Origin of the sequence: Conexibacter sp. DBS9H8, assembly GCF_023330685.1 — a bacterium.
In the GTDB taxonomy this organism is placed as follows: domain Bacteria; phylum Actinomycetota; class Thermoleophilia; order Solirubrobacterales; family Solirubrobacteraceae; genus Palsa-465.
This window is the reverse complement of record NZ_CP097128.1, coordinates 3498492-3556162: the sequence shown is the minus strand read 5'-3', so window position 1 is coordinate 3556162 and position 57671 is coordinate 3498492. Positions and strand designations below refer to the sequence as shown.

The following is a 57671-nucleotide window of genomic DNA, read 5'->3' as shown; positions in this document are numbered from 1 at the left end:
GGGGTCGGTGGTGGCGACGGTCAGGCTGACCCCCGACCCGTCACGTGCCACGCCGGTGACCTCACGCGCCGAGTACTCGACGCCCGCCTGCAGCCCGCTGAGCAGGTTGCCGCCCCAGACGAGCCCGTTGTACTGCTGCACCGTCGCCGTCCCGACGAGGAACGAGAGTGGCGCGTAGAGCTCGCCGCTGCGCGCCGGCTCGGTACCGGGTGGCAGCGGGTCGATGCTGGCGGGCACGAGCTTGGGGACAACCGTGCCGGCCCCGGTCTCTGACAGCACAGCGCGGCCGGTGCCGGTGGAGAAGCTGAGGGCAAAGGGGTCACGCTGAACGGTGACGGTCGCGCCGGGCGTGCTGAGGACGATCTCGGTGGGCGTGAGTGTCAGCGCCGCCCGGGCTGAGCCAGGCAGCGCCAGGCAGCCCGCGAGCGGGATCAGCCCCGCCAGGACCGCGCCCGCGGTGGCCCGCCTTCCCCTCGCGCGAGACCGCCCTCCTTTCACCGCGACCATCCTAAACCCGCCGGCCGGAGGTGACATCCGGTTGGCAGGCGCCCCCCCGACCCTCGAGCACCTACCTGGCCCTCACGCAGCTCGGTACCGGGATGTGCGCAACTAGCTCGGCTCCTGGAACGAGTGGTCGCGGGACCCGTCGCGGCCGATCGAGTAGGCGTTCGATGCCCGTGTCGGTCGGCGCGGACGCGCGGCCCGTAGCTGCTCGAGCTCCCGCTCGGCTCGCCCCGCCGCCCGGACGGTCAGATGACGCAGCCGCGGCACCTTGTGGGTCGCGCCCAGCCCCACGGCGGTCAGGGCACAGCCGAGGAAGCAGGCCGCTCCCAGTGAGGTGGTCCAGTCTGAGATCGGCGCCGAGATGAGACTCCCCGGGTGGCCGGTCACATAGCCGGTCACCGCCGAGATTCCGAACAGCCCACAGCCGAGCAGGTTGACCCCCGCCTCCCACCACCCGTGGTGCCCGGTGTGGGGCCAGAGGCCCCGGCGCGGTGAGGCGAGATAGCAGATCGCGCCGGAGATGAGGAAGCAGGCCGAGCCGATCAGGTTCGGACCCCAGACGACCGTGTCGTAGTGGCGGTTGGTGACCGTCACCGAGACCGCCGCGAGCGTCATCACGTTGAACAGGAGCGTGCCGACGGACTGAATCCAGGCCGTGCGCCACCCGGCCAGCCCCTGAGGACGGGCGTCTCGAGCCGGCAGCGCGAGGAGGCACTGCGTCACACCCCCGAGCGTGAAGAGGATCGAACCGACGAAGAACGTCAGCGCGTCCGCCCGGGCGCCGACCGACCTCGTGTAGGCGTTGAGAGGCCCGGCGACGAAGCACAGCGAGCCGAGGCCAAAGAACACTCCCATCGTCCGTGCCTCCGCCCGGTCGAGTCGCACTCGGCTCTGCCGCATCGTCGCCAAACGCTAGTACACGCCGGGAACGACCCGGGGAGAGACCGGCCGTCACTCCTCGGCGGCCGCGGCGAGCCCCCGTTCCCACCGCGCCTCGACGTCGGCGAACCGCCAGTAGGCGAGGGCGGCGATCCAGATCACGATGAACAGGCAGACGATGATGATCCCCGCCGTGTTGATCGAGAACGTGCTGGCCCAGTTCGACAGCCAGCCGGTGAGGTGGAACTCGCCGCCGAGGACCTGGAGCACCTCGATCGTGCCGATCACGAACGCGACTGCGATCGACAGCCCGGTGATCATCAGGTTGTAGTAGACCCGCCGGACCGGGCGGGCGAACGCCCAGCCGTAGGCGGTGTTCATGAAGAAGCCGTCGAGGCTGTCACACAGCGTCATCCCGCCCGCGAACAGGAGCGGCAGACACAGCACCGCGTAGAAGGGCAGCCTCTCCTCAGCGGCGACGGCGGTGCCGGCGAGCAGGAGCACCTCCGTCGCGGTGTCAAAGCCGATCCCGAAGATGAAGCCGACCGGGAACATCTGGTACGTGTGGTTGATCGAGTTCATCCAGCGCCCGAAGAACCGGTACATCAGCCCACGCTTGTCAAGCTGGCGCTCCAGTTCCGCCTCATCGAACTCGCCGCGACGCATCCGCCGGAAGACGCCGACGATGCCGGACAGCACGACGACGTTGAGGCTGGCGATCAGGTAGAGGAACGCGACCGAGACGAGGGTGCCCGCCGCACCTCCGGCCGTCTCAAACCCCGAGTTCGGGTTGACGATGCCACCGAACACCGAGCGGGCGGCGATCACGATCGCGAGCCCGACGACGAGCAGCACCGTCGAATGGCCAAGCGCGAAGAAGAAGCCGGTGCCCAGTGGCCGCTCGCCGTCCCCCCGCTGGGCCAGGAGCTTTCGCGTCGAGTTGTCGATCGCGGCGATGTGGTCGGCATCGAAGGCGTGACGGGCCCCGAGGGTCCACGCGGTCACCATGATCCCGAGACCGATGCCGAGGTCGTGGCCGGCGTAGGCGTGCTGGTGGTGGCTGAACAGGCGCTTGGGCTCGACCGCCAGCACGTAGAGCAGGATCGCGCCGAGATTGAGAGCTGCGATCGTCGCGAGCATCAGCCCGGCGCTGCGCCGCTCCTTCGGGGTGAGCGACGCGAGACCTGCGCGGAGCTTCGGGAACGCTGACAAGTGGGTCATCCTCCTTCTGGGGAGGATGAAGGAGTTCTGACACCCGTCACGGGTGCCCAACCGCCCTTCATCCGAGGACTGGCATGGACACGCTCGAGTGAGGCGACCGGGCTCGTCCTCTCCGACCACGTGGGCCAGCGGGGCTTTACCGTTGCGGGACAGCGCCGGGATCAACCGGACTTCGCTGCAGTCGGCGTGACGCCGGAACACCCGGCGGGCCCGGGACTCTACCTCACCGGCAGGCGGTAGGTCCCGGGAGTGTGCTCAGCGTGCGGCCCGGTTGTGGTGATGCTCGCGCTTGAGCTCCCGGCCAGGCAGGATCGGGTCGTAGGCGTTGGGCTTCTTCAGCAGACCCTGGTCGATCATCATCTGCTCGCCCGCCTTGATCGCCTCGCGGATCCGGAAGTACGTGCCGCAGCGACAGACGTTGCGGAACGAGTCGAGGTCGGCCTCATTGACCCGGCGCCCGGCCGCGTGGGCCTCCTCGATGAGAGCGACGGCGTGCATGATCTCCCCGGGTTGGCAGTATCCGCACTGGGCGACGTCGTAGTCGAGCCAGGCCTGCTGGAGGGGGTGCAGGGCCTTGCCGACACTACCGGGCAGGCCCTCGATCGTGAGCACCTCATCCGTCGGCTTGAGGTCGCCGACGAGGACCCCGCAGAGTTGGACCGACACGCCGTTGATCAGGCTCGTGCAGGCCTTGCAGACGGTGAGCCCGCAGCCGTACTTGGGGCCGTGGACGCCGAGGAGGTCCCGCAGCACCCACAGGAGGTGGACGTCGTCGGGGCAGTCGACGGAGACGCGCTTGCCGTTGAGGATGAACGTGTGCGTGGGCATGGTCAGTGATCCTTCCGCTTGGCGGAGTGGTGGGCGTGCCGCGTCGTGTGGTGGGCGTGCTTCTCACGCTCGGCGCGGCGGCCGGCAGCCTTGTCAGCCTGTTCCTGGGCGATCACCGAGGCGTACTCGGTCGTCGGGGAGGCCGGGATCGGCGGGACGGTCGGATAGGGCGTGAACCAGAGCGGCTCGGCGTAGTTGATCGGGAAGCGGGTCGGGAAGATCCCGGTTGCCTTCCAGTACGCCCCGGCGGTCGCGGCCATCGACGCCGCCACCCCGAGCTCACCGGCCCCGCCGGGCTCGTTCGTCGTCGGGGGCATGACGATCACGTTCACATCCGGCGGGGTGTTCCACTGCCGGGTGTAGGCGGTGTCGTCCCAACTCGCCTCGAGGAAGTAGCCGTCCTCCAGGTGCAGGGAGTAGCTGAGCGCCTGGGCGATGCCGTCCATCGACCCGCCCATCATCTGGGCCTGCAGGCCCAGCGGGTTGATCGGCAGCCCGACGTCGACGACGAAGGTGACCTTCGTCACCCGCGGGCCGCCGTAGCCGTTGGGGATGACCCGGTTGACGGTCCTGGGTGTGCAGTCGATCTCCACGACGCAGGCCGCATACCCCTTGTACTCGCGGTGCACCCCGATCCCCTGGGCGGTTCCCGGAGCCATCGTCCTGCCCCAGTCGGCCGCCTCGGCGACCTTGTCGAGGACGGCGACCATCCGGGCGTCTCGGGCGTAGTCGCGCCGGAACTGGTAGCGATCGACGCCCTGCAGGGCGGCCATCTTGTCGACCATCAGCTCGCCGGCGGTGCGCACATCCGGGGAGTAGATGTTGCGGACCGAGGAGGTGTTGAACTTGTCATAGGGGTACACCTCCTCCAGTAGCTGGGTCGTGGGCCCGAAGTTGTAGGGGCTGCAGGCGGTGAGCAGGAAGATCGACTGGGAGTAGCCGAGCGAGTTGGCGTCCGGGAGCGTCGCCGCGTAGGCGCTGAGGATCTCCCCGAGGCCGTGGCTGAAGTCGGTCGCCACGGAGGTGTGGCGCTGGTCGAAGGCGATGATGTTCTTGCCGCTGTAGGTCATCCGCACCCGGGAGGTGCACATCGGATGGACCCGACCCTGGCGGAAGTTATCGGCGCGGTGCCACATCAGCTTCACCGGCTTGCCCATCTTCTGGGCGATCACCGCCGACTCAAAGGCGGCATCGGCGAATAGGTGGCGACCGAAGCTGCCGCCCCCCTGGGTGACGTGGCAGGTGACCTGGCTGACCTGCATCCCGAGCAGGGACGCGATCTTCTCCTGAGCCCAGATCGGTGCCTTCAGCGAGGACCAGATCTCCGCGGAGTCCTTGGTGACGACGGCGACCGCGCAGTTGGTCTCCAGCGGATCACCGGGGCGGAAGTTGAACACGAACCGCTCATCGATCGTGTCACCGAGCGCCGGGGTCATCGGCAGTTCCGACTTGATCAACTGAGACTCCACGTCGGAGGCGTACATCCCCTCGGCGGTGCCCGGGGCCCAGTCGACCTGCATCGCCCGGATCGCGTCGATGCATTGCCCGAAGGTCGCCGCGCGGACGGCGACTCCTCCGTTGATGTGGGCTGAGTGGGGGATGACGGCGACATCGGTGACACCCGGCATCGCGAGGATCTCCGCCTCGTTGTTGAGCGACCGTGCGCTGCCGTTGAGGGTTGGCGCGCGGCAGACCATCGTCGGCAGCGCGCCGGGGGGCGTGATGTCCATCGCGAACACCTTGGTGCCCGTGACGGCGGCGAGCGCGTCGATCCGCCGCTGCGGGGTGCCGACGAGCTGCTGGGCGCTGTGAGGCTTCAGGTTCGGCTTCACGAGCGTGTTCTTGCTCACCGCCGCCTTGGTGGAGAGGGTTGCGTAGGAGACGGTCTGGCCGAGGGAGGAGAGGACCGCCCCGCCGGCCGTGCTCAACTGCGAGACCGGTTGGTTGAGGTAGAGAGCGGCGGCCTGGAGGAGGGCCCCGCGGGCCGCCGCGGCCGCCGCCCGGAGTGGGTCGTAGATCGAGTGGATCGTGTTCGACCCGCCGGTGAGCTGGTTGAACACGAGTTGGGGCTCGGCGTCGGCGAGGGTGATGTTGATCTGGGAGAGCGGGACGTCGAGCTCGTCGGCGATGATCATCGCCGCCGCGGTCGTGATGCCCTGGCCGACCTCGGCCCGCGGCATGGCGAAGGACACCGAGCCGTCCTTCTCGATCACCACGCGGATGAGGTTCGCCGTCGGCGCCGCCGCGTCGTTGAGCAGGTCGCTGAGGTCGTACTCGTCGACGGGTTGGGACGTGGGTACCCCCGCGGCTGACGCGGCCGCGGGCCGCTCCAGGCGTGCCGCCGCGATCAGCGTCGGACCGGCGACGAGGAATGCGATGAACCGACGACGGCTGACGGGCCGCTCGATGAGCGGATCAGTAGATGTGGCCACGGTGAGCCTCCCAGCTCTCGAATACACCCTGCGGATCGGTGGCGTCACGTCCCGGGTCGCCTCGGTCGAAGCCGACGAGGGTCACAAAGCCTCCCTGTCTCAGTAGTAAACCACAGTGCGTACCTAGAGGTATGGGCGGCGCACCTCTCAGCGGGGTGCGGTCTCAGAGAGGCCGATCGCTCGGAGGCGACCGAGTTCTCTGCGTCCGCCGGGGCGCCAGGGTGCCCGCACGGGCGGCCCTGGGGGAACGCGACGCCGCCGTCGGCTGCCTCGCCCTCCGGTACGGCCGGCCCCCTGTCAGCCGGTCGCGCCCGGGTGCCGGTGGATCAGAAGACCGTGATCTGGAAGGCCTCCGACAGCGAGTCGCGCCTGTTGAGGCGCGGACCCGCGTTGACGTAGAAGCGGTAGGTCCCGGCTGCCTTGTGGGCCGGGGCGACGATCGCCCGGTGGCTGACGTACCCGCAGACGTTCCCGCGACCGAGGTACACCCGCCGCAGCACCCGCGTTCCGCGGCGGTTGGTGACGAACCCGTAGATCCTCTTGTCGGCGAGGGCGACCCCGGAGACGGCGACCTGCCGTGCCTGGTACGGGCGGGTCGGCGTGCTGGCGACCTTCAGGGCGAGGGTCGTCAGCAGCACCGATCCGAGCTCGGTCGTCACCGTCCCGTTGGGTCCGAAGTCCTGGACCGACAGGTTGACACGGCGGCCCGGGATCGGGCCGATCGGATTCCCGGGCGGGTAGACGTCGGTGAGGGTCGTGTCCGCTGCTCCGGTCGCGCCGAAGGTCCCGTCCGTACTTCCGGCCGAACCGAGTCCCTGCCCGGGGATGGTGGCGTCGAGCACGAAGTTGTCCGAGGCTCCGCCGCCGCTGAGGCGGACGTGGATCGCGGTGACGCCGTGGGGCGGGACCGCCTGATAGCAGGGGGCGAGTGGCCCGATCGTCACCGCCGCCCGGGCGGAGGCGGGCACCGCCAGACCGGCGGCGGCGGTGAGGGCGCCCGCCAGCATCGTGAGGTCTCTCTTCATCGATCTCTTCCTCCCTGGGTCCGTCCTCGTTGGGTCCGTCCTCGTCCGTCGGTCGGGTCCTCGTCCGTCGGCCGATGGGGTGTGGGGCCGGACGGCCGAATGGCCGAATGGCCGAATGGCCGCCGGGACGATCTCACGATAGGCCGCGGTGCGGGCCCACACAACTCGCCCCGGTCAGCGAGCGGACCGCGGTCAGCCCGGGCGGTCGCCGGTTGCTCGCCGCCAAGTGATGTGAGAGAGTCCTCCCATGTGGAGAGGGCGGCGTCGGTGGCGGCGTGGATGGGCAGTGGTCGGGCTCGCGCTGATGGGGGCGCTGCTCACGATGTCGTCCGCCTCGGCGGCCCCGACGCGGACGGGTCTCACGCCCCGTACTCGGCCGGCCCACGCGGCGATCGTCGCCCACTCGAGTGCCGAGCAGGTGTACCTCACCGGGCTCGCCCCCCGCGCTCGCATGGAGTTGCTCAACCGTCGTGGCCGTCGGGTGCAGGTCAAGCGAGCGGACGCGCAGGGCGGCCTCATCTTCTACGGCGTCCGGCCCGGACGGGGTTATCGGGTCCGCGGGCTCGCCCGCCGGGCCGGTACCTCCGCGCCGGTCACCGTGTACTCGGACGCCTCGGCGCCCTGGGACCCCGGGATCTATCACCAGACGATCAAGGACAGCGGCTATCAGTACCTCACCGTGCGGGACGGGGTGCAGCTCGCGATCGACGTCCACCCGCCGCCGACCCCGGCGGGCCTCGGTCTGCCGACCCTGACGCTGCCGGGTGCGCTGCCCGACTACGCGCCGCCCTACCCGACGCTGATCGAGTACTCCGGCTACGGATACGCCGACCCTGCCGGTCCCCAGAACGGGATCGCCGCGATCGCCAACCTGATGGGCTTCGCCGTCGTTGACGTGAACATGCGCGGCACGGGCTGCTCCGGCGGCGCCTACAACTTCTTTGAGCCGCTCCAGAACCTCGACGCCTATGACGTGATCGAGACGATCGCCCACCAGCCCTGGGTGCTCGGCCACAAGGTCGGGATGCTCGGAATCTCCTACGGGGCGATCAGCCAGCTGTTCGCCGCCCAGACCGACCCACCGGACCTGGAGGCGATCGCACCGCTCTCCACGATCGACGCCACCGCGACGACGCTCTACCCCGGAGGGATTCTCAACACGGGGTTCGCCGTCGCCTGGGCCAACCAGCGCCAAGCGGATGCCGAACCGGCGCTCAATTCCCACTACGACCAGGGCTGGGCCTGGAAGCAGATCGCCTCCGGTGATGCGATCTGCAAAGCCAACCAGGCCCTGCACGGGGAGGCGGAGAACCTCCCCAAGACGATTCGGGCCAATTCGCACTTCATCCCGCGCTTCGCCAACCCGCTCGACCCGATCACCTTCGTCCACAAGATCCACGTCCCGGTGTTCATGGCCTGTCAGTTCACCGACGAGCAGACCGGCGCCCACTGCCCGGCACTCGTCGCCCACTTCACCGGCACGTCCCAGAAGTGGTTCACGTTCACGAACGGGGTTCACGGCGACTCCCTCGACCCCGTCACCCTCAACCATCTCTTTGACTTCTACTCCCTCTTCGTCGCCCACCGGGCCCCCCAGCTCAACGCCCCGCTGCTGCGGTCGAGCGCCCCGCTCATCTATCAGACGGCGTTCGGCACCCCGAACAACGATCCGATCACCCTGCCACCGGACCCGATTCAGAACGACCCCACCGAGGCCTCGGCGATGGCTGCCTTCACGGCCCTTCCGGAGGTGACCGTTCTCTTTGACAACGGCGCCGGGGCCTCCCCCAACGGCAGCTTCACCCCCGGCAACCCCTACCCCGGCTTCAGCGCCGGCTTCCCGACCCTGCCGGTCCCCGGAACCGTGCCGGCGTTCTTCTATCTCGGCCCGGGCGGCAGCCTCAACACCGCGCCGCCCACGGCGCCGGGGGTGGACACCTACACCTCCAACGCCCACGCGCTCAGCCTCAACGACTTCATCAACGGACCGAACTCGGAGGCCGGTGGCCTGTGGGGGGACGCGGCCCAGTGGCACTGGGACTGGCAGCAGAACCCGGCGGGCAGCGCCGTCTCCTACCTCAGTCAGCCGCTTCTGCACAACACGACGGTGATCGGTGCCGGCGCCGTCCACCTGTGGGTGCGCTCCTCCGCCCGCGACGTCGATCTGCAGGCGACGATCTCCGAGGTCGATCCCGACGGTACGGAGACGTTCGTCCAGAACGGGTGGCTGCGCGCCTCCGAACGGGCGCTGTCGCGAGGCACCAATAACGAACTCGCCCAGCGCAGCACGCTGCTGCAGCCGATCCCTGCCTTCACCAAGGCGGCGGCGGCACCGATGCCCGCCCACCGGTTCGTGGAGGTGGTGATCCCGCTCTACTGGGAGGGTCACGTCTACCGCGCGGGCACGCGCATCCGCGTCACCATCGCCGCCCCGAACGGCACCCAGCCGGTGTGGTCCTTCTCCCAGACGGTCGGCAACGGGGCGAAGGTCGCGGTGCGGTTCGCGCCCAAGATGCCTTCGAGCCTGATCCTGCCCGTCGTCCCCGGGGTGGCGGTACCAACTCCGCTGCCCCCCTGTCCCAGCCTCCGCAACGAGCCCTGCCGGACCTACGTGCCCTTCCACAACGCCGGAGCCTGAGCCCCGGACGTCGTCGGACCGGGTCCTGCCCTCAGCGCGCCGGCCGGCGGGCCGAGGACGCCGCCCTTAGACCGGCATCCCGACGAGCGCGAGCAGGACCCCGAGCGCGCCGGTGCTGAGGAGGACGCCGACGACGCCGCGGCGCAGGACCAACAGCGCAACGATCGAGCCGCCGAGGACGAGAAACTGCCAGGCCTGGGTGAGCGGCTCGGCGAGCAGCACCGCCGCGCCGAGGATCGCCCCGATCGCCGCCGGGCCAGCCCCGTCAAGGAACGCCCGCGCCTGCGGGTTGGCTCGCAGGCTCCCGAAGCGTGGGGCGCCGGCGAGGATGAAGGCGAAGGAGGGGAGGAAGGCGATCGTCGCCGCGAGGGCGGCCCCGGGCAGGCCGGCGGCGGCGTAGCCGACCGCGGCGACGGTCGAGACGACCGGTCCCGGGGTCACCTGACCGAGGGCGACCGCGTTGAGGAAGTGGGCGTCGGTCATCCAGTGGTAGACGTGTACGGCGTCCCCCTGCATCAGCGGCACGATCACAAAACCACCACCGAAGGAGAGCGCCCCAACCTTCAGCGCGGTGAGTGCGAGCGGGCCGAGACCGCCGACCTTGAGGCCGACCCCGACCGAGGCGAGGCCCGATGCTCCCGGCCGACCCGAGCCATCCGGCCGGCGCGACGGCTCCGGCCGACCCGAACCGTCCGCTCCGCCCGACCTCTCCCGCCGCCCGGGCCGCCCCGACAGCACGAGCTCGACGGCCCCGCAGCCGAGCAGCACGAGCACGAGCCCGGCCCCGAGCCACACCGTCGCGGCCGCGCCGGCGCCAAGGTAGATGCCCCAGCGGAGTCGCCGGGCGTGCGCCCCGGCCGTCGCGGCGAGGCTCGGTGTGAGGAAGCCGCGGGCGGCCTGGAGGGCGACCGCGGACACCGCCGCTCCGGCCCCGGCACCCGCTCCCCGCACCCACAGCGGCGTGTGGGCGGCGAGGAAGAGCACGGACAGGGCGGTGACGAGGATCACCGCCGGGAGGATGAAACCGAGCCCGCCGACGATCGCCCCGAGCGGACCGGCGGCCCGGTAGGCGCAGAAGATCGCCATCTGGGTCGACGCGGGGCCCGGCAGCAACCCACAGGTCGCGTTCGCGTCCTGGAACTCGACCGCGTCCATGATCGCGAGTCTGTCGACGACGAGCGGGCGCAGCAGCGCGATGTGGGCCGGCGGGCCGCCGAACCCCGTCACCCCGATCCGCGTCCACTCCCGCGCGACGGTGGTCAGGGGCAGCCGGGACATCGCCGCGCCGATCCTAGCCCGGCGCGCCCCGCCACCGAGCGACGTGACAGACCACCGAGAACTGTAAAGTCGTGGGCGGTCCAGGTCCCCCGCCGCAAAGGAACACGATCCATGCCCGCCACCGAGCCGCTTGTCTTTGACGCCATCCGCACCCCGCGCGGCCGTGGCAAGTCCAACGGGTCCCTGCACACGACCAAGCCGGTCGACCTCGTCGTGGGTCTCATTCACGAGCAGCTCAGCCGCAACCCTGGACTCGATCCGCACCGCGTCGACGACCTCGTCCTCGGCTGTGTCAGTCCGATCGGCGACCAGGGTGGGGACATCGCCAAGACCGCCGCGCTGAAGGCGGGGCTGCCTGAGACGGTCTCCGGCGTCCAGATCAACCGCTTCTGCGCCTCCGGGTTGGAGGCGGTCAACCTCGCCGCCCAGAAGGTCGGCTCGGGCTTTGAGGACCTCGTCTTCGCCGGCGGCGTCGAGTCGATGTCCCGCGTGCCGATGGGCTCAGACGGCGGCGCCTGGGCGATGGACCCGGCCACCGCCTACGACACCTACTTCGTTCCCCAGGGCGTCTCCGCCGACCTGATCGCGACCGTCGAGGGCTTTGGGCGGGAGGATGTCGACGCCTACGCGGTCCGCTCGCAGGAGCGTGCCGCCGCCGCCCAGGCGGACGGCCGCTTTGCCAACTCGGTCGTGCCGGTCAAGGACATCAACGACCACGTCATTCTCGACCACGAGGAGTTCATCCGGCCGGGCACGACGGTCGACTCGCTCGCCACGCTCAACCCGTCCTTCGCGATGATGGGGGAGATGGGGGGCTTTGACGCGGTCGCGCTGCAGAAGTACCACTGGGTCGAGAAGATCAACCACGTCCACACCCCCGGCAACAGCTCCGGGATCGTCGACGGCGCCGCGCTCGTCGCCGTCGGCAACGAGAAGATCGCCTCTGAGCTTGGCCTGACCCCTCGCGCCCGGATTCTCGCGACCGCCCTGTCGGGCGCCGACGCGACGATCATGCTGACCGGCCCCGCGCCCGCGTCGAAGAAGGCGCTCGCCAAGGCGGGGCTCAGCGTCGAGGATCTCGACCTCGTCGAGATCAACGAGGCGTTCGCCGCCGTCGTGCTCCGCTTCGTCCGCGACATGAACCTCGACATGGAGAAGGTCAACGTCAACGGCGGGGCGATCGCGATGGGCCACCCGCTCGGGGCGACCGGGGCGATGATCCTCGGGACCCTCATCGACGAGCTGCACCGCACCGGCGGCCGCTACGGCCTGGCGACCCTGTGCGTCGGCGGCGGGATGGGGATCGCCACCGTCGTCGAGGCGATCTAGGGGGCGGCCCCGGGCCGGAACTCGGGCCCGCGCGCGCCCGGGAGCATCGTGGGCGCCGGCATCGAGGGCGCCCACGCGCATCACCGTCGGTGTCGGGAGAGACTCATCCGTCGGTGATCAGCCCGTTGAGCGGGCCGAGCACGCGACGGGAGCGGCGGGACACGCCGGGCATCGCGAGCAGGTGATGGCGGGGTGGGGCGCCCCGGCGCATTCGCGCGAGCTCATCCAACGCGATCGGGCGCCACAGTTCGTCGACGACCGCCGACGGTTCCCGCCCCGAGAGCGCCGCGACCGGCACGTCCAGATGTTCGGCCCACAGTCGCAGGCGGGTGTCACGGGCGAGCGCTGGGTCGTCGCAGACGACGTTCATCTCCGTGTCGTTGAACAGCGAGTGCGCGTTGAGGTTCGCCGAGCCGACCGTCAGCCAACGGTCATCGACGATCCCCACCTTCGCATGGACATAGAGCCGGTCCTCACGCTCGCCGCTGAGCGAGCGGAGCGTGGCGACGAGCAGCCGGTCACCGTCATCGGCGTCCTTGAGCACCGCAACCTGACCGAGCGTGTCGTCCTGGCCGTTGTTGGCCCGTGTCGGCAGGACGATGACGAGCCGGAAGTCGCTTCGCGGTGGGTGCCGGAGCTTCTCCACGAGTGCCCGGGTGATCTCCGGCGCCCAGAGAAACTGGTTCTCGAGATAAATGAAGCGTTCCGCGCCGCGAATCGCCCGCCGGTAGGACTCGAGGATCCGAAAGTCCCCGTCGGGCACCCGGTCGTACATCCCCTCGGCGACGGTCCGCACCACCTGGACGGTGTGCCCGCCGAGCGGTGGCGGCGGTGTCACCGGGGTCAGCCGCTCACCGGTCAGCTCCCACCAGCGAAGGCTGAAGTGTGCGGCCACGTCCGCCACCGCCGGGCCCCGCAGGCGGGTCCCGACGTCATGCCAGCCAAGCCGCCGGCGGGCCGGATGACGGGAGCTGTCCCAACGGTCCCCGGCGAGGTTCGTCATGTCGAGTCCGCCGACGAAGGCGATCTCCCCATCCACGATCACGAGCTTCTCGTGATGGCAGTGGAAGGGATGTTCGCGCGGATCGGTCTCGACCCGGACGCGGGTCCGCCGCGTGAGGGCCTCCCGTGCCCTTCGGGTTTCGGCGCGCGTCGGGTGGAAGAGTGGGACGGGAGATCCCGCCCACATCAGGACGCGGACGTCCACTCGTTCGGCCGCCTCGGCGAGAAGCGCCCCGGCGGAGCCGTCCTCCTCGCCGCGCAGGAGTTCGAAGTCCGGGGCGATGTGCCAGCCGGCGACCCACACCGATCTCGTCGCTGACCGGATCGCCGCCGCGATCGCCCCGAAGGCCTCATCACCGTCAATGAGGACCCGCAGTTCGCATCCCTCCCGCGGCTCCGGCTCGCCCGCCGCCCACCACCCCGGTCCGGGCTCGAGGCAGGGCAGCCGTCCGTGGGCGACGAGCCGCCGGCGGTGCTTGGCCAGCACGGCCGCTTCAATCACGTCCCCGAGCTTCCCGTCGGCACGCGCGACCAGTGCCGCGGGTGGGGGCAGGCGGGGCATGGGCGAAGCTGATCCGGTTGGGCCGCGGTCGCGCTCAGGCGTAGTCGTAGAACCCCTTGCCGGTTTTGCGGCCGTGCGCCCCGGAGACGACCATTCGCTTCAACAGCGGCGGCGGGGCGTACTCGGGCGCCTTGAACTCCTCAAACAGGGCGTCGCCGATCGCATAGAGAACGTCGAGGCCGATGAAGTCCGCGAGCGTGAGCGGCCCCATCGGGTGGCCGCAGCCGCGCACCATCGCCTCATCGATGTCCTCGCGGCTCGCGAATCCGTCCTGGAACATCCGGATCCCGGACATCAGGTAGGGGACGAGCAGGAAGTTGACGATGAACCCGGACCGGTCCTTGGTCCGCACGGTGAACTTGCCGATCTGGCGGGCGAACGCCTCCGCGTCGCTGACGACGTCCGGGTCGGTGCGGTAGCCGACGACGATCTCCACGAGCGACATCACCGGCACCGGGGAGAAGAAGTGCAGGCCGAGCACCCGTTCGGGCCGCTGGGTCCAGGAGCCGATCTGGGCGATCGGGATCGAGGAGGTGTTCGAGGCGAGGAACACCGCGTCATCGAGCAGCCGGTCGAGGGCCTGAAACAGCTTGCCTTTGACGGTGACGTCCTCGGTCACGGCCTCGATTACGCCGTCGACCCCGCTGAAGCGATCGAGGTCGGTGCTGAAGCTGATGCGCTCCAGCGTCGCCTCCCGCTCCTCCGCGCTGAGCCGGCCGCGGGAGACCGCCCGGCCGAGTGACTCCTCGAGCCGGGCGCGGGAGCGCTCAAGCGGCGCGGCCTCGGGCTCGTAGATGATCACGGGCACCTCCGCCCGTGCGCAGGACTCGGCGATTCCCGAGCCCATGAACCCTCCGCCGACGATGCCCACCGCGTTGATTGACCTCATGGGTGCCAGCCTAACCCAGCCGTGCTCGGCGCCGGCGCCACCTCCGTCCCCGCTCCGGCGGGCGGGGGCTCAGCGCCGCCGAGCGCGTAGTCGGCGAGGTAGTGCAGGCCGGCGATCGCCCGGCTTCCGTACCAGGAGCACATCTCCCCGTCGATCAATGACACGGTCGCTCCCGGGACGGCGGCCCGCACCTCCGCGAGGTGGCGGGCCTTGAAGTGGAAGGGCTCGGAGGAGAGCAGCACCCGGTCGATCCGGTGGGCGTACTCCTCCAGGCGGACCACGGGGTAGCGGTCGGTCGCGGCCAGCGGGTGGGTCCGCCAGCCGACGAGCGCGAGGGTGGCGGAGATGTAGGTGTCGGGTGAGACGGTCATCCACGGGTCGCGCCAGATGAGATAGAGCACCTGATCGGGGACCCGACCGGCGACACGCCGGGCGACAGCGGTGGAGGCCGCCTCAAACGCGACACACAGCGCCTCGGCGGCGGCCTCGACGCCGAAGATCGTGCCGAGCTGGCGGTACAGGGCGAGGTTGTCGGCCGGTCCGAGCGGATGGGTGACGATCACCTCGGGCACAAAGGCGGCGAGCGCCTCGGCGTCCTCACGTCGGTTCTCGTCGACGTTGACGATCACGTGCGTCGGCGCGAGTGCGCGGATCACCCCCATCCGCAGGTGCTTGGTGCCGCCGACCTTCGGGATCGCGGCGACCCGGTCCGCCGGATGGATGCAGAACCCGGTCCGCCCGACGACCCGGTCGCCGAGCCCGAGTGCGAACAGCAGCTCGGTGATGCTGGGGACGAGGGAGATGATGCGGGGCTCGGGCATGGACGGGTGGGGCGGGTGATGGGGGTGCTGACCACCGGGTCAGCCCCCCCCACTCAGGAGGTTGGCGATGCTCCCTACATGTTGCGCCGGTACTCGCCGCCGACGGCGTACAGCGCGGCGGAGATCTGGCCGAGGGAGGCGACCTTGACCGTTTCCATCAGCTCGGCGAACACGTTTCCGCGGGCGCGGGCGACGTCCTGGAGGCGCGCGAGCGCGGCCGGGGTGCGGTCGGCCGCGCGGGCCTGGAAGGCCGCGAGGTTGTCGATCTGGGCCTGCTTCTCCGCGTCGTCGGAGCGGATCAGCTCGAGCGTGTCGATCTGCTCGCCGTGACCGTCGCGCGGCAGGAACGTGTTGACGCCGATCAGGGGCAGCTCGCCGGAGTGCTTGAGCCGCTCGTAGTGGAGGCTCTCCTCCTGGATCTTGGAGCGCTGGTACATCGTGTCCATCGCGCCGAGCACGCCGCCGCGTTCGGAGATCCGGTCGAACTCGGCGTAGACGGCCTCCTCCACGAGGTCGGTGAGCTCGTCGATGATGAAGCTGCCCTGCCACGGGTTCTCGTTGAAGTTGAGGCCGAGCTCCCGGTTGATGATCAGCTGGATGGCGAGGGCGCGGCGGACCGACTCCTCCGTCGGGGTGGTGATCGCCTCGTCATAGGCGTTCGTGTGCAGGCTGTTGGCGTTGTCGAACAGCGCGTACAGCGCCTGCAGGGTCGTGCGGATGTCGTTGAAGGAGATCTCCTGGGCATGCAGGGACCGGCCGCTCGTCTGGATGTGGTACTTGAGCATCTGGCTGCGGGCGGCGGCGCCGTAGCGCTCGCGCATCGCCCGCGCCCAGATCCGCCGGGCGACCCGGCCGATCACCGCGTACTCGGGGTCCATGCCGTTGGAGAAGAAGAAGGACAGGTTGGGGGCGAAGTCGTCGATCGCCATCCCGCGGGCGAGGTAGTACTCGACGATCGTGAACCCGTTGGCGAGCGTGAAGGCGAGCTGGCTGATCGGGTTCGCCCCCGCCTCGGCGATGTGGTACCCGCTGATCGACACGCTGTAGAAGTTGCGCACGCCCTCGTCGATGAACGACTGCTGGACGTCGCCCATCATCTTCATCGCGAACTCGGTCGAGAAGATGCACGTGTTCTGGGCCTGGTCCTCCTTGAGGATGTCGGCCTGGACGGTGCCGCGCACGGTGGCGAGCGTCTCGGCGCGGATCCGGGCGTACACCTCGGGGGGGAGGAGCATGTCGCCGGAGACGCCGAGCAGCGCGAGGCCGCGGCCGGTGTTCGTCGCGGGCAGCTCACCGGCGTAGCGGGGGCGCCCGTGGTCGCGCTCGCTGAAGTACGCCTCCAGGCGCTGGTGGGCCTCGGGCCAGCCGCCGGTCTCATCGAGGTGGCGTTCGACCTGCTGGTCGATCGCAGCGTTCATGAAGAAGGCGAGGATGATCGGGGCGGGCCCGTTGATCGTCATCGACACCGACGTGTTCGGGGCGCACAGGTCAAAGCCGGAGTAGAGCTTCTTCGCGTCGTCGACGGTGGCGATCGAGACGCCCGAGTTGCCGACCTTGCCGTAGATGTCGGGCCGTACGGCGGGGTCCTCGCCGTACAGGGTGACCGAGTCAAAGGCGGTCGACAGCCGGGCGGCCGGCTGACCCTCGGAGAGGTAATGGAAGCGGCGGTTGGTTCGCTCCGGTGTGCCCTCCCCGGCGAACATTCGGGCCGGGTCCTCACCGGCGCGACGGTAGGGGAACACCCCGCCGGTGTACGGGTAGCCGCCGGGCAGGTTCTCCTTCATCAGGAAGCGCAGCTGGTCCCCCCAGCTGCGCGAGCGGGGGGCGGCGATCTTCGGGATCGGCGTGTTGCTGAGCGATCGGCGGTAGTTCTCGCCGGCCACCTCCCGCCCGCGGACCGTGTAGGAGTAACGCTCGGCTTGGACGCCGGCGAGGCGCTCGGGCCAGTCCTTGAGCAGCGATACCGCCTCGGTCCCGAGGTCCCCGACGGCGGCGTTGTAGCGCTCGCGCAGGACGCCGAGGGCGTCCTGCGTCTCGGCGTCCGGCGCCCGGACCGGGTCGAGCGGCTCGCCCAGCGCCGGGTCGGCGAGGGTCTGCAGGGCGTGGTGGAGGTGCTGGGCCGACTCGGCGAGGGCCGCCTTGGCCTCCACGTCGGCGTTGATCGCCCGGCCCTGGCCGGCGATCTCGGCGAGGTAGCGGGTCCGGTCACCCGGGATGAGGACGTTGGCGGTCGGCTCCCGCTCGGCCGGGACGTCGCCGATCGTCCAGGCGTCCGAGTCGACGCCGGGGACCTGGCCGATCCGGGCACACAGGTTGGCGAACATCCAGGTGACGCCCGGGTCGTTGAACTGGCTGGCGATCGTCGCGTAGACGGGGATCTCCGCGTCGGGTGAGTTGAAGTCGACGTGGTTGCGCCGCCACTGCTTGCGCACGTCCCGCAGCGCGTCAGCGGAGCCGCGGCGGTCGAACTTGTTGATCACGACGATCTCAGCGAGGTCGAGCATGTCGATCTTCTCGAGCTGGCTGGCGGCGCCGAACTCGCTCGTCATCACGTACACGGGCACGTCGACGAGGTCGACGATGTCTGAGTCACTCTGACCGATCCCGGCCGTCTCCACGAGGATGAGGTCAAAGGCGGCGTGGCGCAGCAGCACGAGCGCGTCCGCGAGCGTCGCGCTCGTCGCCCGGTTGCTCGCCCGGGTGGCGAGCGATCGCATGTAGATCGCCGGGTTGCGCAGGCTGTTGAGCCGGATCCGGTCTCCGAGCAGCGCCCCGCCGGTCCGCCGCCGGGTCGGGTCGACCGCGAGCACGGCGACCCGCCGGTCGGGGAACTGGTGGCTGAGACGGTGCAGCAGCTCGTCGGTGACGGTGCTCTTGCCCGCCCCGCCGGTGCCGGTGATCCCGACGATCGGCACGGCCGGGACGTCGGCGCGCAGCGCCGCGAGCTCGTCACGGTCATAGTCGCCGTCCTCCAGCGCCGACAGGGCGCGGGCGACCTGCTGGTCGGTCGGCGGGGAGTTCCCGTCACCGTCGAGGCGCAGTGAGGCGGGCTCGTGGTGGCGGGCGGCCCGGTGGGCGGCCGTCCGGTCCACGAGGTCGTCGATCATCCCGTCCAGGCCGAGGGACATCCCGTCATTGGGGTGGTAGATCCGCTCGACCCCGTAGGCCTGCAGTTCGACGATCTCCTGCGGGGTGATCGTGCCGCCGCCGCCGCCGAACACCCGGATGTGGGCGGCGCCCCGCTCGGCGAGCGAGTCGACGACGTACTTGAAGTACTCGACGTGGCCGCCCTGATAGGAGCTGATCGCGATCCCGTCCGCGTCCTCCTGGATCGCCGCGCGGACGACGTCGGCGACGCTGCGGTTGTGCCCCAGGTGAACGACCTCGACCCCCCGGTCCTGGATCAGCCGGCGCATCACGTTGATCGCCGCGTCATGTCCGTCGAACAGCGAGGCGACGGTGACAAACCGCAGCGGCGACTCCCCCGTCTCACGGGTCTGGGCTGGATCGGCGGCGCTGTCCTGGACGGCCATGGTGCTCCCTCGGCGTTTAGCGGGTCGTGATCGGTGCGTCTCAGAATGGTACTAGGAATTCCAACTATCGTGGGGCAAAGGTTTTTTTTGATGGGTCGGCAGGGGACGGGTGGCGAGGGACTCGCCAACGGCGGACCTGGCAGACTCCCCCGCCATGCTCTGCTCCACCCCCTCGGCGGCCCGGCGGGCCCGACGCCCCTGATGCCCGGCCCCCTCCACGGCCTGAAGGTGCTTGAGATCGCGAGCATCGGTCCCGGCCCGTTCGCGGTGATGATGCTCGCCGATCTCGGCGCCGACGTGATCCGGCTCCAGCGCGCCGGCGGTGGCGGCACGGGTCTGGACGCCGGCACCTGGAACCTGACGACGCGGGGCCGGCCGTCGGTCGGCGTCGATCTCAAGAAGCCCGAGGCGGTCGAGCTCGCCCTCACCCTCGCCGGGCAGGCGGACGTGCTCATCGAGGGGTTCCGGCCCGGCGTGATGGAGCGCCTCGGGCTCGGGCCCGACGCGGTGGCGGCGGCCAACCCGAAGCTCGTCTACGGGCGGATGACCGGGTACGGCCAGGACGGCCCGCTCGCCAACGTCGCCGGGCATGACATCAACTACATCTCCGTGTCGGGCGCGCTCGGGGGGAGCGCGCGGGCGGGGGAGCGGCCCCTGTTTCCGATGAACCTGCTCGGGGACTACGGCGGCGGTGGGATGCTGCTCGCCTTCGGGGTCCTCGCGGCGGTGTTCGAGGCCCAGCGCTCCGGGCAGGGCCAGGTCGTCGACGCGGCGATGGTCGAGGGGGTCGCCGTCCTCTCCACCCTGATCCATGCGATGCGCAACGTCGGCATGTGGAGCGACACGCCGGGCACGAACATCCTCGACTCAGGCGCGCACTGGTATGAGGTCTATGAGACCGCCGACGGGAAGTACCTCTCCGTCGGCGCCCTGGAGCCCCAGTTCTACGCCCGGCTGCTCGAGCTGCTCGAGCTCGACCCGGCCGAGTACCCGCAGTTTGACCGGGACCGCTGGCCGGAGCTGAAGGAGAGGTTCGCCGCGCTGTTCCGGACCCGAACCCGGGAGGAGTGGACGGCGCTGCTCGAGGGGGAGGAGACGTGCGTGACCGGGGTCCTCGGACTGGGTGAGGCGGCCTCCCATCCCCACAACCGGGCCCGCGGCGTGTTCGTCGAACATGACGGCGTGACCCAACCGGCGCCCGCGCCGCGGTTCAGCCGCACCCCCGGCGAGCTCGGGCTGCCCCCGCGGGAGATCGGGGCCGACACCGACGCCGCCCTCGCGGCCTGGGGCATCGGCGCCGAGGAGATCGCGCGCCTGCGGGCCGCGGGGGCGGTGTCCAGTCAGGCGTCGTCACACGGTAAGTAAGGACGTTCCGGGCCGCTCCCGTCTGACGCCCGCCGCTGGCACACCCGAGCGGGACGCGGCTCGATCCGGGGTGTGGAGCCGTCGGCTGGCGCCCGGTTCCTGTGCCGTGACGGGAAGCTTTGGAGGAAGCCACAGTGTTGCCTCGGCGGTCGCTGGGTATCGGTGGGAAACTTCACGAACATCATCGGCATGGGCATTGAGAGCACCTCGGCCGGAATCTTCGGCCTCGATGAGCAGGCAGTTGACGCATGGTTGAGCGATCACGTTCGGACGCTGACCCCGCCATGCTCGTTCCGGCTCATCTCGGGGGGCCAGTCCAACCTCACCTTTCTCGGGACCGATACGGCCGGGGCCGAGTTCGTCCTCCGCCGTCCACCAGTCGGGGAGCTGCTGGAGTCAGCCCACGATATGGCGCGGGAGCACCGGATCATCGAGGCGCTCTCTCCAACGCCCGTGCCGGTCCCCGACGCGCTGGGGCGCTGCGATGATCCTGAGATCACTGGATCGCCCTTTTACGTCATGGCGTTCGTCGACGGGCTGATCATCCGCGATCAGGCGGACTGCGAGCGTCTGCTCGCTCCGACCGCCCGCGCCGCGGTCGGAGCGTCAATGATCGACACCCTGGCGGACCTGCACACGGTGGTGCCCGGTGACGTCGGGCTGATGAACCTCAGTCGTCACGAGGATTACATCGCCCGTCAGTTGCGGCGGTGGTCCGGGCAGTGGCGTGCCTCGGCGGATCAGGAACTCCCGGCCGTGAGGGCCAGTCACGCGCTGCTGGCCGCTCGGATACCCGCCCAGCGCCGAACCTCGATCGTCCACGGGGATTTCCGGATGGACAACGTCGTTCTGGCGCCTGACGGCCACGTGTCCGCCGTTCTCGACTGGGAACTCTGTACGCTGGGCGACCCGCTCGCTGACCTCGGAATGCTTTTCGTCAACTGGGTTGATCCGGGCGAATCGACCGGACATCTGCTCAGTGGCACTCCGACGGCCGCCGGCGGGTTCGCAAGTCGCGACGACCTGCTGAGCCGTTATGCCAGCCGCTGTGACGTCGACGTGAGCGACGTGCCGTACTTTGTCGCCTTCAGCCTGTGGAAGTTGGCCTGCATCGCAGAGGGCATCCGTGCGCGACTCGAGGCTGGAGCGATGGGCGACCTCCTGGCCGAGCAGCGCGAAGACGACCTCCGGCAGAAGGTCACGGCCTTGGCCGAAGCGTGTCTGGAACTTCTCGAGAGCCGGTAGCTGAGCATGGAACCCACCCAGCTGGTTGGCCGCACCTACGTTGTCCCCGCACACACCTGGAACGACCGCGACGTACTCATCTACGCCCTCGGGGTTGGGGCCGGACAGCACGACCCTTACGACGAGCGCGAGCTCGCCTTCACGCTGGAAGACCCGGCAGGCGTCCCGCTCGTGTTGCCGACCTTCGGCGTCGCCGTCTCCCACCAGGTCGCTGAACTGGCCTACCGCGAACTCGATCTGACAAAGGTCGTCCACGCTGAGCAATCGCTGACTTGGAGCGGGGCTCTGCCGGCAGCCGCCACCGTCCGCATTGAGTCGACGGTGACCGACGTCTATGACAAGGGCGCGGGCGCGCTGATGGTGAGTGAGACCGTCGTCTCCGATACGCGGACCCGGGTCGTGCGGATGCGCGCACGGACCTCGGTGTTCGTGCGCGATGCCGGCGGCTTTGGCGGAGATCGTGGGCCAAGCGAAGCGTGGGCCGTCCCGGAACGGACGCCCGATCACGTCCTCATGGCCGATACCCGGCCGGATCAGGCGCTGCTCTACCGACTGAGCGGGGACCGCAATCCCCTGCATGCCGATCCTGCCTTCGCGCGGGCGGCCGGATTCGACCGGCCGATCCTGCACGGTCTGTGCACCTACGGAATGAGCGCGCGACTGTTGTTGCATGCGGTCTGCGGCTCTGACCCCGAGGCTCTGGCGAGCCTGTCGGCCCGATTCTCCGCTCCCGTTGTTCCCGGCGAGTCGCTCACCGTCCACGCCTGGGTGGATCACGAGGATCCGGAGATCGTGGTGTTCCAGACCTTCGGTGCCGACGGCCGGGTAGTCCTCGACCGCGGCCGGCTCACCCTGCGGGGGGCGTCGCAACCACCTTGCCGCGGATCTCTCCGCGGCTGAGGCGCTCCAACGTTTCGGGAATCTGCTCGAACTTACAGCGCGCAATGAGATCGCGAGAGACATAGCCACGGGCTAACAGGGAAGCGAGATCGACTGCGGTCGTGGCCATCATCGTCGGGTCGACGTCTAGGAACGCTCCCCAGGCGACGCCGACGGCGGCCACGTTGCGCAACAGCAAACGGTTGACCTTGATCTCGGGAATCTCGCCGGCGGCGAAGCCGACCACGAGGATCCGGCCCTCGGGTTCCAGCGCCCGCACTCCCTCGAGGAACAGCCAACTCCCAAGCGGGTCGAGCACGATATCAACGCCTCGGCCGCCGCTCAGTTCACGGACCTGCGTCGCAAACCCGTGCTCGAGCACGATCGCGTGATCGGCCCCGGCCTTCTTGGCTGTTTCCAGCTGGGATTCATCGGCGACCCCGCCGATGACATTCGCCCCGTTGCCCTTGGCGATCTGGACCGCAGCCGTGCCTATGCCCCCGGCGGCTCCCAACACGAGCACGGTCTCGCCCGGACGCAGGTGACCGCGGCGGATCAGTGCGAAATGCGCGGTGTGGTAGTTGACTACCATTCCGGCGCCCGTGGCGAAATCAGTTCCCTCTGGCAGGCGCATCAGGGCATTGAGCGGAACCACGGCTCGCTCCGCGTAGGAGCCGGCCCAGATGAACGCAGCGACGCGGTCACCGACCTGCCAGCCGGAGTCGTCGGGCGCTGAGAGCACCTTGCCGGCCACTTCACAGCCGGGAACGAACGGGACCTCTGGCTTGTGTTGATAGGTGCCCGTGGTGATCAGCAGGTCCGGAAAGTTGATCCCGATCGCGCCGATCTCGAGCAGGACCTCAGATGGTCCGGGAGACGGCTCCGGCACCTCGCAGAGCTCAAGGGCTTGGGGACCCTCATAGGTGGTGAGTCGCAGCGCTTGCATCGGCGACGAATATGGTCGCTCGCGGCCGTGAGGCCAAACCGTCCGCGGATCGGCTCTGTCGATAGCTCCAAGGGACTGCGCGCCACGGCGCCGGCCCAACGAGCGCCCAGAGCCCATCCCGGTTCTGGTTTGCAGTGTTGGCCCGACGGTGGCACTCTATGTATCCGGAGAGGAAGTGCTGTGAGAGAGGAGAGCGGTTTGTCTGGTCCGCAGGACATGCCGATCGACGCGGAGCCACACCGTCGGGCGATTGACGCGCACGCGTCGGTGGTTCGTGCGCTCAAGAACATGACCACCGTCGATGACGTGCTGCACGTCGTCGCGGGTGAGCTGTGTCGCCTGGTCGGCGCCACCCGCTGCAGCGTCTATCTCAAGGATGGGACGACGGGCGTGTTCCGGGGGCGCGTCGGCTTGGCTTCCGTCGACATCAACGGACGGGTGCGCCAGCTCATCGCCGGCGTGGAGGCAGACCGGTTCACCCGGGAGATTCTCGAGACGGGGCGGCCCGTGCTGCTGCAGGACGCCCGCTTGGACCCGCGTCCGGTCCGCGCGACGATGCGCGCCTGGGGGGTGCGATCGATGCTCGGCCTTCCGCTGGTACGCGACGCCGAGGTGATCGGGCTGGCCTTTGTCGACGACGAACAGGGCACCCACCGTTTCACGGAGGTCGACCTCGAGAGCGTCACCGCATTCGGAGAACTTGCTGGTGGCGCGATCACCCACGCGCTCTCGACCGTCGGGGCCCGTGAGGACCTGCGGGTCGTCACCCGACAGAACGAGTTGCTGCGCCGCGCCGCTGCCCTCGACGAGCGGCTCACGCGCCTGGCCGTCGAAGGCGGCGGATTGGGCGCGATCCTGTCGGTGGTGGCTGAACGGACCGGTAAGCCGGTGGCGGTGCTCGACGAGCACCAGAGACCCTTGCTGGTCGCGCCATGCGGCAAACACGCCGAGGCCCTGCGCGCGCACCTCGACCAGTGGGGGCACCGCGAACTCTGCCACGCTCTGGATGGGCTCGGGGCAGAGCCGTCGATCATCGGCCCGTTCCCCGCGGTGGGGATCCACAACCGGCTGCTGGTCACAAATATCCAGGCACGTGGCGACATGCTGGGCCATCTCGTCATGACGGAGATCGGCAGTCAGCTGACTGCTCTGGACCGCCATGCGCTACGTCGCGCGGCGGTGATCGCAGCCCTGGAGCTGACTGCTCAACGTCGCGTCGTGGAGGCGGAGCGCGACAGTCGAGAGGCGCTCCTCTCCGATCTGATTCGCGGGGACCGCGACGCATCCTGGCTGCTGCGGCGCGGAGCTCAGCTGGGCCTAGACCTGGACCAGCCCCATGCCGTCTGTGTGATGGCCGGCATCGCTCCCGCCGCACCGCCGGAGCACGGCGGGCTCGCCGGGACGCTCGCCGCAGCGCTTGGCGTCGCGGCAATCGCCAGCATTGCCGTGGATGACACCACGGTTCTGTTGCTGCCCCTGCAGGGCCCGGGGCGGGTGGGAATCGACGCTATACGTAACGTGGTCAGCCACACGCTCGGAATCCTCGGCGGGGAGGGATCCGGTTTGGTGGCGGCGATCTCCGACCCCGTCGCCGGCCCCGGGGACGTCCACCACGCCCACGGGGAGGCAACCCAGATCCTGCGCTGTCAACGCACGGTCTGGGCAGCGGGCTCAGCACGAGTCCTGACCGCCAAAGACCTCGGGGCCGGCAGCCTGTTCCTGTCCTCGGTCGACCGCCGCGAGGCGGATCAGTTCGCACGGCGCTGGCTTGGGCCGCTGTTGGTTCCCGAAGTGGGTGGAGAATTGATGGACACCGTGCAGGAGTTCTTCGCCTGTGGACGGGGTATCCGCCTGACGGCAAGCTCTCTGGCTGTGCATGAGAACACGATCCGGTACCGCTTCGCCAAGGTCAAGGAGTTGACCGGTCTGGACATCTACGCGGACGCGGATGATCAGACAACCGCGTTGCTGGCCCTTCGGGTCCTCCAGTTGCAGGGACTCCGGCCCTGGCGTCTGAAGGTGTCGCCCGGCGGGGAAGTGTGCCCCGAGCCGAACCGGATCGCGGCCAGCCATCAGGGTGCCCCAGAGGCCGGGGATGACAGTCGGGTCGACGTCCACTTCCTGCGGCGCGATCCGGCGATTGTGCAAACCTCCTGACTGTGCAAACCTCCTAAAGGCTGGGCGGGCGTCGATTGCAAGCCTGCGGCGACGCCGTAGGTTGGCCTGCATGAGCACGCTCGTAGGAGTTGACGTCGGTGGCACATTCACCGACCTGTTCCAGCCCGGCGTCAACGGTGGGCCGCCGCTGGTGGTCAAGGTGCCGTCGCGCCCAGATGACCCGTCCTTGGCCGTCATGGATGCGCTGGTTGCGGCGGGCGTCGACCCGACCCAGCTGATCCAGTTCCTGCACGGGACGACTATTGCCACGAACGCGCTGATCGAGCGCCGCGGAGCTCGCTGCGCGTTACTGACTACGCGGGGTTTTCGTGACGTCCTCGAACTAGGGCGTCGTGACCGGCCGCATATCTACGGCCTCAGCGGCAAGCATCAACCGCTCGTGCCGCGCGACCGGCGCTGGGAGATCACCGAGCGGATCGACTATCGGGGAAAGGTTCTCATCCCGCTTGACGAGGACGGGGTATGCGAGCTCGCCGCGGCGCTGCTGGAGGAGGATGTTGCGACGGTCATCGTGTCCTACCTCCACTCCTACGTAAACGCCGCTCATGAGGATCGGACGCGCGAGCTGCTGGTGGACGTCAACCCGGACTGGCACGTCGTCACCTCAAGCTCGGTGCTTCGTGAATACTACGAGTTCGAGCGAACCAGCACCGCGGTGATCCAGGGCTATCTACAGCCGCTGGTCACCAACTACGCCGCCAACCTCGTGGCGCGCCTGCAAGAGTGGGGCTTTGCCCAGGACGCTTTGATCATGCAGTCCAACGGCGGTCTCATCCCGGCGACCCGCGCCGGCGAGCGGGCCGGGCACATGCTTCGCTCCGGCCCGGCCGCAGGGGTGATCGCCGCCGCGCAGATCGCCCAGAGGGCGGGCTTTGACCGCGTCATCACTGGTGACATGGGCGGAACCAGCTTCGACGTCGCGATCTCACTCGACGGACGCCCCTCCGAGGCTGAGACGACACTGCTCGATTTTCGCCTGCCGGTCCGCGTCCCGATGCTCGACGTTCGGACGATCGGGGCGGGCGGCGGTTCGATCGCGTCTGTCGATCTCGGCGGAATCCTCACCGTCGGACCGCGCAGCGCCGGCTCCTATCCGGGCCCGATCGCCTTCGGGCGAGGCGGGACCGAGCCGACGGTAACCGACGCCAACGTCGTGCTCGGGCGCATCAACCCGGACCGTTCCATCGGCGCCGAGGGCCAGAAGCTCGACATCGATGGTGCGCGCCGGGCGTTTGCCAAGCTCGGAGAGCAGTTGGGACTGGACGCCGAGAGCGCGGCGCGCGCGGTGCTCACCGTCGTCAACACGCGGATGGCCGGGGAGATTCGGCTGATCACCGTCGAGCAGGGCCACGACCCGCGTGACTTCGCCTTTGTTGCCTTCGGCGGCGGGGGACCCCTGCACGGGGCCGCATTGATGCGCGAGATGCAGCTCGGGTCGATGCTGGTCCCGCCGTCCCCCGGGGTGCTGTGTGCCATGGGCTGCGTGGTGGCCGACGTCCGCCATGACCTGTCGCGGACGGTCGAGCGGACGCTGCCGCGGCCGGGGGCCGGTGCTGAGGGGCGTCTCGACGTCAGCGAGCTGACGGCGATGTTCGCCGCGCAACGCACGGAGGGTGAGCACCAACTGGCCCTCGATAATCTCGACTTCGCCTCCGTCGAGGTTCAGCACTTCGCCGACATGGCCTACACCGGCCAGATCCACCGGCTGCGGGTGCACGTCTCCGGAGACGCGGATGCCGAGAGCCTCCGGGAGGCGTTCATCGCCAAATACCGGACGGAGTACGGAACCGAGCTTGGCGACTTGGACGTAGTGATCGTCAACGCACGGACGGTGGTCACCGGCCGCCGGGACACCGACTCGGCGCTGCCTCCGGCGGGCGGCGGTGAGGTGCCTGAGCCGCTCGGCAGCCGTCGCGTCTGCTTTGAGGAGTGGATCGAGACCCCGGTCTACAGCCGCGCGGACCTGCGGCCGGGGTGTCAGCTGGACGGACCGCTCGTGATTGACCAGCCCGATACCACGGTGATCATCGAGCCCGACATGCACGTTCGCGTCGACGACGCGTCCAACCTGATTGTGAGCCAACCATGATTGATCCCATCACGCTGTCGGTCGTTCGCAGCGGTCTCGAGCAGATCTGCAATGAGATGGATCAGCACCTGATCCGGTCGTCGATGTCACCGATCATCTCCGAGACCAACGACTGCGCTCACGGCATCTACGACCCCCGCAACGGCGAGACGATCGCCCAAGGGGCGGTCGGGCTACCGGTCTTCCTTGCGAATATGCAGTTCGCGGTCCAGTCCGTGCTGGCTGAGGCCAACGCCTCCGGCGGCTTCCGCCCCGGGGAGGTCTGGATCCTCAACGAGGTCTACCGCGGCGGGACGCACCTGAACGACGTCAACCTCGTCGCGCCTGTGTTCGTCGACGGCGAGTTGTTCGCACTCATCGCGAGCACCGGGCACTGGATGGACATCGGCGGCAACGCGCCGGGCGGCTGGAACCCGGAGGCCACCGAGATCCACCAAGAGGGCATTGTCATCCCGCCTGTGCGCCTTTGGGAGGACGGAAAGCGCAACGACGCGCTTGTGGCCATGATCATCGCCAACGTCCGGTTGCCGCGCGACATGCTCGGGGACCTGGTCGCCATGAGCAGCGCGGTGCAGATGGGCGAGCGCCGGCTGAGGGAACTGGTCGACCGCTATAGCCAGGCGACGCTCGGCGAATGTCTCGTCGAGCTCGTCGAGCGCTCCGAGCGCCAGATGCGGGCGCACATAGCTGAGATCCCCGACGGGGTCTACGCCTACTCGGACACGATAGACAACGATGGCGTCGTCGACGAACCGTTGCGCATCGCGGTCGAGGTCACCGTTGCCGGTGACTCGATGTCGATCGACTTCTCCGGCACGTCGGCTGCCGCGCGAGGCCCCCTCAACCTGGCGGCGAACTCGACGATCTCAACCTGTTACGTGGCCCTCAAGCACATCTACCCGGACGTCCCCATCAACGGCGGGACCTTCCGGCCCGCGACGGTGCACGTGCCCGCCGGCACGGTCACCGCGGCGGAGTACCCGCGGCCGGTCAGCGGCTACCTGGAGGTGGCCAACCGGGTCTTCGACGTCATGCTCGGTGCGCTCGCTCAGGCGATCCCCGAGCTGGTGCCGGCCGCACCGTTCGGCACCATCGGAGTGGTCACCGTCGGTGGCGTGCACCCGGAGACGGGCCGCTACTACGTCGGTGTCTTCCCGTATCCGGGTGGCTATGGCGCGACCGGTAGCGGTGACGGGCTCGTCAACGGCACGCCGCCGATCTCGATGGCCAACTTCGTGGCTCTCGAGGCCTCCGAGCATAGGTATCCGCTGATGTTCGAATACTTCGCGTTGCGCGAGAACTCCGGTGGCGCCGGGCATTTTCGCGGTGGCGACGGTACGACCTACAAGATCGTGCCCCGGGCTCCCCTGGTCATATCGGTGATGGGGGACCGCCATGACAGTGTGCCCTTTGGGCTCAACGGCGGCGGTCCGGCCTTGGCCAACGAGCTCACGCTCGAGCTGCACGGCGAGGAGTGGATCCCGGCCATGCGGACCAAGCTCGCCAAACAGGAGATCGGCCCCGGCGATTCCCTGACCGCCTCATCACCAGGGGGCGGTGGGCATGGCGATCCCCTGACCCGGCCGCTCGAGCTGGTGGAGCAGGATCTGAACTTCGGCTACATCACCGCCGAGAGTGCCGAAGAGCAATTTGGCGTCGCCATCGCCCAACGCTGGAGCGTCGGGGGACATGACCGCTTCCGGCTCGATCCCGAGCGCAGCGAGCAGCTACGTGCGGCGCGCGGGGCGACCGCGCTGACCGCGGGCACCCACTAGACGGTTACAAGGAGAGCGCAATGCCTACCACTCATCCCGTGAAGTCCCCGGCCGAGACCGGCGCCTGGGAGCTGCCCAAAGACCTCAAGCTGCTGCGCAAGACCGTGGCTGACTTCGTTCGCAAGGAGATCCTCCCGGAGGAGGCCAAGCTCGACTCTGAGGCGTACTCTCTGCCGCTCGAGGCGCTTGCCCGCGTTCAGGCGATCGCCCGGGACGCCGGCATCTGGTGTGTTGCATCCCCAGAGGAGTACGGCGGCGCCGGGCTCAGCCTTCTGGCCCAGGTGGTCGTGGCCGAGGAGGCCGCCCAGTGCCGGATGGGCGCCTACGTGCCCGCGGCGGCGGCCTTTGGCTGGGACCCGCCGAACATCATCTTCGAGGCGTCGGAGGAGATGATCCAGCGCTACGCCGTGCCGACGATCGAGGCGGGCAGCAAGACCTTCGTCGCGATCTCCGAGCCCAGTGGTGGTGCCGACCCGGGTCGTGCCATCCGGACCACGGCGGTGCGTGACGGCGACTCCTACGTCATCAACGGCTCGAAGACCTGGATCACCGGTGCGGACAAGGCCAACTGGGGCATCGTATTCGCGCGCACCGGCGGGCCCGGGCGCACGGGCGTCAGCGCCTTCATCGTCGAGAACCCCACGCCAGGCTTGAGCATGCAGCCGATCCCGGTCATCCGCCCGCTCTCCCCGAACCAGCTGTTCTTCGACAACGTCAGGGTGCCGGCCGAGAACCGTATCGGTGAGGAGGGCCAGGGCTTTGCCGTCGCCGAGAGCTGGCTCGTTCACGAACGCGTCCCCTACGCGGCCGGCACGATCGGAGTCGGGACGGCTGCCCTGAAGATGGCGATCGATTACGCCAAGGACCGTGACACCTTCGGCAAGAAGCTGGCGACCCGCCAGGCCATCCAGTGGATGATCGCCGACTCCGAGATCGAACTCCGGGCCGCTCGGATGCTCACGTACGCGGCCGCCTGGAAAGCCGACCTTGGCCAGGACTTCAAGATGGACGCCTCCATCGCCAAGGTGTATGCGACCGAGACGGCGGGCCGGGTGGTCGATCGCTGTATCCAGATCTTCGGGGGCATGGGGGTGGCCAAGGAGATGCCGTTTGAGCGTTGGTATCGGGAAATGCGCATCAAGCGGATCGGGGAGGGTCCCTCCGAGGTGCACCGACTCGTCGTCGCGCGCAACCTGCTGGGCGCTGCCGCGCGGGACTGAGCGCCGATGCCGATCGACATTGAGATCGCGGAGGGCGTGGCGACGATCACGATCAACCGGCCCGAGCGAATGAACGCGATGGACGCGGACGCCTACGCGGCGCTCAGTGCGGCATGGGTCCAGGTTCGCGATGACACGGCTATCCGGGCTGCGGTGATCACGGGGGCCGGCGACCGCGCGTTCACCACGGGTGCCGACATCAAGAGCTTCCTCACCGATCCGGCGGACCTGTCGGACTTTTGGATGACCCAACGCGAGCAGCTGCTCAACCGCGGGCTGGAGGTGTTCAAGCCGATCATCGCGGCGATCAACGGCTACTGCCTAGGCGGCGGAATGACGCTGCTGCTCGCCACCGATATCCGCATCGCCGCCGAGCATGCATCCTTCGGCCTCAGCGAGGTCAAACGTGGGGTCATTCCCGGTAACGGCGGAACCCAGCGCGTGCTTGCCCAGCTTCCCTATGCCGTGGCGATGGAGGTGCTGCTGACCGGCGACCGCTTCGACGCGGCGACGGCTGCGCGCTGGGGGCTTGTCAACCAGGTGGTGCCGATGGACCGGTTGCTGGACACGGCAAGGGAGTACGCCACGCGGATCGCAGCCAACGCGCCGCTGGCGGTGCAGGCCGCCAAGGAGCTGGCCCTGCGTTCGCGTGACATGGATCTCGTCAGCGGCTTGCGTCTCGAGCAGACGATGAACCGGCTTCTGCAGTTCTCCGAGGACGCCAGAGAGGGTCCGGCCGCCTTTGCCGAGAAGCGAACCCCGAACTTTCTGGGACGCTGAGATGAGCCCGGCTCCCCTGGACCCGCCTGTCGCCTTGACGCCCGATGGCGCGCACGCCGCGTCCCGCCAGCCTCTCGAGGGCGTGATCGTGCTGGATCTGGGCCAGATCTACAACGCTCCGTACGCCACCTTCCTGATGGCGATGGCCGGTGCCGACGTGATCAAGGTCGAACCGCGCACCGGGGAGAACCTGCGCGGGCGTACTCAGGCCAGCGGAGCGGGCGCGCCCTTTGCGATGCTCAACTCCAACAAGCGGGCGATCACCCTTGACCTGCGCAGTGACCGCGGACGCGAGATCGTCCTCGAGCTGGCTGATCGTGCCGACGTGTTCGTCGAGAATTTCCGGCCCGGCGTCACCGATCGTCTGGGCATCGGCGCCGAGGTCGTCCAGGCCCGCAACCCGCGCCTGATCTATGCCTCTGGCTCCGGCTTTGGCAAGACTGGTCCCTATCGGGACTTTGCGGCGATGGACCTGACCGTCCAGGCGATCGCAGGGATCATGAGCGTCACCGGCTATCCGGACCGGCCACCGGTGAAGGCCGGTCCCGCGCTCTGTGATTTCTTCGGTGGCGTTCATCTCTACGGTGCCATCACCACGGCCCTGTATGAGCGCGAGCGCACCGGTGTCGGACGGGCGATCGAAGTGTCGATGTTTGAGTCCGTCTACCCGTCGCTGATGTCGAGCCTCGGGCTGTACTTCGGCTCGGGCGGGGAGGCGCCCACACGGACCGGCAACCGTCACGCCGGCTTGGCCGAGGCTCCCTACAACGTGTATCCCACCAGCGATGGGTACGTCGCGATCATCGGTGTCTCAGACCAGCACTGGCGTTCGCTCGCCGAGGTCATGGGACGCGAAGACCTGGCTGATGCACCGGGTTGGGGAACCCGTCGCGAGCGGGTTGCCCGCATGGACGACGTTGACGACGTCGTCTCAGATTTCACCGCCCGTTACGCCCGGGACGAGCTGCTGGAACTGCTGCGCGGAGCGCGGGTCCCCTGTGCCCCGGTGCGTGACATCGGCGAGGTGGTGACGGACGAGCACCTTCATGAGCGGGGAATGCTTCAGGAGTTCGATCATCCCGACCTGGGCCCCATCACGCTGCCGCACAGTCCGTTGCGCTACGAGGGCGTCGAGCCGATACCGCTGAAACCGAGCCCGCGCCTGGGTGAGCACAACGCGGAAATCCTGCGCGACATGCTTGGCTTCGGCGACGAGCAGATCGACGAGTTGATCGCCCAGGAGGTCCTCTGATGGCCCATTCGATGCGCGGCGCGGCGGTGATCGCCGGGATTGGACAGACCGCCCACGGCAAGCTCCCTGGGCGCACGCCGCTCTCGATGACCGTTGAGGCGGTCCGTAGCGCTCTCAGGGACGCGGGCGTTGAGAAGGACGCCGTGGATGGGGTGTTCTGCAAGTACCCAACGTCGACGTTCGCGTCGATGTATGGCCAGCAGGTCGCCGAGGCGCTTGGAATGCGTCCCAGGGTCGGTGGGGTCTGGGATCAGGGCGGGGCCACGAACATCTCGATGATCTCCTTTGCCGCGATGTGCATCGAGAACGGCCAGTGTGAGGTTGCCATCGTCACCACCGCCGACAATCCGCGGACCGGTACGCGACAGGCCTACGAGCGGGCGTGGGGCGACGATGCAGCGTACGGCTGGTTCAGCACACCCGCCGGTTACGCGATGATCGCACAGCGCCACATGGCCCAGTACGGGACGACGAGCGAGCAGCTGGGCGCGATTGCGGTGGCCTGCGCCCGGCATGGGGCCGCCAATCCTCTCGCCGCGAAGCGAACCCCGCTGACACTTCAGGACCATCAGGCGTCGGAATGGGTCGTCGAACCCCTACGCCGCGCGGACTGCTGTCTCATCTCCGACGGCGGCGCCGCCGTCGTGGTGATGAGTGCCCGGCGCGCCGCCGAGCTTGGGGTGGCTGACCCGGTCCCGATCCTCGGCTTCGGACAGGGCCAGGAGTCCTGGGAGGTCGCGTTGCGACCAGACCTGACGACCACCGCCGCGTCCGCGTCGGCGCAGACAGCCTTCACGATGGCGGGCGTCACGCCCTCTGACATCAGGGTCGCTCAGCTCTATGACTGCTTCACGATCACCCCGCTGATGATTCTCGAGGACTACGGGTTCTGCAAGAAGGGTCAGGGTGGTGCCTTTGTGGAGAACGGCAACATCGAAGTCGGCGGGCAACTGCCGATCAACACCAGCGGCGGACTGCTCGCAGAGACCGGAATGCCCGGCATGCAGCTAGTGATCGAAGGCGTCCGCCAGGTCCGCGGAACCTCAACTTCACAGGTGCCCGGGGACGGGCCCTGTGTGGTGGCCAACCAGGGAGGCGTGATGCATACCCACTCAACGCTCGTTCTCGGCCGATGATCGGAACGAACAGCCAGATCGACCTCCCCGAGCCTTCGCCGGACCTCACCCGGTTCCGAAACCGCCTCAGTGCGGGACGCCTGAGCTTCCAGCGGTGCGACGAGTGCCACGACGCGTGGCTCCCTCCACGCGATCACTGCCCGCACTGCCTGTCCCCCGCCTTCACGTGGGAGGACGCCTCAGGGCGCGCCCGCGTGGTGTCTTGGGTGGTCTACCACCGCGCTTTTCATCCCGCGTTTGCCGACCGCGTGCCCTACAACGTGACGGTCGTCGAACTGGCGGAGGGGCCGCGGCTGATCTCCAACGTCGTCGGCATCAGCGCCGCCGATGGGCTGGCGATCGACACACCCCTGGCTCTGGCCGTGGAGACGGAGGGCGACGTGCCCGTGGCGCGGTTTCGCCTGTCATGATCAGGAGCGCCCTTGTCACCGGAGCAGGCAGCGGCATCGGACGGGCGATCGCCTTACGGCTCGCCGCAGACGGTGCCAACGTTTTCTGTGCCGGTCGTACGGTCGCCGCCTTGGAGGAGACCGTGGAAGCGATCACCGCCGGAGGCGGTCTCGCCAGCGTTCTGCGCCTGGACCTGCGTGACGCCGCGGCAGTCGCTGAGTTGCCCAAGCGCTGCGGGCACATCGACGCACTGGTCGCCAACAGCGGCATCGCCGGGCCCCGGGCTCCCGTCTGGGAAATCGACCCGGACGAATGGGAGGCGACCCTCCGGGTCAACCTCACCGGCGGATTCCTGCTGGCCCGAGCCATCCTCCCGGACATGCTCGAGCGCGGCTCGGGAAGTGTCGTGTTCGTGGGTTCGACTACCGCCACCCGTCCGATGCCCGGACGGGCCGCCTACGCTGCGTCCAAGAGCGGTCTCGTCGGCCTCGTCAGGTCTACTGCGCTGGACGCGGGTCCTTTCGGCGTCAGGGTCAACCTTGTCACCCCCGGGCCGGTGGCCGGTGACCGCCTTGACGCGGTCCTCAACGGTCAGGCCGTGGCCCGGGGCTCGACCCCGGAGCGCGTCCGATCGGAGTTCCTGGCCCAGTCGCCTCTGCGCCGCCTCACCGAGTCAGAGGACATCGCCAACGCGGTGGCCTACCTCGCGGGGGAAGCCTCCAAGGGCATCACGGGCGCCGAGCTCGTCGTCTCCTCCGGGGTGGTGATGGGATGAGCGCCATCGCGGAACTCCCCCTCGAGATGTTCGATGCCGCCGTACGTCGTCTTCACAACGCCCCGCTGTTGTACTCCTTTGAGACGCCGATCGGCGCCCGGGAATGTTCTGAGCTCGTGGACGGTCTCGCTGCCGGCCTCGCGGAGCTGGGAATCGGCGCCGGTGACCGCGTCGGCCTCTTCCTCCAGAACGATCCCCAGTTCGTGATCGCGACCCTCGCCGTCTGGCGGCTGGGCGCCATCACCGTCCCGGCCAACCCGATGTTGCGCGAACGCGAACTGTCCCATCACATGCACGACGCCGGCGCTAAGGCGCTCATCGTCCTCGATGAACTGTGGCGCGATGTGGCCGCCACCGCCGTCGACCAGACCGACATCACCGTTGTTGTCACCACCAACGCCTATGACCTGTGCGCCGAGCGTGCGGCGCGGGCAGCCGAGCCGTTCGTCAGCGAGCGGACCACGCACGACCTGCTCACTCTCGCCCGGTCCCCGCGCGATGGTTGGACGCCCCCACCGGCTCCCGGGCCCGGCGATACCGCAGTCCTCACCTACACCTCGGGCACCACCGGGCCGCCCAAGGGGGCGATGAGCACGCACGCCAACGTCGCCTTTGGCTCTGAGACCTATCGCAGCGCGTTTCGCATCAGCGACGACGACGTCATTCTCGGGATCGCACCGCTCTATCACGTCACCGGACTGATCGGTCACATCGGTCTCGCGCTCGCCGCGGGAATCCCGATCATCCTGGCCCACCGCTTTGATGCGGCCGCGTCGATCCGCCTTGCGCAACATCACGGAGCGACGGTCTGCATCGCGGCAATCACGGCGTACATGGCACTCGCCGCCCAGCCGGACGTCACACCTGACTCACTGGCCAAGCTCACGCGCGCCTTCAGCGGCGGAGCCCCGATCCCGCCCGCGGTCGTGGACGACCTGGATCGCCGCCTCGGCGTCCGGATTCGCCCGGTGTACGGGTTGACCGAGACCACTGGACCGACCCACATCTGCCCGCTTGATGACTCCCCCCCAACCAACCGCGAGACCGGGGCGCTGGCGGTCGGTAAGACCGTGCCGAAGACGACCACCCGCATCCTGGATGGCGACGGGCGCCCGCTGAAGCCCGGTGAGACTGGGGAGATCGCCATCAAGGGCCCCCAGGTGGTGGCCGGCTACTGGCGTCAGCCCGAGGAAACCGCACGCGCGATCCCCGGCGGCGAGCTGCATACCGGTGACATCGGCGTGCTCGACGCCGATGGCTGGCTCTACGTCGTGGATCGCAGCAAGGACATGATCGTCGCCTCCGGTTTCAAGGTCTGGCCGCGGGAGGTGGAGGATGTCCTCTATGAGCATCCGGCTGTCCGCGAGGCCGCCGTAATCGGCGCGCCGGACAAGTACCGAGGTGAGACGGTGTGGGCCTATGTGAGTCTCAAAGCGGGAATGTGCGTCGAGGAACCCGAGCTGATCGCCCACTGCAAAGCGCGTTTGGCCGCGTACAAATACCCAAGGGTCGTCCACGTGCTCGACGAGCTGCCCAAGACGACGAACGGGAAGATCCTCCGGCGCGAACTCCGGGCTCTGGCCACCCAACGGGAGACGATCTGACCCCCGGGGGGATGCGTTGTGCCGACCTACAGATAACCAAAAGAACATACCTGAGAAGCCGGGCGCCGTTTGGGAGCTTAAGAACCAGCTGTACGCCTGGAACGTTCGCAGAAGTCGTTTCCATCTGGTCCAACATTGAGGAGAGGTCTGTGGTTTATCGAAGGTTTGTGAGAGGTCGTGTGCTGCTGGTCGCTGCACTGGCTCTTGTCTGCGCGGCTGTGGCCGCCGGCTGTGGCTCGTCGTCGACCTCAACGAGCAGCAATGGAGGCTCAACGTCAACGTCATCGTCCCCGTCAGCTTCGGGGTCGAATGCCAAGGCGGTCGCCGCCGCGACGGCTGCAGTCAAGGCACTTGAAGTACGACCGACGAGTCTGGTCGTGGCACCCCTGGCCAAGAGGCCAACCCCGGGGCGGACGGTTGACTTCGTGGCTTGCGGCCTCCCGGTCTGCCTCAGCTTCGGCGCGGCGGTTCAGTCCGCAGCAGCGGCAGTGGGGTGGCACTACAAGCTCGTCAACGCCGGCCTGACCCCGATCACCATTTCGGCGGCGTTTGACCAGGCGGTTCGTGACAAGCCGGCCGGTGTCATTGCCGCCGGCGGGTTTCCGCCGAGCCTGTACGCTCGTCAGTTGAGCGAGCTGAAAGCGGAAAACATTCCCGTGGTTGCGACATCGATTGCCACCACACAGCCCGGCATCCCCTGGGTTGCCATCGGCGGCGCCTGGGAGGCTCAGGCCGGAACGGATATGGGGGACTACATCCTCAGCACGTCAGGAGGCAAGAATGCAAATGTCGTCATCGCGACGACTCCGTCGACACCTGTGTACTCGTCCCTTCACGCCGCCCTGGCGAAGGTAATCAACTCCTCGGCCTGTTCGGGTTGTTCGGTCTCGACTTTCTCCTTCCCCGAAACCGAGATCGGCACGACTCTCCCGGGGGACATCGTCTCCTACCTCCGCTCGCACCCGAACGTCAACTACGTGGCCGCGGACTTCGCCAACGAGTTGGACGGTCTTCCCGCCCAGCTGAAGAACGCCGGACTCGCGGGCAAGGTGAAGCTCATCACCACCGATACCGGCGCCACTGAATCGACGTACATCAAGGAGGGAGAGGAGGCGGCCGCGATCGACGTCCCCTGGCCGGAGGCGTTGTGGAACGCCTTTGATGTGATTCTCCGAGTCAACTCGGGGCAGCCGGTCGCGCCAGCGGCCAACATCACCCTGCCCGCCATGATCCTGACCCAGTCCGACATTCCAGCGGTTGCCACCCAAGGCATCTTCCCGCTCGTGTCCGACTACCAGTCGGTGTTCAAGAAGGCGTGGCATGTCGGCTGACCCGCTCGCGGGTGCGACGCTCAGCGAATAGGTCATGAGGATGGCCCGTGCCCGACAACGAACCGTTAGTCGCTTCAACTGTCCAACGGCCGTCGTTGTCGGCGCGGGCCACGCCCGGGATGCCGTCGAGGTGAGCGTCGGCTGTCAGCCCGACGAGAGAGGGGGTTGATGGATGGCATATCCAATGGAAGCGATCTTGGCGTCGATGGACACCCTGACCTCGTACGCCGAGATCCAGGCGATCCTCCGTGACCGTCGATTTCTCTCCAGCGGCGGTCGTCCGCTGACCGCTCCGTTGTTCTTGCGCCACACGCTGGTGGTGACCGACGGGCCGGAGCACCTCGATCGCCGGCGCTTGTATATGCCGTTCTCTCGGCCGGACTACATCGCCACTCTCGAACAGGAGGTCGCGGAGTCGTTTCTGTCAGAGGCATTCCGGCGCGCGATCGTCGGAGAGCGTGACGGTGGGGTCTTGCTCGATATTACGCGCTATGCGACGGTGGTCACTGTGCGTCTTGCCGCCCGGGTCATCGGCCTGGATATCGAAGACGACGACGCGCTAGGCGCGCTGTCCAACCTCAGCGAACCGCTGGGCCAAGCGACGATCCTGGAATACGTTGAAGGGGATCTCGATGCGGCGATCGCCGCCGGAGAAGCGGACATCGCGAACTACTGGAATAACTACGCAGGTCCGGCCTGGGAGCGACGCAGCACGCTGGTCCGCGCCGCCGGCGGCGACGAGGCACGGTGCGCCGATCTGCCCGTCGATCTTCTGACGCTGCTAGCCCGGAAGTACGCCGGACGCGGCGGCCTCGCGGATGAGCTGGCTCTGCGTGACGCCTTCCAGTTTTTCGCTGCCATTACGCGCAACCTGCCGACACAGGTGGCAAACGTGTTTGTCGACCTCTGGGATTGGCTTGAGCACCATCCGGAAGACACCCTGCGGATCCACGACGACGCATTCCTCCGGGACGCCATCGTCGAGACAATGCGGCTGCACATTAACAGCTCGCCGGTCCTCATCCGCCAGGCCGCTGAGGACGTCACTGTCGTCGTGGCTGGACGGCCATTGCAGTTCCGCCAAGGCGACAAGGTTGCTCTGTCGCTCGTCGACGCCAATCGAGACGAGGCCGTCTTCGGTGCGGACGCCGATCGGTATGACCCACATCGGCCTCGCAGAGTCGATACGGCCAAGCGGTCCTATGGCGCGGCGTTCGGGGACGGAGCTCACACCTGCCCAGGGAAACAGCTCGTTCTCGGGGCCGCCGCCTCGCTGCCGACCCAGGGCGTGGAGCTGATGATGGTTCGGGATCTCATTGCTCATCAGGTCAGCCCTCATCCCGGAACGGGCCCGGTACGGGCCGCGCACGGCGCGGCACACTTTCTCGAGTTCATCGTTTTCGCTCAGCACACACAATCATTGGGGCTAGCCACCTCCCCGGTCGTCACACGGCAACCGTGAGGAGGATCGACCCAGCCACGGGGGTGAGCTTCCGGACATGGTCGAGATTCCCGCAGACTTCAGCGCAGGCACGGGATTCTCCACCGGGGTGTTCCGAGGTGTACACCACGACGAATGAGGGTTGAGACAGTGGCGAGCGACAGTGAACTTAACGGCCGGGTCGCATTCATCACCGGTGCGGGCTCTGGAATCGGAGAGGCCTGCGCGCTGGGCCTTGCCCAGCGCGGAGCGGTCGTGGCCGTGACCGATGTCTCTGAGTCAGCGGCCAAAGCGGTCGCGGCTCGCATCACTGACACCGGCGGGCGTGCGACGTCGTGGCCGATCGACGTCACTGACTGCGAGAGTGTCGAGATCGGCTTCGCGCAGATCGAAGAGGAACTCGGCCCAGTGAAGATCGCCGTCAACAACGCGGGCATCGCGCTGCCGTTCCGGGTACTGGCTGACGTGCCCGACGAAGACTGGGCGAGACTGATGTCCGTCAACCTCGCCGGCGTCTTCCACTGCCTACGAGCGGAGTGTAGGTCGATGCGAGACCATGGGGGCGGTGCGATCGTCAACATCTCGTCGGTGCTGGGTCGCATTGCCCGGTTGGGATCGGCGCCCTACGCCGCTGCGAAGCATGCGGTGATCGGGCTCACGCTGGGGGCCGCCGTCGACCATGGGGAGGACAACATCCGCGTCAACGCGGTCGGCCCCGGATTTATCGGGACGTCACTACTGCTGGGGCGACACTCCGCGGAGAGGCTGCAGGCCCTCGGCGATCACGCACCCTTGAAACGGCTCGGTCAGCCCCAGGAGGTGGCCGCGCTCGTTTCATGGCTGGTGAGCGACGCGGCTTCGTTCACCACCGGCGCCTACTACCCGGTCGACGGCGGGTATTTGGCTCTGGGGAGCTAGTAGACGTGGCCGGAAGTATTGGGCGGAATTATGTGAAGGAGTCCGGCCGCGCGGGTTGAATTCTGAGGTGATGGCCCGGCGGCCCCGTCACCAGATCGAACTCAGCGACGTAGAGCGTCGCGAGCTTGAGCGTGTCGCACGGGCGGAGAAGCTTCCGTTTCAGGATGTGCAGCGAGCACGGATCGTGTTGCACGCCGCTAACGGACTGGCGGACACCGAGATCGCTGCGCGGCTGGACACCACAGCCGGGCTGGTCGGCCGGTGGCGGCGAAGATTTGCCGAACATCGCCTTGAGGGTCTGGTTGATCAACCGCGGCCGGGTCGGCCGCGGCGTTTTCCCCCCGGAGCAGGTCGCCGAGGTCAAGGCGATCGCCTGTCAGCTGCCGATCGAGCACGGTCTGCCGCTGGGGCGCTTCTCCCGCGCTGAGCTGCACCGTCTCGTCATCGAGCGCGGCGTGACGGACGCGTCGGCGACCACGATCTGGCGGTGGCTGTCTGAGGACGCCATCAAACCGTGGCAGACCCGATCCTGGCTGTTTGTTCGCGACAAGAACTTCGCCGAGAAAGCTCACCGCGTTCTCGATCTCTACGCCCGCGTCTTTGACGGCAAACGCTTGTGCCCGGATGAGCTGGTGATCAGCGCCGATGAGAAGTCCCAGCTCCAAGCGCTCCATCGCCGGCACCCAAGCCTCGCGCCGGGACCGGGGCGTGCGTTGCGACGCGAGTTCGATTACCGACGTGGCGGCACCCTGGCTTATCTCGCCGCCTGGGACGTCCACCACGCCCGGATCTACGGACGCTGTGAAGAGAAGACCGGGATCGAACCGTTCGGCCGTCTCGTGGAACAGGTGATGAGTCAAGAGCCCTACACCTCCGCACGTCGCGTGTTCTGGATCGTGGACCACGGCTCCAGCCACAACGGACAAGCCAGCATCGACCGCCTCCAAAGCCAGTGGCCGAACCTGCGGCTGATCCATCTCCCGATCCACGCCTCGTGGCTGAACCAGATCGAGATCTACTTCTCGATCCTCCAACGCAAAGCACTGACCCCCAACGACTTCACCGACCTCAGCGCCCTCCAGGCCCGCATCACCACCTTCGAGGAGCACTACCGCCAGATCGCACGCCCGTTTGACTGGACCTTCACCCGGGCTGACCTCGACCGCATCCTGGCCAAGATCAGCCAACACAAACCCGGGCTCGTACTCGCCGCCTAATGACCAGAACGAACGGCCACGTCTACCAGTGGACGTACAAGTTGTAAGAACCGCTGGAGAATGGTTTCATGAGCCAGGCGCTAGACCTTGACAGGGCCGGAGCGGCGGGCCTACGGTCATCGCATGGGTTCGAATCAACGAAGGGCGGCGGTTGTGGGTGCCGGCGCCGGCGGCCTGTGCGCGGCCAAGCACCTGCTCGCGAGCGGAGTCGATGTCGTCGTTTTTGAGATTGGATCACGGGTCGGAGGCCTGTGGGTCTACAACAACGACAACGGGCGCAGCGTTGCCTATGGCTCGTTACGGATCAATTCAGAGGCCAAGATCACCAGCTACCCGGACTTTCCCTTTCCGCCGGGAGCGTCGCTGTATCCCGGTCATCGTGAGGTCGCCGCCTACCTCGAGTCCTACGCGCGGCACTTCGGCGTTTATGAGCGGATTCGCTTCCGCACGTCGGTCACCGCCGTTTCGCCCCGGGTCGGGGGAGGGTGGACGGTCGTGACGGCGGCTGGCGTCGAGGACTTTGATGCTGTCGTCATCGCCAGCGGCCACCAGGCGGCCCCGGCTCATCCGCCCTTCGCCCCGGACTTCGCCGGGGAGTATCACCACTCCTTCACCTACCGCGAACCCGCAACCTTCGCCGGGAAGCGCGTGCTTGTGGTCGGCGTCGGCAACAGCGGCCTAGACATCGCCGCCGACCTCTGCACCGTCACGGAACGGTGTCTGGTGGCGGTGCGTTCCCCGGTTCTGATCATGCCGCGGATGTTGTTCGGGGTGCCGGCGTCACGCCTGTTGGCCAAGCTGAACAAGCCCTGGGTTCCCTGGCCCGTGCAGCGGACATGGATGCGGACGCTGGCGTGGATCGCGCACGGCCGCATGGAGCAGTGGGGGATGCGTGCACCGCGGACGCGGACCCATCCCGCTGGGCACCCAACCTTCATGGCCCACGTCTTCTATGACCGGATCGGGATCAGGCCGGGAATCCGCTCGATCCACGGCAAGACCGTCACGTTCGAGGATGGGCGCACCGACGAGGTCGACGTCCTGATTGCCGCGACGGGGTATGAGATCGACCTGCCGTTTCTGGAGCCTGACGTGTCGCCCGTCGTCGGCCGGCGCGTGGAGGCGTACAAGCGTGTCATTCACCCCAACCGACCCGGGCTCTACTTCGTGGGCTTCTTCAACGTCAGCGGCGGCGCGAACATTCGCATGATGGACGTGCAGTCGCGCTGGGTGGCGGCGATCGTCAGCGGGCGGGCCGGAGTTCCCAGTCCGGCCGAGATGCGCCAGGACATCGAGGAGGAGAAGCGCTTGATCGCCGAGCGTTATCCGTCCGCTGAGCGGTACGGGCTGGAGCTCGACCCGTCCCGTTATCCGAGGGACGTCAACAACGAACTCCGGCGCCCACCGGGGTCCCGTGAACCGTCGGTCGAGCCTGTGCCTGGCCACAGGGAAGCCGGGTTCCTCAGCGGAGCTCCCGACGGGACGCTCGGTTTCGGCTTGTAGCGACCTACAGTGGACGACCTCCGCAAACCTGAAAGTTCGCGTGCGGACTGCGACATTAGTCACACATCGTGCCGCCACAGCGTTCGCCCGAGACCGTTTGCCCCCAGCAGGCAGGCCCCGGGTTGGCAGGCGGCGTGAAGGGCCTCGGCGTGTTCCTCGAGACAAGGTTGATCCTCAATGGCTGATCCCACCGCCACAACCACGACATCGGCCGCAACATCCGCAGTGGACAGCGGAATCATCATCGACCACGTAACGATGGCCTTCGCTGGCCGCAACGTCCTCCATGACGTGAGCATGACCTTCCCGGCCGCGACCGTCACCGGCCTCATCGGCCACAACGGCTCAGGCAAGTCCACGCTCGTGCGGATCATCGCCGGCTACCACAAGCCTGTTTGGGGATCGGCCTGGCTGGGGGGCGAGCGGGTTGACTCCCCCGTCACCGCCGCCCGTCTTGGCCTGCGCTTCGTCCACCAAGACCTCGGTCTCATTCCGGAGTTCACCCCGGTAGAGAACTTCGGGATCGGCGGGACCTACTCCCAGACCAGGGTCGGGAGCGTCGACTGGAAGGAGCAGCGTCGCCGGATGGAGGACGTCTATGACCTGCTCGATTGCCCGGTGCCGCCGAATAAGCCGATCTCGAAACTGGCTGCCGTCGAGCGGAGCCTGATCGCCATCGCCCGGGCGGTGCGCGCGCGTCCGGGCGACGCCAGCTCAGAAGATGCAGCCCGTTTCATCGTGCTCGACGAGCCGACCACCACGCTCGAGGCCGCTGAGGCCGAGCAGCTGTTCCGGGTCGTCAACACGATGGTCGGTGCTGGCATCGGCGCCCTGTTCATCTCCCATCACCTCAAGGATGTCCTCAACCTGTGCTCGGGCGTTCACGTCCTCCGTGACGGATACCACATCGGCACCTTTGATTGCCAGACGGCGACCCGGTCGATGCTCGTCGAGGCGATGCTCGGCGCCGAGACCGCCGCGGCCGAGCGCGAGTCCGCCAAGGTGGTCGAGCGCCGCCACCACAGCGCGTCAGCGGCGCCGGTCGTCGACGTTAAGAATCTGACCTCGATCTCGCTGCACGGTGTCGACCTTACCCTCCACAAGGGTGAATGCGTTGCTGTTGTTGGGCTCGCCGGATCGGGCCGCGAGGAGATCACCTATGCCTTGGCGGGTGCGATCCCGATCGGCTTTGACTCGATGATGGTGGGGGGCAGCCCGGTATCCAAGATCTCTCCGAAGGTCGCACGCCAACACAGAGTGGCGTTGGCGCCGGGCAACCGTTTGCCCGGGACGCTGATCAACGACTTCTCCCTCCGAGAGAATTTGACGCTCGTCTCACTTGAGGAGCTCAGCGGTAGAGGAAGCTTCATCAACAAGCAGCGTGAACGGGCTAAGGCCCGAGAGTGGATCAGGCGCTTTGACATCAAGCCCGACGACACCGACTACGGCTCCCGCTACCTCAGCGGCGGCAACAAACAGAAGCTGATCATCGCCAAATGGCTGTCGATCGGCCCTCAAGCGATGCTCATCGACGAGCCGATCGCCGGTGTCGACGTTGGCGCGGTGGCGATGCTGTTCGACACCCTGCGCACCTATGTAGCCGAGGGTGGCTCTCTGCTGTTCTCGACATCCGAGCTGGATGATGCGCTGGCGCTTGCCGACCGGGTGATCGTGTTGAACGAAGGACGCGTCATCCGTGAGCTGATCCGCGGAACCGACGAGATCACCGAGACTTCTCTGCTGCTGGCAATGGTCGAGGGCTCCCCCGCCACCGATTCGACGGTGGTGCCCAGCTCCAATACCGTCACCGCCGGGTAATGCCTGCGCCGATAACACAAAATGGGACTGGCCTCAAGAAAGCTTGCTGGACTCTGTCGCCGTTATGTTCAGTTGGAGCTGAACCAGTAATGACAAACCAGTTGCACCAGTCACCACCGGCAATAGGCTCGCCCACAGTAGTCTGGTTGATCCAAGATCGGGCCGCGGTGGGAGCGAAGCTCGTTGCGTCTCGCTGTTCTCACGCCGAGAAAGGTAAAGTGCTGTGAAACTTCCAAATCAACTCAAATCCAAGCTCAGCGTGCGTGTCATTGGCGCGATCTACGTGTGGATCGCCCTGATCGTGTTGTTTGCGATTCTCCAGCCGGCAACCTTCTTCAATTACGGCACCGTCAAGCAGGTGCTCAACGAATACGCGGTGACCGGACTTGTCGCGCTAGGTCTCATTCTGCCCTTGGCGGCGGGCCTGTATGACCTGTCAGTCGGCGCCATCGCTGGACTGTCGGGGATCGGCTCTGCCTGGTTTCTCGCTCACGTCAGCGCGAACCCGTTTCTCGCTCTGCTCGCCGGGCTTGTCGCCGCCCTGCTGGCCGGCGGAGTGAACATCATCGTCGTCATCGGGATGAAGGTCGATTCCTTCATCGGCACCCTCGCTACCGGCTCCATCATCACCGCAGTGGTGACCGCGATTGCCGGGGACAACGTCATCACCCAGAACGTCAACGGCTCGTTCCAGGTTGACTTCGGCATCAAGAGCGTGCTGGGTATGACCCTGCCCGTCGGTCTGATGCTGGTGGGAATGCTTCTGCTCGCCTACCTGATGGAGAAGACGGCCGTCGGCCGGCGGCTCTACGCAACCGGATATGAGACCGAGGTTGCGCGCCTCGGCGGTGTCAACGTCGACCGCCTGCGCATGGCGACCCTGCTCGGCTCCTCGCTGTTCGCGGGCCTCGCCGGCGTGTGTGAGGCCGCCTCCCTCGGCGCGGGCGACCCCACTGTGGGGCCGGCCTACCTGCTGCCTGCCTTCGCCGCCGCCTTTCTCGGCGCAACACAGTTCCGCGGCGGACGCTTCAACCCGTGGGGCACCGTGGTTGCAGTGCTGCTGCTCGGCACCGGTGACGTCGGCCTGCTCATCGTCGGCGCGCCGGCCTGGACCCCGAGCATCTTCGAGGGACTGCTGCTGATCACCGCGGTCTCGCTCACCCACGCCCATGGCCTCAACCCGCTGCGCTCGCTGCGCAACCGGTTCGGCAACCGGCAGGCTTCGGCCGACGTCACGCCCTCGGCTGGAGGTGCACAGATGGTCGATGAGGTGCCCCAGGCGGCGACGCCCACACTAATGGTGAACGAGCCCACAGCGAAACCATCGGGCGGTCAGGCATGAGGCCGGCGGGCCGGCCTCAGCGATGACTGTCGTCGCCTGCGGTGCGGGATTCGCGGGAGATCGCATCGATCCCGCGGTGGCGCTGGCGGAATCAGGCCTCGTCGATTGCCTGTCGCTGGAGTGCCTGGCCGAGCGCACGATCGTCAACGGCCTCCAACTCCGGGCCGTGAACCCAGAGCTGGGGTACGACCGCCGCCTCCGTCGGCGCCTGACGCCACTGCTCCCCGCGGTGGCCGACGGCTGCAAGCTGGTGAGCAACCTTGGCGCGGCCAATCCCGCTGGGGCTGCCCGCGCGATCGCCGAGCTCGCCCGCGAGCTCGGCTTGCGCCCTCTCAAGGTGGCAGCGGTACTCGGCGATGACGTCGCCGCGATCGCCGATGACGTCATCTGGAGCCGACCCGCCGGAGGAACGTGGCTGGGAGCCCACGCATACATCGGCCTGGAGTCAATCGCCAAGGCTCTGGCCGAGGGAGCCGACGTCGTGATCACTGGGCGGGCCGCCGACGCTGCACTGTTCGCCGGCCCCGCCTATGCCGACCTGGACGGCAGCCCCGACGCGCTGGCCGGTGCGCTGGCGGTGGGACACCTGCTCGAGTGCTCGGGCCAGGTGACCGGCGGCAACTTCGAAGCCCCCGGCGAGCCGCCGCCGACCGCTGCGGAGTTCGCCGAGCTGGGTTTCCCGATTGCCAGCGTGTCATCGGACGGCAGTGCGGAGATCTCCAAGCTGCCGGGGACCGGTGGTCGCATTGACCGCATGACCTGCACTCTCCAGCTGCTCTATGAGGTCCACGATCCGGCCCGCTACCTGACCCCTGACGCAATCGTCGACTTCTCAGGGGTCAGCTTCGACCAGATCGGACGCGACCGCGTGCGCGTGAGCGGCGCACGGCACCTGGGTGTCCCGGACAGCCTCAAGGTGTCTGGCTTCAGCATCCAGCCCGGTGCGGTGGCGGACGTGGAGATCGGATTCGCCGGCACCGGGGCACTACGGCGCGCCCGCATCGCCGCCGAGACCCTGAGCCTGCGCATGGAGCGCCTCGGGATCTCCCGCTTCGGGGTCGATATTGTCGGCCAGGACTCCCTGCTCGGCGGTTCCTCCCGCCTGATCCGGCACCCGCCGCCGGAGGCACGCGCCCACGTCTCGGCCGTGTGTGACTCAGACGAGATGGCGCTCGCCGTCGAGGACGAAGTGTTCGCGCTGACCCTGAGCGGGCCGTCTTCGGGCGGTGGCATGCGATCAGAGCGCCGTCCGAGGATTGAGGTGGTCGACGGCCTGATCGACCGCGACCGCGTGCGGACCGAGGTCGTCTGGGGGCAGGCGGCATGAGGGTCGGAGACATCGCCATCGGCCGGGCGGGGGACAAGGGTCCGACGCTCGACCTCTCCGTCGTCGCTCGTGACGCCGTCGCCTATGAGCTGATCGCCCGGGAGCTCACGGACACCGCGGTCATGCGGGCCCTCGGCGCCTCCGCTGTGACGCGCTATGAGCTGCCGGGCTTGTGGGCGCTGAAGTTCGTTGTGCCCGGAATTCTCGGTGAGGGGATCTACTCCTCAATGAAGGCCGGCATGCACTGGCAGAAGACGGCGATCTCGGCCCTGCTCGACGTCGAGCTGCCCCGGCGGAACCCGGGCATCCCGCTGGTCTGCGTGCGCCCGCCCGGCTGGACAGCCCCTCACAGCGGCGGCCTGTTCGCTGGCATCCGCAATTGGGCCCGCCGGGCGGAGGAACTGGGCTTTGACGGCCTGTTCCTCGGCGACCGGATGCTCGCCTCGGCCCGTGGGTCCGAGCATTCGACGAGCATCGTGTATGGCGCGTCGATGCTCGAGGTCACCACGACGCTTGCCGCTCTGGCGGGCGATACCGAGCGTCTGCTCCTCGGTCCGCTTGTGTTGGTCCTGCCCTACCGCCATCCGATCCAGATGGCCAAGACCCTGTCGACCCTTGACGTGATCTCTGACGGCCGGCTGATCCTCGGCGCGGGCCTGGGTTGGAACGACGCCGAGTTCGCGGCTCTGGAACTGCCGCGCAGCGAACGCGGGCGGCGCTTCGAGGAGTCGCTGTCCCTGTGTCGTGCTCTGTGGCGGGGCGAGTGCGTCAGCCACGCGGGCACCTGGGCCTTCGATGACGTTGCTCTGTCGCCCCTGCCGGTGCAGCCGGGCGGGCCGCCGGTGTGGATGGCCTCCTTTTCACCAGGCAGCAAGCTCGACTGGTCCGGTGATGTGCCCGAATCAGCACGGCGGCCGTTGGATCGGATCGGGCGCCTCGCTGACGGCTACGTGCCGCTTGTCTACTCGGCGTCAGGCAAGCGACGGCTCGAACCGGTCGTGCTCGGCCGCGCCTGGGAGCGCGTGCTCGAGGCTGCGCACGCCGCCGGACGCGGGCGCAGGGACATCGACTTCGTCTACTCCGACTGGGTCTACGTGATCGAGGATGCCGCCGATGAGGCCAACTGCCGCGCGGCGCTCGACGGTTTCTTCGACGGCAGCTGGGAGGAGGCCCAGGCGACCTATCTCATCGGCAGCGCCGAGGATGTTGCCGCCAGGATTGCCGAGCAGGCCGCCCACATCGATCGGATCGATGCTTATGTCCTGACCCCCCTGGGGCCGGACGCTGGCCAGCTCGACGGGCTGGCAGAAGTGCGAACCCGGCTGGGAAGCCAGCCGGTCCCGACGACCTGAGGAGCCACGAATGGACTTTGAACTGAGCAACCGAGCCCAGGAGCTCCGGGACAAGCTGACCGCCTTCATGGAGGAATGGGTCTATCCCGCCGAGTCGGTCTACCACGCGCAGCTGGCGGCTTCGGGCGATCCTCACTTCGAGCCGCCGGTCATGAACGACCTCAAGGCGGCCGCGCGTCAACGCGATCTCTGGAACTTGTTCCTGCCGGAGAAGAGCGAGTGGGGTGGAGGGCTGAGCAACCTCGACTACGCGCCGGTCGCCGAGGTGACCGGCCGTAGCCCGATTGCGCCCGAGGTGTTCAACTGCAACTCACCGGACTCTGGCAACATGGAGATCCTCAGCCGCTTCGGCAGCGATGAGCAGAAACGGCGGTGGCTCGCTCCGTTGATGGCTGGCGAGATTCGCTCCGTGTTTGCGATGACCGAGCCTGCCGTGGCCAGCTCCGATGCCACTAACGTTGAGTGCCGCATCGACGCCGACGGTGACGACTACGTCATCAACGGGCGCAAGTGGTGGATTTCCGGCGCCGCCCGGGCTTCCGCCAAGGTGGCGATCGTGATGGGCAAGACCGACTTGGAGGCACCCACCCACCGGCAGCAGAGCATGATCCTCGTCCCGATGGACACTCCGGGTGTGACGGTCGCCCGCGACCTCCTCGTGTTCGGCTACAACGACCAGGAGGGCCACTGCGAGATGGTCTTCACCGACGTCCGCGTGCCGCGCGAGAGCTTGTTGGGGGAGGAGGGGTCCGGCTTCGCGATCGCTCAGTCGCGCCTGGGGCCGGGCCGCATTCACCACTGTATGCGCTCGATCGGTGCGGCCGAGCGGGCACTAGAGCTGATGTGCCGCCGTGCTCATGCCCGCTCGGCATTCGGGGGCCCGTTGGCTGAAAAGGGCGTGATTCGAGAGTGGATCGCCGACAGCCGGATCGAGATCGATCAGGCGCGCCTGCTGACCCTTCACGCTGCCTGGCTGATGGATCGCTATGACAATCGCGTGGCGCGGGGGCAGATCGCGGCGATCAAGATCGCTGTGCCGGCCATGGCCTGCCGGGTGGTCGACCGCGCGATTCAGTTGCACGGCGGCGGGGGTCTGAGTCAGGACTTCCCCCTCGCGGGGATGTACGCCTGGCAGCGCGCGCTCAGGATCCTCGACGGACCAGATGAGGTACACCGCCACATGCTCGGCCGTCTGGAGCTTGGTAAGTACGCCCCGCCGCGCGAACAGCCGGTGCGCTGAGGCACAGCGAGGCAGGGACGTGAGCACGCTCAGCAATCCGAACGTCGGCGACAAGGTACGGCTGCTGGACTGGTACCGCCAGATGCAGCTCATCCGCGAGTTTGAGACCGAGACCACGAACCTGTTCGTCAGCGGTTCGATCACGGGCACCGCACACAGTTGCATCGGCCAAGAGGCGGTGGCCGTCGGCACGTGCGCGGCGATGGCGCCCGGCGACTTTCTCGTTGGGAACCACCGCTCCCATGGTCATCTGATCGCGCGCGGCGCGGACATCGGCCGAATGATGGCCGAGATGTTTGGCAAGGAGAACGGATACTGCCGGGGGCTTGGCGGGTCCATGCACATCGCTGCGCCGAGTCTCGGTATCGTCGGCTCCAACGGCATCCTGGCGGCGGGCCTGCCGCATGCGTGCGGAGCGGCGCTAGGGGCCAAGCTGACCGGCAGCAACGCCGTAGCGGTGGCGTTCTTCGGTGACGGCGCAGCAGGTGAAGGGGCCGCGCACGAGGCACTGAACCTGGCGGCCACCTGGAAGCTTCCGGTTGTCTTCGTGTGCGAGAACAACCAGTTCTCGCTCTCGGTTGACTGGCGTTCGACTCGGGCCGTGGAAGACATCGCCACCTGGGGCAGGGGCTACGGCATCCCCGCGGAGATCGTCGACGGCAACGACGTCCAAGCCGTCTCGTCGGCCGCAGCCGAGGCTATTGAGCAGGCCCGCGGGGGGAGCGGTCCGACGCTGCTGGAGATGAAGACCTTCCGGCGGATGCAGCACTCGATGCGCAGCAACCTGCCGGACGTGCGGGATCCGGCGATCGTGGCATTGTGGGAGGCCAACGATCCGATCGAGCGCCTCGGCCGAATGCTGCGCGAGCGGGGAGCGCTCACCGATGAAGTGGACGCCGAGATCTTCTCCGACGTCAAGGCGCTCGTCGCGGCTGCGGTCCAAACGGCGTTCGCCGCCCCCGACACGACGATGGACAGTGTCCGAGCGGCCATGAGCTCGACGGTTCTCCAGCACCCCGCACCGCCGCCCACGGGTGACCGTACGATCGGGTTCAACGACGCGTTGCGGGAGGCGCTCGAGCATGAACTCGAGGCCGACACCCGGACGTTCATCATGGGCGAGGACATCGGACGGGTTGGGGGCCTATACCGCGTCACGGCGGGCTTGTATGAACGCTTTGGTGCGGCTCGAATCCGCGATACGCCGCTGTCGGAGACCGGTTTCCTTGGGGCCGGGGTCGGTGCCGCACTCACCGGCCTGCGGCCAATCGTCGAAATCCAGTTCTCGGACTTTTCCGCCGTCGCGTTCGACCAGATCGTCAACCAGGCCGCAAAGCTCCCGTTCATGGTGGGAGGCGATCAATCGCTCCCGCTCGTCATCCGGATGCCCTCCGGCGGTGGCATGCGTCTCGGCGCTCAGCACTCCCAGAGTCTTGAGGGCGTGTTCGCGCACTTTCCCGGGCTGGTGGTCGTCATGCCCTCGAGCCCGTATGACGCCAAGGGCCTGCTGGCCGCGGCGATCCAGGACGACCGGCCGACGATCTTTCTCGAGCCCAAGGGGCTCTTCGTCCTCCAGCCCGAACCGGTTCCCGTCGAGCGTTACGCGATCGAGCTCGGGAAGTCGCATGTCGTGCGCGGGGGGGACGACGTGACCGTCGTGGCAATCGGCAGCATGGTTCCGGCGGCGGTCCGCGCCGCGCGGGAGCTCGCCCGGGACGGGATCAGCGTCGAGGTGATCGACCCACGCACTCTGGCGCCGCTTGACATCGACTCCATTCTGGAGTCGGTGGCTAAGACCAGCCGAGCTGTTGTCGCACACGAAGCGGTGACCTTCGGGGGCTACGGGGGTGAGGTCGCGGCCCAGATCGGCGAACGGGCCTTCTGGGACCTCGACGCGCCGGTGGTTCGTGTTGGCGCACCGTCAATTCCGATGCCGTACCAGAAGGATCTGGAGCGGGAGGTGCTTCCCGGCTACGACGACATCGTGAACGCGGTCCGATCGGTTGTCGGTAGCGGACCGGCGAACCCCGATGTCTGACTTCATCCTTCCGGCTCTGGCCGAGCACACAACCTCGGCGGTAATCACGGCGTGGTTGCGGAAGGACGGGGATAGCGTCGAGGTCGGAGACGACCTCGTTGAGGTGGAGACCGACAAGGCAGTCAGCGTCCTACAGGCTGACGCGAGCGGAACGCTCGTCACTCTCGTGCAGGAGGGTGAAACGGTCGCTGTGGGCGCCGCGGTCGCGACGATCGGTGTCCGCGGGCCGGCGCCGGCTCTGGTTTCCGATGGTGCGGCCGAGATGGAGTTGCCCGTGCCCCAGGCACGAGGACGGCGGGAAGCAAGTCCTGTCGCCCGGCGCCTCGCAGCATCGTCGGGAATCAACCTCGATACGGTCGAGGGCAGCGGTCCGAGGGGCCGGATCCTCAAACGCGATGTGGACGCCGTGGCATTCGGGGTCGCCCAACGTGGGTCTCCCGCGCGGGTCGAGGATGCTGTGACCAACGCTTCAGCGCTCAAGCGGAGTTCTCCGGCGGACTCAGCGCGAGCGCGTACGGAGCCGATGAGTTGCCGGCGTCAGCTCGTCTCGCGGCGCATGGTCGAGTCGAACACGACCATCCCCGACTTCAGCGTAGAGGCCGAAGTCGACATGACCGCCTGTCGCGCACTGCGAGAGCAGATGCTCACTCTCAATCGCGATCCCGTTCCGTCCTACAACGACATGGTGATCAAGGCCGCGGCACTCGCATTGAGAGCCTTTCCGCGGGCGAACAGCTCGATGGACGGTGATATGGCCATCAGCCTGCATAACAGCGTCAACGTCGCCTTCGCGGTGTCGATCAGCGACGACTTGTTCGCGCCGGTCGTCTTCGACGCTGATCAGAGGTCCCTGGGCGAGATCGCTCGCACCGCGCGTTCGCTCATCGACAGGATCAAGGACGCCACGATCGAGCCCGGTCAGCTATCGGGAGCGACGTTCACCGTCTCGAACCTCGGGATGTTCGGAGTGACGCGCTTCACTGCCGTCGTCACGCCGCCCCAGGCGGCGATTCTCGCGATCGGAGCCGTGCGCGAGGCCCCGATCGTCCGTGACGGCGAGCTCACGGTCGGATCGCTGATGTCAGTCACGCTCTCCAGCGATCATCGAATCCTCTACGGCGCCGAGGCCGCCCGGTTCGTTCAGCACCTTCGCGTAACACTCGAACAACCGGCAGCGCTCCTCCTGTAACGGTCGCCACTGCCTCCGGTCGCCACTGCCTCCGCTCGGTTCAGGGCAGCCAGTCGGCTGGGAGAAACGCCGGCACGCGTGGCCGCTCGTTTCCCATCAGCTCCCCCAGGTGGGCGCAGGGGCGGTTCGCCAACAGGGGACGGAGGTCCTCGAACGAGCGAATCGCCCAGACGATCGAGCCGATCTGAAAGTCGGCGGCGTTGGGCACCTCGTTGCCGATGGTGCCCTCGGCGATCAGCGCGTCGACGTGATCCAACTTGGCGGGCAGGGTGGCCAGATCGCGTCGCACGTTGGCTGCGGTTGCGCGCGGAAGCCAAGCCAGCAGCGCCGCCTGGGGCCAGGCGGCTGCGGCGGCGAGGTGAGGGTAGGGCTGCAGCGCCTTGGGCGCAAAACGGACTCGCATGCCCCCGCGGCGCGGCAGGATCCAGCGCAGCGCATTGCGATTGATGCTCTGTAGCTCCTGATCCGCCCACAGTTCGGCCGCCTCGATGGCACGGCGGGCGGCAGGGTCCCTGCTAAACAGCGGCGGATCGGGGACAAGCTGCTCAAGTCGCCGCGAGATACGGGTGGAGCCCTGGATCTTCTCGCCGTCGATTGTCATCGCCGGAACCGTCGTCGCGGGAAAGCCCATCAGCCGCAGCCGAACGGAGTGGATGCCGGGAACCAGTTCCACTTCGTCGTACTGGAGGCTCTTGAAGTCGAGCATGCGCCGCACCGCCTCGACGGGATGGGAACGCGGCACGAAGTAGAGCGTCAGGTGCATGGGCAACTCGCAACCGTTTGGATCGTCTCAGGCTGGAGGCCAGCAATCATATGAGCGTCCCTCTCCTTCATGTACCCGCGTGCGGACTCCTGGGGTGGACTCGGCGGGCCTTGTGAACACCCCGACCACCCCCTGACCTGAGACTTGTAGCAACGACAACCCGTCGCCGCTCCTCGTCCGACAGCCGGCGTTGTAACAACCGACAGAGGGCTCCGCAGGACCGAGGTCGGTGCCATTGACAGCACTCGGGGGGCTTGGTCAACTGCCGAACATGGGGCGACTACGAAAGGCAGGCGGATGAGCGTGCAGGCGGATTGCATCGTGTGTCAGACAGTTCGTGATGGTCAGCCGGTCGTCTACTCTGATGAGCTGTGGCACGCCGGGATTCTGCCCGGACTCGAGGTGCCCGGGTGGATCACCCTCCAGGCTGCGCGTCATACCGAGCAAGTCACCGGCATGAACGCTGAGGAAGCCGCCACTTTCGGGCCACGGCTGGTCGCCCTCAGTCAAGCGATCAAGACCGTCACACATGCCGAGCGCGTCTATCTCTACGCCTTCGGGGACGGAGCACCCCACTGGCATGTCCTCTTAGCGCCTCGCGCTGCCGACCTTCCCGAGGAGGCCCGGCACGGGCATTACTTCGATGATCGTGAGCGCTATCGCGACCAAGAGCAGGCGGTGTTGGTCGCCTCGGAGATTCGGGATCGGCTCGCCGCGGCGGCGTTGTGAGCGCAGCCGCGAAGCTCGACCCTGAAAGGATCTGTGCATGACATCCACTCACGTCGCACGGACATGACCGACCCGGGGACGATCCTGAGTCTGCCGGGGATGGAGGGTCGCGTCGCTGTGGTCACGGGGGCTCGCCAGGGCATCGGGGCTGAGATCGCCCGGGAACTTCGCCGCCAAGGTGCGCGCGTGGTTGTGTTCGACGTGGCTGCGCCGGACGACGCGGCGATTGAGGGCTGCCGATTCGTGCACTGTGATGTCGGTGATGAAGCCACAGTTGAGCGGGCGTTTGCTGATGTCGAAGCGGTTGAAGGTCTGGTCTCGATTCTGGTTAACAACGCGGGAATCCTGCGGCGAGCCGCGGTGGTTGATCAGAATCTCGCGAGTTGGGATGAGATTCTCCGCGTGAATCTGACCGGCGGGATGCTGTGCAGCCGGCGGGCACTGCCGGCGATGCAACGTGAGCGCTACGGCCGTATCGTGTTCATCGGATCCAGCGCCGGCCAGTCGGGTGGTTACGGGCTCCTCTCGGCCTACGGCGCCTCGAAGGCCGGGGTGATGGGGTTCGCCAAGTGGCTTGCGACCGAAAACGCTGAGTACGGGATCACGTGCAACGTCGTAGCGCCGGCGGCTATCGATACCGAGATGCTCGCCGATGTCACCGGATTCGAGAAGGCGATCCCGGTGGGACGGATGGGAACTCCCGCGGACGTGGCCGCCGCGGTCACGTTCCTGTGTTCGACGGCGGCCGGATACATGACCGGCGAGGTCATGGATGTCAACGGGGGCTATCTCATGGACTGACGGCGCGTGTCACGTCGCAGCGGTCCTGCCGCCGTCGATGAGGAACTCTGCACCGTTGGTGAAGCCGGCCTCGTCAGACAGTAAGTAGGCACACAGGGCGGCGACCTCGTCCGCTTCGCCGAAGCGCCCGGCGAAGTTCTGATCCATCAGGCCGCTGGCCTTCTCCGGGTTGCGCCGCACATATTCCGCGAACATCGGGGTGTTGATCGAGCCGGGCGAGATCGCGTTGCAGCGGACCCCTCGTCGACCGAAATCGACGGCCACGCTGCGGGTGACCCCCAAAAGGCCGTGTTTGGTCGCCACGTAGGAGACGTTGTTCGGAAGCGCATGGCGGGCGGCAACCGAGGTCAGGTTGACGATCGCGGCCGCGCCGCTGTCCAGCAGCGGCGGCAGTGCAGCGCGGATCCACGCCAGCGGTGCGCTGAGGTTGATCGCCAGAACCTCCTCCCAGGCCGCGTCGTCAACGTCGAGCGCGCTCCCGTTGCGCTGGATCGCGGCGCAGTTGACGAGTCCGTCCAGTCCGCCGAGGTCGCTGAGGATCTGTGCGACGGCCGTCTCGGCCGCGCCGCGCGCGGCCACGTCGACGACATAGCCCACACCGTCGAGGGAGGCCGCGTACTCCGGCACGACCGGGTCCCGGTCGACCAGCGCCACACGGCCCCCCTCGGAGGCGAGCCTCCGGGCGATCGCCGCACCGATTCCGCTGGCGGCGCCCGTGATCAGCACGCGTTTACCGATGAGACGAGTCGTGGTCCGATCTGTCCCGGTCATGATGTGCGTCTCCCTCAGCTGGTGTCTGTCTCGTCACCCTGGGCGATCGAGCCGGAGGCGATTATCCCGAACCACCGAAAGGCAGGCCTGGCGCGGGCTGGTCTCTGTGTTCAAGAGCTTATGCTCGGCCAAGTCACGATGAACAACGACCGAATACAAGTCATCGAGAGGGCGATCGACATCATCGACTTTCTCGCGTCTGGGCCTCGGACGCTGACTGAGGTCGTCCAGCGGACCGCGTTGCCCAAGGGCACTGTGTTCCGGATCCTGCAGAACCTCTCCTACCGTGGGCTGGTCATCAAAGATCCGGTCGACAATCGCTACCTGCTGGGACCGGGGCTCTGGCGATTCGGCCAGAACGCCGTCGACGAGGTCGGAATGATGTCCGCGCTGGCTGGACCGATCCTGGGGCAGTTGCGCGAATTCACCGAGGAAACCATCACGCTCAACATCCGGATGGGTCTTGATCGGGTGTGCATCGTCGAGCATCAGTCGCCGCTGCCCCTGCTCTACAAGACCGGCATCGGATCGAGGATCCGACTGCAGGTTGGCGCCTCCGGAAAGACCCTGCTGGCCTTCACTCCTGAGCCCCAGCGGGAAAAACTCGTTCGAGCTCTCTGCACGGGTGAGACGCCCGCGGCCGACGGGACCGCTTTGCGCCGCGCCCTCGATGAAATCCATAAATGCGGGTGGGCCGTCAGCGCGGGCGAGAGACTTGCCGGAGCAGCCGGAATCGCCGTGCCTGTTCAGGTTCCGGAACATCAGGTGATGGCTCTGAGCGTGCTCGGTCCAGAGTCTCGGATGACGGAGTCGGTTCGACTCGGGCTCGTTGCGCCGATGCAAGACGTTGCTGGCCTGGTAGCCCAGCGACTGAGCAGTATCTGACCGGCCCCCAGCACCGCTTGACGACACCTCGCCCCCGGTTCTACGGTCGAAAGGCAGGCTGGACCCTGCCTAAGCCCTGATCCACTGATTCTGTGGGGTGGTTCTGTCCGGGGTCGTGTGAAGAATGACCTCCTGAGCAGGTTAAAAGCGACCGATTCCGGCGGTCGCGGCCTGCGATCAGGAGGTCACCTTCATGGTGAACGATGCCACGACGGTCGGACTGGACGGCGTCCAGGTCGTTTTTGATGATGAGCGGGCGGTGTCTGACGCCGGGATCGCGCTGGTCAGCACGCTCACGCGGCGCCTTGGGGTCGAGTCACTCGCCGGCCGGCTGATCTCTCTGCGGTCTGACCGTCCGGGGGCGGCGAACGCGGGCCGCAAGGTCATGGCGGTCCTGTTCGCGATGGTCCTCGGCGCGGACTGCATCGATG

46 protein-coding genes and 1 pseudogene (2 of these 47 cut by a window edge) are annotated in these 57671 nt (G+C 67.8%); 32 read left to right on the top strand and 15 right to left on the bottom strand.

The window, feature by feature from the left end:
- The 6 genes and pseudogenes from M3M55_RS17005 to M3M55_RS16980 all read right to left on the bottom strand — a co-directional run.
- Positions 1-498, bottom strand: partial view of a TIM-barrel domain-containing protein gene (locus M3M55_RS17005; RefSeq protein ID WP_249010697.1) — the 5' end (the start) only. It extends 1800 nt beyond the left edge of the window; the window shows 498 of its 2298 coding nt (coding positions 1-498); it begins with the start codon at positions 496-498; its stop codon lies off the left edge, out of view.
- A gap of 111 nt (positions 499-609) precedes the next feature.
- Positions 610-1404 carry a YrhK family protein gene (locus tag M3M55_RS17000; RefSeq protein ID WP_249010696.1) on the bottom strand — a complete coding sequence of 265 codons (795 nt, stop codon included), beginning with the start codon at positions 1402-1404 and terminating at the stop codon, positions 610-612.
- A gap of 51 nt (positions 1405-1455) precedes the next feature.
- Positions 1456-2604: a HoxN/HupN/NixA family nickel/cobalt transporter gene (locus tag M3M55_RS16995; RefSeq protein ID WP_371878715.1), complete on the bottom strand. Its 1149-nt coding sequence runs from the start codon at positions 2602-2604 to the stop codon at positions 1456-1458.
- Between the two features lie 354 nt (positions 2605-2958).
- A pseudogene (locus tag M3M55_RS16990) lies at positions 2959-3432 on the bottom strand ((2Fe-2S)-binding protein); the annotation flags it as partial.
- 2 nt (positions 3433-3434) lie between these two features.
- Positions 3435-5864 (bottom strand): molybdopterin cofactor-binding domain-containing protein, encoded by a 2430-nt coding sequence (locus M3M55_RS16985; protein WP_249010693.1) that lies wholly within the window; start codon positions 5862-5864, stop codon positions 3435-3437.
- Between the two features lie 326 nt (positions 5865-6190).
- Positions 6191-6889 (bottom strand): hypothetical protein, encoded by a 699-nt coding sequence (locus M3M55_RS16980; RefSeq protein WP_249010692.1) that lies wholly within the window; start codon positions 6887-6889, stop codon positions 6191-6193.
- Between the two features lie 286 nt (positions 6890-7175).
- Here M3M55_RS16980 and M3M55_RS16975 point away from each other — a divergent pair, with 286 nt between their 5' ends.
- Positions 7176-9527: a CocE/NonD family hydrolase gene (locus tag M3M55_RS16975; protein WP_249010691.1), complete on the top strand. Its 2352-nt coding sequence runs from the start codon at positions 7176-7178 to the stop codon at positions 9525-9527.
- Between the two features lie 66 nt (positions 9528-9593).
- Here the strand turns inward: M3M55_RS16975 and chrA are convergent, their stop codons facing one another.
- Complete coding sequence (chrA, locus tag M3M55_RS16970) at positions 9594-10805, bottom strand: chromate efflux transporter (protein WP_249010690.1); 1212 nt, start codon at positions 10803-10805, stop codon at positions 9594-9596.
- 111 nt (positions 10806-10916) lie between these two features.
- Here chrA and M3M55_RS16965 point away from each other — a divergent pair, with 111 nt between their 5' ends.
- Positions 10917-12134, top strand: coding sequence for an acetyl-CoA C-acetyltransferase (locus tag M3M55_RS16965; RefSeq protein WP_249010689.1), 1218 nt, complete (start codon positions 10917-10919; stop codon positions 12132-12134).
- Between the two features lie 103 nt (positions 12135-12237).
- On the opposite strand, the gene M3M55_RS16960 is transcribed toward M3M55_RS16965, so the two are convergent.
- The 4 genes from M3M55_RS16960 to M3M55_RS16945 form a co-directional block, all read right to left on the bottom strand.
- Positions 12238-13698 (bottom strand): phosphatidylserine/phosphatidylglycerophosphate/cardiolipin synthase family protein, encoded by a 1461-nt coding sequence (locus tag M3M55_RS16960; RefSeq protein ID WP_249010688.1) that lies wholly within the window; start codon positions 13696-13698, stop codon positions 12238-12240.
- 34 nt (positions 13699-13732) lie between these two features.
- Complete coding sequence (locus M3M55_RS16955; protein ID WP_249010687.1) at positions 13733-14587, bottom strand: 3-hydroxybutyryl-CoA dehydrogenase; 855 nt, start codon at positions 14585-14587, stop codon at positions 13733-13735.
- Positions 14584-15408, bottom strand: coding sequence for a helical backbone metal receptor (locus M3M55_RS16950; protein ID WP_249010686.1), 825 nt, complete (start codon positions 15406-15408; stop codon positions 14584-14586). The genes M3M55_RS16955 and M3M55_RS16950 overlap by 4 nt, the downstream gene beginning before the upstream one ends.
- A gap of 74 nt (positions 15409-15482) precedes the next feature.
- The gene (locus M3M55_RS16945) at positions 15483-18941 is read right to left on the bottom strand and encodes a methylmalonyl-CoA mutase family protein (RefSeq protein WP_249010685.1); all 3459 of its coding nucleotides are present in this window, start codon (positions 18939-18941) and stop codon (positions 15483-15485) included.
- Positions 18942-19142: 201 nt separating this feature from the next.
- Between M3M55_RS16945 and M3M55_RS16940 the strand changes: the two genes are divergently transcribed.
- The 3 genes from M3M55_RS16940 to M3M55_RS16930 all read left to right on the top strand — a co-directional run bounded on the left by M3M55_RS16940 (position 19143) and on the right by M3M55_RS16930 (position 22451).
- Positions 19143-20306, top strand: a complete 1164-nt coding sequence (locus tag M3M55_RS16940; protein WP_249010684.1) for a CaiB/BaiF CoA-transferase family protein — start codon at positions 19143-19145, stop codon at positions 20304-20306.
- Between the two features lie 162 nt (positions 20307-20468).
- Complete coding sequence (locus M3M55_RS16935; protein ID WP_249010683.1) at positions 20469-21551, top strand: phosphotransferase family protein; 1083 nt, start codon at positions 20469-20471, stop codon at positions 21549-21551.
- Between the two features lie 6 nt (positions 21552-21557).
- Positions 21558-22451: a MaoC/PaaZ C-terminal domain-containing protein gene (locus M3M55_RS16930; RefSeq protein ID WP_249010682.1), complete on the top strand. Its 894-nt coding sequence runs from the start codon at positions 21558-21560 to the stop codon at positions 22449-22451.
- Here M3M55_RS16930 and M3M55_RS16925 read toward each other — a convergent pair.
- Positions 22399-23376, bottom strand: a complete 978-nt coding sequence (locus M3M55_RS16925; RefSeq protein WP_249010681.1) for an NADPH:quinone oxidoreductase family protein — start codon at positions 23374-23376, stop codon at positions 22399-22401. The two genes, M3M55_RS16930 and M3M55_RS16925, sit on opposite strands and share 53 nt — an antisense overlap.
- Positions 23377-23592: 216 nt before the next feature.
- Between M3M55_RS16925 and M3M55_RS16920 the strand changes: the two genes are divergently transcribed.
- From M3M55_RS16920 to M3M55_RS16860, 13 genes are all read left to right on the top strand, one after another.
- Complete coding sequence (locus M3M55_RS16920; RefSeq protein WP_249010680.1) at positions 23593-25533, top strand: GAF domain-containing protein; 1941 nt, start codon at positions 23593-23595, stop codon at positions 25531-25533.
- A 70-nt stretch (positions 25534-25603) separates the two neighbouring features.
- On the top strand, positions 25604-27643 hold the full coding sequence (locus M3M55_RS16915) for a hydantoinase/oxoprolinase family protein (protein ID WP_249010679.1): 2040 nt from the start codon (positions 25604-25606) through the stop codon (positions 27641-27643).
- Entirely contained in the window at positions 27640-29418 is a 1779-nt protein-coding gene (locus M3M55_RS16910; protein WP_249010678.1) for a hydantoinase B/oxoprolinase family protein, read from the top strand. The genes M3M55_RS16915 and M3M55_RS16910 overlap by 4 nt, the downstream gene beginning before the upstream one ends.
- 20 nt (positions 29419-29438) lie before the next feature.
- Positions 29439-30638, top strand: a complete 1200-nt coding sequence (locus M3M55_RS16905; protein ID WP_371878714.1) for an acyl-CoA dehydrogenase family protein — start codon at positions 29439-29441, stop codon at positions 30636-30638.
- 6 nt (positions 30639-30644) lie between these two features.
- Complete coding sequence (locus M3M55_RS16900) at positions 30645-31418, top strand: enoyl-CoA hydratase/isomerase family protein (protein WP_256469026.1); 774 nt, start codon at positions 30645-30647, stop codon at positions 31416-31418.
- 1 nt (position 31419) lies between these two features.
- Positions 31420-32670, top strand: a complete 1251-nt coding sequence (locus M3M55_RS16895) for a CaiB/BaiF CoA-transferase family protein (RefSeq protein WP_249010675.1) — start codon at positions 31420-31422, stop codon at positions 32668-32670.
- The gene (locus M3M55_RS16890) at positions 32670-33806 is read left to right on the top strand and encodes a thiolase family protein (protein ID WP_249010674.1); all 1137 of its coding nucleotides are present in this window, start codon (positions 32670-32672) and stop codon (positions 33804-33806) included. The genes M3M55_RS16895 and M3M55_RS16890 overlap by 1 nt, the downstream gene beginning before the upstream one ends.
- Complete coding sequence (locus tag M3M55_RS17435; protein ID WP_256469025.1) at positions 33803-34216, top strand: Zn-ribbon domain-containing OB-fold protein; 414 nt, start codon at positions 33803-33805, stop codon at positions 34214-34216. The genes M3M55_RS16890 and M3M55_RS17435 overlap by 4 nt, the downstream gene beginning before the upstream one ends.
- Positions 34213-34971 (top strand): SDR family NAD(P)-dependent oxidoreductase, encoded by a 759-nt coding sequence (locus tag M3M55_RS16880; RefSeq protein ID WP_249010672.1) that lies wholly within the window; start codon positions 34213-34215, stop codon positions 34969-34971. Before M3M55_RS17435 ends, M3M55_RS16880 begins: the two co-directional genes overlap by 4 nt.
- The gene (locus M3M55_RS16875; RefSeq protein ID WP_249010671.1) at positions 34968-36575 is read left to right on the top strand and encodes a class I adenylate-forming enzyme family protein; all 1608 of its coding nucleotides are present in this window, start codon (positions 34968-34970) and stop codon (positions 36573-36575) included. The genes M3M55_RS16880 and M3M55_RS16875 overlap by 4 nt, the downstream gene beginning before the upstream one ends.
- Before the next feature lie 425 nt (positions 36576-37000).
- Complete coding sequence (locus M3M55_RS16870; protein ID WP_249010670.1) at positions 37001-37906, top strand: substrate-binding domain-containing protein; 906 nt, start codon at positions 37001-37003, stop codon at positions 37904-37906.
- A 184-nt stretch (positions 37907-38090) separates the two neighbouring features.
- Positions 38091-39368: a cytochrome P450 gene (locus M3M55_RS16865; protein ID WP_249010669.1), complete on the top strand. Its 1278-nt coding sequence runs from the start codon at positions 38091-38093 to the stop codon at positions 39366-39368.
- A gap of 129 nt (positions 39369-39497) precedes the next feature.
- The gene (locus M3M55_RS16860; protein ID WP_249010668.1) at positions 39498-40265 is read left to right on the top strand and encodes an SDR family NAD(P)-dependent oxidoreductase; all 768 of its coding nucleotides are present in this window, start codon (positions 39498-39500) and stop codon (positions 40263-40265) included.
- A 28-nt stretch (positions 40266-40293) separates the two neighbouring features.
- Here the strand turns inward: M3M55_RS16860 and M3M55_RS16855 are convergent, their stop codons facing one another.
- Positions 40294-40575, bottom strand: coding sequence for a hypothetical protein (locus M3M55_RS16855; protein WP_249010667.1), 282 nt, complete (start codon positions 40573-40575; stop codon positions 40294-40296).
- On the opposite strand from M3M55_RS16855, the gene M3M55_RS17715 reads away from it, so the two are divergent.
- The 10 genes from M3M55_RS17715 to M3M55_RS16810 all read left to right on the top strand — a co-directional run bounded on the left by M3M55_RS17715 (position 40471) and on the right by M3M55_RS16810 (position 53291).
- The gene (locus M3M55_RS17715; protein ID WP_371878780.1) at positions 40471-40692 is read left to right on the top strand and encodes a helix-turn-helix domain-containing protein; all 222 of its coding nucleotides are present in this window, start codon (positions 40471-40473) and stop codon (positions 40690-40692) included. The two genes, M3M55_RS16855 and M3M55_RS17715, sit on opposite strands and share 105 nt — an antisense overlap.
- Positions 40634-41482: an IS630 family transposase gene (locus M3M55_RS16850; RefSeq protein WP_371878779.1), complete on the top strand. Its 849-nt coding sequence runs from the start codon at positions 40634-40636 to the stop codon at positions 41480-41482. Before M3M55_RS17715 ends, M3M55_RS16850 begins: the two co-directional genes overlap by 59 nt.
- A gap of 123 nt (positions 41483-41605) precedes the next feature.
- Positions 41606-42985: an NAD(P)/FAD-dependent oxidoreductase gene (locus tag M3M55_RS16845; protein WP_256469024.1), complete on the top strand. Its 1380-nt coding sequence runs from the start codon at positions 41606-41608 to the stop codon at positions 42983-42985.
- 177 nt (positions 42986-43162) lie between these two features.
- The gene (locus M3M55_RS16840) at positions 43163-44803 is read left to right on the top strand and encodes a sugar ABC transporter ATP-binding protein (RefSeq protein ID WP_249010664.1); all 1641 of its coding nucleotides are present in this window, start codon (positions 43163-43165) and stop codon (positions 44801-44803) included.
- 223 nt (positions 44804-45026) lie between these two features.
- A complete protein-coding gene (locus M3M55_RS16835; protein WP_249010663.1) occupies positions 45027-46145 on the top strand; it encodes an ABC transporter permease in 1119 nt (372 codons plus the stop codon).
- Between the two features lie 22 nt (positions 46146-46167).
- Positions 46168-47472 carry an acyclic terpene utilization AtuA family protein gene (locus M3M55_RS16830; protein ID WP_256469023.1) on the top strand — a complete coding sequence of 435 codons (1305 nt, stop codon included), beginning with the start codon at positions 46168-46170 and terminating at the stop codon, positions 47470-47472.
- Entirely contained in the window at positions 47469-48824 is a 1356-nt protein-coding gene (locus M3M55_RS16825) for an LLM class flavin-dependent oxidoreductase (protein WP_249010661.1), read from the top strand. The genes M3M55_RS16830 and M3M55_RS16825 overlap by 4 nt, the downstream gene beginning before the upstream one ends.
- A gap of 10 nt (positions 48825-48834) precedes the next feature.
- On the top strand, positions 48835-50064 hold the full coding sequence (locus M3M55_RS16820) for an acyl-CoA dehydrogenase family protein (protein WP_249010660.1): 1230 nt from the start codon (positions 48835-48837) through the stop codon (positions 50062-50064).
- A gap of 19 nt (positions 50065-50083) precedes the next feature.
- Positions 50084-52102 carry a pyruvate dehydrogenase complex E1 component subunit beta gene (locus M3M55_RS16815; RefSeq protein WP_249010659.1) on the top strand — a complete coding sequence of 673 codons (2019 nt, stop codon included), beginning with the start codon at positions 50084-50086 and terminating at the stop codon, positions 52100-52102.
- Positions 52095-53291: a dihydrolipoamide acetyltransferase family protein gene (locus M3M55_RS16810; protein WP_249010658.1), complete on the top strand. Its 1197-nt coding sequence runs from the start codon at positions 52095-52097 to the stop codon at positions 53289-53291. The genes M3M55_RS16815 and M3M55_RS16810 overlap by 8 nt, the downstream gene beginning before the upstream one ends.
- A gap of 40 nt (positions 53292-53331) precedes the next feature.
- Here the strand turns inward: M3M55_RS16810 and M3M55_RS16805 are convergent, their stop codons facing one another.
- A complete protein-coding gene (locus tag M3M55_RS16805; protein WP_249010657.1) occupies positions 53332-54054 on the bottom strand; it encodes a glutathione S-transferase family protein in 723 nt (240 codons plus the stop codon).
- 297 nt (positions 54055-54351) lie between these two features.
- Between M3M55_RS16805 and M3M55_RS16800 the strand changes: the two genes are divergently transcribed.
- Both M3M55_RS16800 and M3M55_RS16795 read left to right on the top strand, forming a co-directional pair.
- Positions 54352-54783: a hypothetical protein gene (locus tag M3M55_RS16800; RefSeq protein ID WP_249010656.1), complete on the top strand. Its 432-nt coding sequence runs from the start codon at positions 54352-54354 to the stop codon at positions 54781-54783.
- Between the two features lie 63 nt (positions 54784-54846).
- On the top strand, positions 54847-55584 hold the full coding sequence (locus tag M3M55_RS16795; protein ID WP_249010655.1) for an SDR family NAD(P)-dependent oxidoreductase: 738 nt from the start codon (positions 54847-54849) through the stop codon (positions 55582-55584).
- A gap of 9 nt (positions 55585-55593) precedes the next feature.
- On the opposite strand, the gene M3M55_RS16790 is transcribed toward M3M55_RS16795, so the two are convergent.
- Complete coding sequence (locus tag M3M55_RS16790) at positions 55594-56310, bottom strand: SDR family NAD(P)-dependent oxidoreductase (protein ID WP_249010654.1); 717 nt, start codon at positions 56308-56310, stop codon at positions 55594-55596.
- A gap of 66 nt (positions 56311-56376) precedes the next feature.
- On the opposite strand from M3M55_RS16790, the gene M3M55_RS16785 reads away from it, so the two are divergent.
- Positions 56377-57240: an IclR family transcriptional regulator gene (locus tag M3M55_RS16785; RefSeq protein WP_249010653.1), complete on the top strand. Its 864-nt coding sequence runs from the start codon at positions 56377-56379 to the stop codon at positions 57238-57240.
- 193 nt (positions 57241-57433) lie between these two features.
- On the top strand, positions 57434-57671 hold the 5' portion of the coding sequence (locus tag M3M55_RS16780) for an IS1380 family transposase (RefSeq protein WP_249010637.1). Its footprint extends 1067 nt past the window's final position; the window shows 238 of its 1305 coding nt (coding positions 1-238); the start codon lies at positions 57434-57436; its stop codon lies off the right edge, out of view.

What these genes read in the sequence shown, in the direction of transcription:
- M3M55_RS17000 (WP_249010696.1), bottom strand. Translation starts at nt 1,404, where the DNA reads ATGCGGCAGAGCCGAGTGCGACTCGACCGGGCGGAGGCACGGACGATG.
- M3M55_RS16995 (WP_371878715.1), bottom strand. Translation starts at nt 2,604, where the DNA reads ATGACCCACTTGTCAGCGTTCCCGAAGCTCCGCGCAGGTCTCGCGTCG.
- M3M55_RS16980 (WP_249010692.1), bottom strand. Translation starts at nt 6,889, where the DNA reads ATGAAGAGAGACCTCACGATGCTGGCGGGCGCCCTCACCGCCGCCGCC.
- chrA (WP_249010690.1), bottom strand. Translation starts at nt 10,805, where the DNA reads ATGTCCCGGCTGCCCCTGACCACCGTCGCGCGGGAGTGGACGCGGATC.
- M3M55_RS16965 (WP_249010689.1), top strand. Translation starts at nt 10,917, where the DNA reads ATGCCCGCCACCGAGCCGCTTGTCTTTGACGCCATCCGCACCCCGCGC.
- M3M55_RS16960 (WP_249010688.1), bottom strand. Translation starts at nt 13,698, where the DNA reads ATGCCCCGCCTGCCCCCACCCGCGGCACTGGTCGCGCGTGCCGACGGG.
- M3M55_RS16955 (WP_249010687.1), bottom strand. Translation starts at nt 14,587, where the DNA reads ATGAGGTCAATCAACGCGGTGGGCATCGTCGGCGGAGGGTTCATGGGC.
- M3M55_RS16950 (WP_249010686.1), bottom strand. Translation starts at nt 15,408, where the DNA reads ATGCCCGAGCCCCGCATCATCTCCCTCGTCCCCAGCATCACCGAGCTG.
- M3M55_RS16945 (WP_249010685.1), bottom strand. Translation starts at nt 18,941, where the DNA reads ATGGCCGTCCAGGACAGCGCCGCCGATCCAGCCCAGACCCGTGAGACG.
- M3M55_RS16940 (WP_249010684.1), top strand. Translation starts at nt 19,143, where the DNA reads ATGCCCGGCCCCCTCCACGGCCTGAAGGTGCTTGAGATCGCGAGCATC.
- M3M55_RS16930 (WP_249010682.1), top strand. Translation starts at nt 21,558, where the DNA reads ATGGAACCCACCCAGCTGGTTGGCCGCACCTACGTTGTCCCCGCACAC.
- M3M55_RS16925 (WP_249010681.1), bottom strand. Translation starts at nt 23,376, where the DNA reads ATGCAAGCGCTGCGACTCACCACCTATGAGGGTCCCCAAGCCCTTGAG.
- M3M55_RS16920 (WP_249010680.1), top strand. Translation starts at nt 23,593, where the DNA reads ATGCCGATCGACGCGGAGCCACACCGTCGGGCGATTGACGCGCACGCG.
- M3M55_RS16915 (WP_249010679.1), top strand. Translation starts at nt 25,604, where the DNA reads ATGAGCACGCTCGTAGGAGTTGACGTCGGTGGCACATTCACCGACCTG.
- M3M55_RS16910 (WP_249010678.1), top strand. Translation starts at nt 27,640, where the DNA reads ATGATTGATCCCATCACGCTGTCGGTCGTTCGCAGCGGTCTCGAGCAG.
- M3M55_RS16905 (WP_371878714.1), top strand. Translation starts at nt 29,439, where the DNA reads ATGCCTACCACTCATCCCGTGAAGTCCCCGGCCGAGACCGGCGCCTGG.
- M3M55_RS16900 (WP_256469026.1), top strand. Translation starts at nt 30,645, where the DNA reads ATGCCGATCGACATTGAGATCGCGGAGGGCGTGGCGACGATCACGATC.
- M3M55_RS16895 (WP_249010675.1), top strand. Translation starts at nt 31,420, where the DNA reads ATGAGCCCGGCTCCCCTGGACCCGCCTGTCGCCTTGACGCCCGATGGC.
- M3M55_RS16890 (WP_249010674.1), top strand. Translation starts at nt 32,670, where the DNA reads ATGGCCCATTCGATGCGCGGCGCGGCGGTGATCGCCGGGATTGGACAG.
- M3M55_RS17435 (WP_256469025.1), top strand. Translation starts at nt 33,803, where the DNA reads ATGATCGGAACGAACAGCCAGATCGACCTCCCCGAGCCTTCGCCGGAC.
- M3M55_RS16880 (WP_249010672.1), top strand. Translation starts at nt 34,213, where the DNA reads ATGATCAGGAGCGCCCTTGTCACCGGAGCAGGCAGCGGCATCGGACGG.
- M3M55_RS16875 (WP_249010671.1), top strand. Translation starts at nt 34,968, where the DNA reads ATGAGCGCCATCGCGGAACTCCCCCTCGAGATGTTCGATGCCGCCGTA.
- M3M55_RS16865 (WP_249010669.1), top strand. Translation starts at nt 38,091, where the DNA reads ATGGAAGCGATCTTGGCGTCGATGGACACCCTGACCTCGTACGCCGAG.
- M3M55_RS16845 (WP_256469024.1), top strand. Translation starts at nt 41,606, where the DNA reads ATGGGTTCGAATCAACGAAGGGCGGCGGTTGTGGGTGCCGGCGCCGGC.
- M3M55_RS16840 (WP_249010664.1), top strand. Translation starts at nt 43,163, where the DNA reads ATGGCTGATCCCACCGCCACAACCACGACATCGGCCGCAACATCCGCA.
- M3M55_RS16830 (WP_256469023.1), top strand. Translation starts at nt 46,168, where the DNA reads ATGACTGTCGTCGCCTGCGGTGCGGGATTCGCGGGAGATCGCATCGAT.
- M3M55_RS16825 (WP_249010661.1), top strand. Translation starts at nt 47,469, where the DNA reads ATGAGGGTCGGAGACATCGCCATCGGCCGGGCGGGGGACAAGGGTCCG.
- M3M55_RS16820 (WP_249010660.1), top strand. Translation starts at nt 48,835, where the DNA reads ATGGACTTTGAACTGAGCAACCGAGCCCAGGAGCTCCGGGACAAGCTG.
- M3M55_RS16810 (WP_249010658.1), top strand. Translation starts at nt 52,095, where the DNA reads ATGTCTGACTTCATCCTTCCGGCTCTGGCCGAGCACACAACCTCGGCG.
- M3M55_RS16805 (WP_249010657.1), bottom strand. Translation starts at nt 54,054, where the DNA reads ATGCACCTGACGCTCTACTTCGTGCCGCGTTCCCATCCCGTCGAGGCG.
- M3M55_RS16800 (WP_249010656.1), top strand. Translation starts at nt 54,352, where the DNA reads ATGAGCGTGCAGGCGGATTGCATCGTGTGTCAGACAGTTCGTGATGGT.
- M3M55_RS16795 (WP_249010655.1), top strand. Translation starts at nt 54,847, where the DNA reads ATGACCGACCCGGGGACGATCCTGAGTCTGCCGGGGATGGAGGGTCGC.